This is a genomic window from Proteus mirabilis ATCC 29906, assembly GCF_000160755.1.
Classification (GTDB): Bacteria; Pseudomonadota; Gammaproteobacteria; order Enterobacterales; family Enterobacteriaceae; genus Proteus; species Proteus mirabilis.
The window spans coordinates 598,457-655,425 of the sequence record NZ_GG668578.1 but is presented as its reverse complement, the minus strand read 5'-3'; the positions used below and the strand labels follow the sequence as shown (position 1 = coordinate 655,425).

Below are 56,969 nucleotides of genomic sequence, written 5' to 3'. Positions count from 1 at the left end.
GAAAACTAATCCTGTGAATTTAAGCATGCTCTAGATGAGGGCAATTTTACTATCTATTTTTCGTTGATATTAACAGATGTTGTGGCGAGAAAAAGCGGCTAATACGGTTCGCTCGGATATTTCTAAATAACTTTCCATTTCGATTGCCGCTTCTTGCGCTTTCCCATTCATCAATAGCGTTAAAATATGCTCATTCTTCTCAATATAAGGAGCATGTAATAACTGGGGATCATTGAGTAAACCAAAGGCTAATCGTAATTCTGCTAAAATAAGTTGATATTGTTTAAATAACCTAGGGCTATCAGAAAGCTCGACGATAGCGGTATGGAAATGCATATTACAGGTTCCAACGCTATTCCAATCTTTTTGTTGTTGAAACATTTTTGCTTGATTAACGTTATCTTGCATGCGGGAAATGGCTGGGTGCATTGGATAGGCATGTCGTAAAGCATCACATTCAATCAGCCTTCTTACGCGATAAATATCCATAATTGATGCCATATCTGGTACAGAAACAAACACACCACGATTAGGTTTATAGGTTAATAGGCCTTCTTGGGTTAATATACGAAATACTTCTCTTAATGTATTACGAGATATTTCAAGCTGCTCGCTTAAAGTAGCTTCTGAAAGCCTCTCTCCTGGAGGTAATTCGCCGATAGTAATTTTTTGGCGAATAATATCAGCGATTTTTTGGCAAAGGATCTGTGGTGATGTTTTTTTCTGCATTATCTTCTGCTATAAACGTAATAGAAGCCTCTATTCTAACAGTCAGCTATATAATATATAACCTCTAATATACAACTGTGCTAGTTTCCTCACTCTCTTTATCCTTGTTTTTATTAAAAATAGTTAACAAAATCATTAATAAATTTTTATATTATCAACTGTATTTGATGCCAAAATGTATGCACCAATTTTGCGCATAACTCTTTTTTATGCGCTATTTTGGGGCATATCTATTTTTTATTCCCTCACTCAAATGTCAATAAAATGTTAAAAATGAGATCTTGTTGGCACTTTTATCATCGTATATTTAAATCTATTTGCTTATTTATTCATCTATTATTATTAATTGTTCAACAATCTAATATCTATTGATTAACAATTATTACTCCGTGCTCAACAATGGCATGCTAATTGCCTTACTACTTACCTAAGCAATAATAATTAAAATAATTATGATAAAAGGGGGCCAGTTATGGCTACACAAGATCCTGTGAATACAACATCACCATCATTTATAAAAAATAGGCGTTCATCATTAATTGCAGCTATTTTTTTAATGGCTACATCTGCAATTGGTCCAGGTTTTATTACGCAAACAGCTACCTTTACAGCGACGATGGGAGCAGCCTTTGCATTTGGGATATTAGCTTCTATCGTCATTGACTTTGTTGTGCAACAAAGTATTTGGCGAGTCATTACCGTGACTAACATGCGCGCTTCTGATATTGCGAATAAGGCAATTCCCGGTAGTGGATACTTATTAGCTGTATTGGTTATTTTTGGTGGTTTGGTATTCAATGTCGGTAATATTGCTGGGGCTGGTTTAGGGCTTAATGCCATGGTAGGACTGGATCCTAAATGGGGTGGGGTTTTAAGTGCTTTACTGGCGATTTATATCTTCTCTTCACGCAAAGCAAGTCATTTTATTGATCGCATGATCATTGTTCTTGGCATCGTGATGATTTTATTAACACTTTTTGTAATGTTTGCGTCCAATCCTCCTATAGGTGAAGCATTAAAACAAACAGTACTGCCTAATACGATTAATTTTGCCACTATAACAACCATCGTCGGAGGTACGGTTGGTGGTTATATTTGTTATGCAGGAGCACATCGTCTGCTCGATAAAGGTACAACAGGTATTGAAAATATCGATGCGGTATCTAGTGCGGCAACTAAAGGGATATTAGTGGTTGGATTAATGCGTTATATCCTATTTTTAGCAATTTTAGGTGTTGTCGCAAGTGGAGTGACACTAGATATTTCCAGCCATGCGGCTAATCCTGCTTCTCAAGCATTCCAACATGCAGCGGGCTTAACTGGACTACGAATTTTTGGTCTTATTTTATGGGCAGCTGCGTTGACTAGTGTGATTGGTGCTGCTTATACGTCTATGTCGTTTATAACCGTGTTTAAAAAGGGTATTACAGAGCGTCAACGCAATATTGCTACCATTATTTTTATCGCTATTTCATTGGCAATTTATATGGTTATGGGAACAGCTCCTGCTGCCTTATTAGTCTTTGCTGGTGGCTTCAACGGATTGATTTTACCTATTGGTATGACGTTATTTATTTTTGTTGCATGGCGTCGTCAAGATCTTATGAATGGCTATAAATATCCAATGTGGTTGCAATGGTCGGCAATTTTAGTCTGCGCTTTGACTTGGTATATGGGGATCATGTCTGTTGGCGCTATTTTCAATTACCTCAATATTGCTTAAGAGAATAATAACGATGATAAAAGCGGTAGATTTAAATAGTGATTTAGGTGAAAGCTTTGGTCAATGGCGTATGGGCAATGATGCTGCAGTGCTTGAAATTGTCAGCAGTGCCAATATTGCTTGTGGTTTTCATGCCGGTTCACCAGAAGGCATTTTAAAAACATTAAAAGCAGCGAAACAGCATCAAGTCGCGATAGGTGCTCATGTTGCTTATCCTGACTTAGTGGGTTTTGGGCGACGCAATATGGATATTGCCAGTGATGAATTAACCGCTGATGTCATTTATCAAATTGGCGCTTTGCAAGGTTTAGCAAAAGCTGTCGGTATGAAGGTGACTTATGTTAAACCTCATGGTGCGCTTTATAACACCATTGCTCATGATAAACGCCAAGCATTAGCGGTTATTGAAGCTATTTTAGCTATTGATCCACAACTTATATTAGTGGCTTTAGCGGGATCGCCACTGATCACACTTGCGAAAGAGAAAGGGTTACGTGTTGTTGCCGAAGCTTTTGCTGATAGAGCTTATCATGCTGATGGCACACTTGTTTCGCGCAAACAAGAGGGGGCAGTATTACACGATCCTCAATTGGTGGCTCAGCGTATGTTAAAGCTAGTACAAAAAGGGGGCGTTGAATCGATAGAGGGTACTTTTACTGCTATACAGGCGGATTCTATTTGTGTTCATGGTGATAGTCCTGATGCGGTTAATCTCGCAAAAAGTGTCAAAGAGATCTTAATAACACACGGTATTGCGATAAAACCTTTCACATCTGCAATAGGAATAAAGGAGGCGTAATGACTTATTTTATGCAAGCAACGCCTGATGCTATTACAGCAGCCGCCCGATCCGTTATTGGCAATAAAAGGGAGGCGTATTTTGCGCTTTTTACCTGTTAATTTATCTCACATATTAGTTGAGTTGACTTCATTAAAAGAGACATTGGCGTTTTATGAAGCAATTAAGCAAGCCAATATTGCTGAGATAGAAGATATTGTTCCTGCGGCAAAAACACTATTGATCCAATATGTACCTTGGTTAATTACGGCGAAAGAGTTAGTGGCAATATTGCGCAATATCGAGATAAAAGCGATCGCGATGCGTCAAAGTCACTTATTAACAATCCCCGTTCATTATCAAGGAGAAGATCTGCATGAGGTGGCTGAATTATTGGGGATCACTGCGACAGAGGTGATCCGCAGACACACAGAACAAACTTATCAAGTTGCTTTTACGGGGTTTGCACCGGGATTTGCTTATTTAATTGCTGATAAAACTGAGCTTTATGTTCCTCGACGTAAAACACCACGTACACGTATCCCCGCAGGCTCTGTAGGATTAGCGGGAGAATTTAGCGGTGTTTACCCACAGCAAAGCCCTGGTGGCTGGCAATTAATTGGTACTACAGAGATAAAAATGTGGGATCTCTCACGTGAACAGCCGGCATTTTTATTACCTGGTGATACTGTACAGTTTGTTGATGTACAAAAAGCGCCAGTGACGGTTTCATTACCTGAGAAAAAACAATCTATTAATGCTTTATCCTTTAACAAGGATAAAGGGCTATATGTTATTTCCGCAGGTCTACAAACCTTATTTCAAGATGAAGGGCGTTTAGGTGCTGCATCAATGGGGGTTAGTGCATCAGGAGCACTTGATAAATGTGCGTTACATGCAGCGAATCGCTTAGTGGGAAACCCGCCTTCATTAGCAGCATTAGAAATAACACAAGGTGGATTAATACTAAAAGCGCAACAAGACTGTGTCATAGCGCTGTCAGGTGCAGATTGTACGATCAGCTTAAAACAAACGACCGGAGATATAGCCTTTTTTTCTACCTATCAAACTATTGATATACGTAGTGGAGATGAAATCACAGTAGGAATACCTACAGCGGGGGTTCGTAGTTATCTGGCAGTGAGAGGGGGTTTTGAATTAAGCCCAGTGTTAGGTAGTTATGCGTTTGATACTTTAGCTCAGATTGGCCCTCGAGCCTTACAAAATGGCGATATTCTTCATCTAAACGATGATAACGCATCAACGGGCATTATTAGCCAAGAGCAACCGAGTTTCAGTTTACCAAAGCAAGAGGATATCGTTACCCTTGATATTGTGTTAGGGCCTCGTACGGATTGGTTTACAGAAGATGCGATAAAAACATTAACCTCACAATTATGGCAAGTGACACCACAATCTAACCGTATCGGATTACGTCTATTGGGGGATAAATCGCTTGAACGTCAGCAACAACAAGAGTTATCGAGTGAAGGAACTTGCATTGGCGCCATACAAGTACCGATTAATGGTCAACCGGTATTATTTCTTCATGATCACCCTCTCACTGGAGGATACCCCGTAATTGGGGCAGTTGCCGAATACCATCTGTCATTGGCGGGGCAAATCCCTATTAACGCTAAAATTCGTTTTAACCCAATTACTTTATTTCAAGAATATTGATAGGAGTATGCCACTCATGATAACAACTAACCAAAAGCAACGAGTGAAGCATCGAGTGTTGATTGCTAACAGAGGTGAAATCGCAGTTCGTATTATTCGTGCTTGTCAGGATTATGGTGCAACGTCCATTGCTATTTATGCAGATGATGATATAGATGCATTACATGTGCGTCTTGCAGATGAAGCCTATGGTTTAAAGGGTAACTCACCGAAAGAAAGTTATTTAGCGATAGATAAAATCATTGAAATTGCCCATAAAAGCAAAGCCACCATGATCCACCCTGGTTATGGCTTCCTTTCTGAGCGAGCTGATTTCGCTAAAGCGGTACAGCAAGCGGGACTCCTTTGGATTGGCCCAGATCCACAGACTATCGAAGTATTAGGGGATAAAGTTCAAGCGCGTAAAATTGCACAATCCGTAGGTGCACCATTGGTGAATGGTACTGCTGATCCGGTTAGTGATGCTAAAGAGGTTCTGGATTTTGCGAAACAGTATGGCTTGCCTATCGCCATTAAAGCGGCATTTGGTGGTGGTGGACGAGGCCTAAAAATTGCCCATCATATGGCAGAAATTGAAGAGCTTTACCATTCAGCGGTAAGAGAAGCAGTAACCGCATTTGGTCGTGGTGAATGCTATGTTGAGCAATTTCTTGATAAGCCTCGCCATATTGAGGCACAAATTATTGCTGATAAATTAGGCAATGTCGTGGTAGTTGGTACACGAGATTGTTCATTACAGCGCCGTAATCAAAAACTTATTGAAGAGGCCCCTGCCCCTTATTTAACTGATGAACAACGGCAACGTATTCATCAATCAGCAAAAGACATTTGTGCTAAAGCAGGTTATATCGGTGCGGGGACGGTAGAATTTTTATTGAGTGCGAACGGGACAATCTCTTTTCTTGAAGTGAATACACGTCTACAAGTAGAGCATCCGGTGACTGAAGAAACAGCCGGTATTGATTTAGTGATTGAACAATTGCGTATTGCTGAGGGATTACCGTTAAGTATTAATGAAACCCCTGAGCCTCGTGGTCATAGTTTTGAGTTTAGGATCAATGCAGAAGATCCGGCAAAAGGTTTTTTACCCACCCCCGGTTTAATTAGCCAATTTAGTCAACCGGCTGGGCCGGGCGTTCGTGTTGATAGTGGTGTGGCGGAAAATGACCAAGTATCACGTCAATTTGATTCAATGATGGCAAAACTTATTGTAACAGGGGCTAGTCGTGAACAAGCCATTGCGAGAGCGCGCCGAGCTTTAGCTGAATTTAACATCGCAGGCGTAGCCAGTGTATTGCCTTTTCATCGCGAAATGATGGAACATCCTGATTTTATTGATAACTTCAGTGTTCACACTCGTTGGATTGAAAGCGATTTTCAAGCAAAAAACAGTCATTTTCCTCGTAGTATACCAGCAGAAAATGAACCACTAGTACGTACCTTTATTGAAATAGATGGTCGTCGTCATCAATTAGCGCTACCCGCACAATTACTTTCTCTCTCGGCCGTTATACCCACGGCTATTAGCGAGCACAAAGAGTGTCAGGTGCGGGAAAATGCGGTCACTGCACCGATTTCAGGGATATTACATAGTTGGTTATTATCCGATGGTGATAAAGTCAATCAAGGGGATGTTATTGCCATTATGGAGGCGATGAAAATGGAAGTACAGGTGGTTGCTACCTGTCATGGTGTATTGCAGCAAAAGGCGAAAGCCGGTGACTATTTTTCAGCAGACAGTCTATTAGCTGAGATTAACTAGCTGAGTTATCAAACTATTATCGAGTAAACCTCTTAGCAATAAGAGGCTTTTTTATAATAACCGTCTTTATATTCTTATTTGTTATATCTAATTCCTTTTGGTTATAAGTTATTTTGCTTATAATCGAAACTGAATATGTTTTCTACAAAAGGAAATTAGATGCTGCTGGTCACTCAACTCCTTATTGGTTCTGCTATAGGTTTAGTTATCACCACAACGGGAGTGGGGGGTGGTGTTATCTTATTACCTGTGCTTATCTATTTATTTGGAATGAATGCATTAGCAGCAGTGGCGACCGCTAATTTATTATCGATGTTAATGAAAATTTCCTCTTCTTATATTCATTTTCGTTTAGGAAATATTCCATTAAAACCAGCATTATTGATTTTAGGGATCATGTTTCCGGCCACATTTTTAGCCAGCTATGGGGTAACCTGGTTGGGATCACAACCTCAATATTATGAGCAGGTTGAATTAGGCATTAATATCCTGATGATTGTGGCGATTATCTTTTCAATGTTCCTTTTTTTACAACGAATATTCAAAAAATCCACATCATCACATCCGTTATCATCATTGGCACCTAGCTCATCAATTCCTCTGAATTCTCTTTTTGTTCCCGGTATGAGTGCCGGATTTGTCTTAGGGGCAACGGGGGTTGGTGGAGGATTGGTTGTCTTACCCGTGCTTATGCGTTTTGCACAAATGAATATTAAGGAAGCGATCGGTAGTTCTATATTTATTACTACAATTTTGTCAGGTGGCTCTGCTATTGCTTATAGTGCTGGTGGCTATACCGATGTGCATACGGCCATCATTCTTTGTTTAGGATCACTTATTTCGATTCCTTTAGCGCGCTATTTACTGGTGTATTTATCTGAGCGCTTTTTTCAATATTTAACTCTGTTATTTATTCTGATCAGCATCATTATGATGAGTTGGAAACTAATAAATTAATTTAATGTAATATCGAATAAGTCAATTTTTAATAGATAATGATTAGTTAGACTAATTTTCATCATTGAATTTAGCAGGATAATGAAAAATAAGGGTATATATGAACATTAAAGTCGGCGATGAGTTTTTGGTTTATATGGCATTGGGTGAAGAGAGCTATATGAAGGAATATTATCGTGTGTTGGAGTTAGATAGCGCATTATCACAAGTGACCGGTAAATTGCTAAGAAGGACGACGGCAGATGATAAAAATATTGGGTTAGGGCGCTGTGAATTAGAAGGTGGGATTGAACAATTTGCGTTAGAAGATATTTATCCAATAGAGAAGTGATCGAAATAACGATCACTTCTACATCACTTTATTAAGCAACAGGCACATCTTCGGGTAATGCTGATTTTGGTAAGCCAAAAATTTTGTCAAATACCCAGTTATAGACAAATGTATAGCAAGGGATGATGATAATAAGTGCAAAATCCATCACCAGTGCTTGCCATAATGAAACCCCTAGCCACCAAGCTATCAGCGGAATAAGGTAAACCACCAACGTAAGCTGAAAACCTACCGCATGAGCAAGACGGCGTCTAAAGGTGCGAATTCTCGACTTTTGTCGACTCTCCCAAAATTCAAATAAACAGTTATAAATAAAATTCCAACTTACCGCGATAGTGGTAATAATGAGTGCGAGTGGCCCCGTAACAGCGGTTGAACTATCGGCTAAAAGCGCCAGTCCTACCGATGAGATAACCCAACCAAATACTTCATAAGCGGTAACATAGACAATTTTTCGCTTAATACCTTGCATGATACTCTCTTTTTTTGTGGATCAGTGTGGTTAAGCATCGTAAGATAAATCAGTAATAGTGACAGAAAAAGTTAGCTAATATCAATTTAACTGAAACATCAGGAGTTAACATGCAGTTCTCAAGTGAACATATCGCGATATTTTTAGCCGTTATGGATAAAGGCTCTTTTTCTGCGGCTGCGCGTTCATTAAAACGTGTTCCTTCTGCGGTCAGTATGGCGATTGCTAATATGGAGGCTGAATTAGGTTATGCACTGTTTGAGCGTTCATCAAGAGAGCCACGGCCAACAGAAAAAGCTAAAGCACTTGAACCTCACGCCAGAATGATTGCTGAGCAATTAAAGCTATTACAGGTTCATGCACAAGAGCTTTCAATGGATCTGGAAAGTATATTAAATATTGGCGTCGCGGCAGATATTAATCCCGATTATTTATTACCGGCATTATCTGAGTTAACACAGCGTTACCCCTTACTAAAAGTGAATGTAGTAACCGCGGCGCAAGATGACATTATTGAGATGCTGCACGCACGTAAAATCCAATTATGTCTCGTGTATGGTGGGTTATATGTCAATGGCGATGAACAATTTCAATATTTGGGCTCTGAGTCATTAGTTGCCACAATTTCGGCAAGTCATATTGCACTTGCTCACCCTGCAGGGGTATTTATTGAAGATTTAGTGAATGTAAGACAGATAATGATAGCCAGCCATACTCAAGAGATAAGAGATGTACGCTCTTTAGTGGCGACTAATTACTGGCAAACAGATAACTTTCAAATGGCATTAGGTATGGTTGAAGCGGGGATGGGCTGGGGGAATTTACCTTATTCGCTGATTTATACGCAGTTACAAAAGGGAAAATTAAAACAACTGCAATTTAAAAATACTAAAAATGAATTGCGCTTACCGGTACATGCAATGTGGTTAAAAGGCGAGTCACTACAAAAAGGGGCAAAGGAATTGGTGGAGTTAATGAATATTCACCAACCCATTGTGCCCAATTTTGATTAATCCACACGTTGTTGATGAACCCAAACCGCGACTTCAACACGAGATTTTAATTTCATCTTTTTGAGTAGATGTTTGACATGTACTTTAACCGTACTTTCAGTAATATCGAGTTTACGTGCGATCATCTTATTGGATAGCCCTTGTGCTATCAGCTTTAAAATATCACGCTCTCGTGGGGTGAGTTGGTCTATATCCCGCTCACCTTCAGAACGATCTTCTCGCAGTGACTGCGCTAAAATGGGGGTTAATGTTGGGCTAACCACCATTTTCCCTGCGGCTGCTTGTTTTAAAGCGGCTAATAGCTCTTCTGGCTCCATGTCTTTTAAGAGATAGCCATCCGCTCCTCGTTTTAAGGCGGTGATCAGATCATCACTGTAGTTTGATACACTAAACACAACGATCCGCCCAGAGAGCGATCGTAATCGCAATTGATCGAGTGTTTCAAAACCATTCATACCCGGCATATTGAGATCGAGTAGGATTAAATCAGGATCTAACTCTTCAGCTAATTTTACCCCTTGAATACCATCGCCAGCTTCACCAACGACGGTTAATGTTGTATCAAGACTTAAAAGTTGTTTCACACCATTGCGTAACATCGGGTGATCATCAATTAATAAAATAGTCGCTTTGTCTGCGACTGCTCCCATATTATTCATTATGATTTGCTCCCTTTTCGATAGGATCTTTATGGGTAGTGATTAACGGAAATGTGACAAATACTTGCGTTCCACCTTCTTTGCGAACCCTTATACTATAAGAGCCATTCAGACTATTCGCGCGTTCACGCATAATAATCAGTCCGTAGTGATTTATCTTTTCGGGATTAGGCGTAATACCTTCACCATTATCATTAATTTGCAGTTCAACGATGCCATTATTAAGTGTTAATGCGACTTCAGCCCAGTTTGCATTCGCATGTTGCAGAATATTATTTAATGCTTCACGGACAATTTGCACCACATGAATACTTTGATGTGAATTAACACATTTTGCAGGTAACTGATAATCAAAATGGATAGCAAACCCTAAACGTTGATTAAATTCATTTAGTGTATTTTCTAATGCGGCTAATAAGCCAGGCTCTGTCAATTTCAAGCGAAATGTGGTCAGTAATTCTCTTAACTGACGATAAGCCACATTTAGCTCTTCTCGCATCTCTTTTAGTAGTTTTTGACAGTTATCTGGCAAGGTTTCAGATTGCATTTGTAGATAACTGACCTGCATTTTTAAACATGATAGCGATTGAGCAATCGAATCATGTAATTCACGTGCAATCGCTGAACGCTCATCCATTAATAATAGCTGTTGTTGCTGTTCATTTTGTTGCTCCATGGCAAGCATTGCGGAAATTTGCTTAGTCAATAAGAGCATTAAATTATTCTGTTCGTCAGTAAGTACACTATTTTCCGGTAACTGCATTACGAATAAACCGTAGCGATGGATCTGATCGGTCAATTCCCAATGTAATAAGCGATTATTTAACGGTGTAGTGATGCTGGCATCTTCATTGCAGCGCTCACAGTCTGGCGTTGGACAATATTCAGGGCGTGAGGAAGGGGCTAAGCTTATCTCATTAAATAATGTATGTTGATTATCTTCATATAGACGGATCTGCAAATAGCTATCAGGAATAATATGCTGTAGCTCTGCAAGGATCTGCCTTAAGCGAGCGCAAAGTGGCGCTTGGGAATGCAGTTGTTGACTTGAGTGATAAAGATAAGAGAGAACCTTATTTTTCTGTTGTAAATCATGGGTCTTTTCAATGACTCGTTGTTCTAATTCACTGTAGAGCGTCGATAGCTCTTCTGACATGGTGTTAAGTGCAATTCCTAGTGTGGCAATTTCATCATGGTGAGGACGAGGCCGAAAACGAGTTGAAAAATCACCATGTCCAATAGAATTAGCCATGGACATCAATTGTTGCCAAGGCAGTAATAAGCGACGACGAAAATGCCAAACAGAACCAAACAGCAGTAATAAGGTAAGAGCGGTAAAGATAAGTTGAGTATAAGCGACTAGGCGGATTTTTTGTTCAGTAAGTTGGTCAATACTTGATACTAATGTATCGAGTTGAGAAACAAAAAAGATAACTTCTTGTTTCGCATCATTAGGCTGTTTGGCTGCTGACAAAGTCGGTTTTAATGTCTCTTTCCAGTAATGAGTCAGTTGTACATATTGTGATTGCAGTGATGAGGTGCTTAATACTTGACGTAACTCTTTACTATCTAAATCATTTTCTAATTCTTGTAGATAATCACGGTGCTTATCATCAAGGGGTAAGGCTGAGAGTAAACGATAGCTTTGCATGCGCAGTGAGCCGGATTTATTAATGGCGTGGGCATTGCCTTGTACGCTTAAAATAATGTGGTTAGAAATAGCCATACCTACCACACCAAATAGTGTGAAAAGCAACATTAAAATAGCGATTTGATTAATAATTGAAAAGCGATAATGCCATTGAATGTTGTGCATTTTCATGATGTATTCCCAGTTTGATCTGGTCTATCTTGCCTTAAAAAACCGCTAAATAACATATACTCCAAAGGGAGTACCTCTAAATATCTAAGTATTGTAATGTGTTTAATAAAGAGTAAGTGATTTTACCTAATTTATTGATTTACATTTAAAATAGTCACGTAACCCTATTAATACTTAGGTATAAAACATAGATTTAGATGAAAAATCAAACAAAATCTTGCTTGATGCAGATCATGACTCGTAAACCCATCTCACCGTAAAAAGAAGCCAATTTAACCGTTAACCGAGGTTGTTATGGCACTTTCTCAACACCCAGAAAAAATGAAAAAAGGGGTGATCGAAAATTGGCATCCTGAAGATAAAGCTTTTTGGGAAAAAACTGGTCAAAAAATCGCATCGCGTAATTTATGGATTTCTGTTCCTTGTCTACTGCTATCCTTCTGCGTCTGGATGCTATTTAGTGCAGTCGCTGTCAATTTAAATAAGGTTGGCTTTAATTTTACCACTGATCAGCTCTTTATGCTGACTGCTCTACCTTCTGTTTCAGGTGCGCTACTACGTGTCCCTTACTCTTTTGTTATTCCTATTTTTGGTGGTCGTCGTTGGACGGCTATTAGTACGGTATTTCTGATTATTCCTTGTCTCTGGCTAGGGTTTGCCGTGCAAGATCTAACGACATCTTATTCCACTTTTATCGTTATCTCTCTGCTGTGTGGTTTTGCTGGCGCAAACTTCGCATCGAGTATGGCAAATATCAGCTTCTTTTTTCCTAAAGCACACCAAGGCGGTGCATTAGGATTAAATGGCGGATTGGGTAACTTAGGTGTCAGCGTGATGCAATTAATCGCGCCTTTGGTTGTCAGTGTGGGCGTTTTTGCTATGTTTAGTGGCCCCGGTGTCGTTCAACCTGATGGCTCACGTTTATGGCTAGAGAATGCGGCGTGGATTTGGGTACCTTTCTTGCTTATCTTTACCTTTGCGGCTTGGTTTGGCATGAATGATCTGGCTGCTAATAAAGCTTCTTTAAGTCAACAGCTACCTGTTTTAAAACGTGGTCATCTTTGGTTACTCAGTATCCTCTATCTGTGCTCTTTTGGTTCTTTTATCGGCTTTTCTGCCGGGTTTGCAATGTTATCGAAAACCCAGTTCCCCGATATTGTCATTTTACATTATGCCTTCTTTGGTCCTTTACTTGGAGCATTAGCTCGCCCTGTGGGAGGTGCGCTATCTGATAAATTTGGTGGCATTAAAGTGACGCTTATCAACTTTATCATTATGGCTATTTTCTCAGTGCTCCTGTTCTTAACCCTACCGGAAAATGGTGCTGGTGGATCGTTTATTGCTTTCTATGGCGTGTTTATGGTGCTGTTTTTAACTGCAGGGCTAGGCAGTGGTTCAACATTCCAAATGATTGCCGTGGTATTTAGAAAAATCACTATTGATCGCATGAAGGCACAAGGGGCTTCAGATGAAGCTGCGCAAAAAGAAGCCGTAACAGAAAGTGCAGCTGCATTGGGTTTTATCTCTGCAATCGGTGCGATTGGTGGCTTCTTTATTCCTAAAGCCTTTGGTACATCCCTTGCGATGACGGGTTCACCTGCTGGGGCAATGAAAATCTTCGTTCTGTTCTATATCGCCTGCGTTCTGATCACTTGGTTGGTCTATGGACGTAAACACAATAAATAATAATGACGAATTATACGCAATGTGAGCGCGCTAACGCGCATTGGGAGAGTATCTGATGAGTAAATTTCTCGATAGATTCCGCTATTTTAAACAGCTTGGTGATACGTTTTCACAAGATCACGGGCAAGAGTTAAATGTTAATCGCGACTGGGAAAATAGTTATCGTAGCCGTTGGCAGCATGACAAAATCGTGCGTTCTACACATGGTGTTAACTGCACCGGATCATGTAGCTGGAAAATTTATGTTAAAAACGGCTTAGTAACATGGGAAACCCAGCAAACAGACTATCCACGAACTCGTCCTGATCTGCCTGATCATGAACCCCGTGGTTGTCCGCGTGGTGCGAGCTATTCATGGTATTTATATAGCGCTAACCGCGTTAAATACCCAATGGTGCGTAAACGTCTGATCAAATTATGGCGTGAAGCCAAAGCGCAACACGCTGATCCAGTTGATGCATGGGCATCGATTGTTAATGCTCCCGAAAAAACGAAAAGTTATAAACAAGCTCGTGGTCGTGGTGGTTTCGTTCGCTCTTCATGGTCTGAAGTGAATGAAATTATTGCTGCTTCTAACGTCTATACCGCTAAAACTTTTGGCCCAGATCGTATTATTGGTTTCTCACCTATTCCGGCAATGTCAATGGTGTCTTACGCCGCCGGTGCCCGCTATTTATCTCTTATTGGTGGTGCTTGCTTAAGTTTTTACGATTGGTATTGTGATTTACCACCTGCCTCACCAATGACTTGGGGGGAGCAAACAGATGTGCCAGAGTCAGCTGACTGGTATAACTCTTCTTATCTGATTGCATGGGGTTCAAACGTACCTCAAACCCGTACGCCAGATGCTCACTTTTTTACCGAAGTTCGTTATAAAGGCACCAAAACGGTAGCAGTAACACCTGATTATGCTGAAATTGCTAAACTGTGTGACCAGTGGTTAAACCCAAAACAAGGTACAGATAGCGCCATGGCAATGGCGATGGGGCACGTTATTCTTAACGAATTCCACGTTAAACGCCAAACTGAATACTTTAGTAACTATGTGCGCACTTACACTGACATGCCAATGTTAGTGATGTTAGATAAGCATGATTCTGGCAAATTAGTTGCGGGTCGCATGCTACGTGCCGCTGATTTAGTGAACAATCTCGATCAGGAGAAAAATCCAGAATGGAAAACCATTGCTATTGATGAGAAAACACAGCAATTGGTCGCTCCTCAAGGTTCAATGGGTTTTCGTTGGGAAGGCGCTGCCAAATGGAATCTAGAGCCTAAAGACGGTAAGAGTGGCGAAGAAGTCACTTTACAATTGGGTCTTTTAGAAAACCATGATGATGTGGTTGACGTTGCATTTCCTTACTTTGGTGGCATCAAGAGTGAATACTTTGAAGGTGTTGCCCTTGATGATGTTCTCGTTCATAGACTGCCAGCAAAACGCATTACTCTTGCCAATGGCGAAGAAAAATATGTCACTACCGTTTATGACTTATTACTGGCTAACTATGGTGTCGATCGTGGTTTAAATGATGAAAACTGTGCGACAAACTATGATGAGATCAAAGCCTATTCACCCGCATGGGCTGAACAAGTAACAGGGGTTAGCCGTCAAGATATTATCCGCATTGCACGTGAATTTGCTGATAATGCAGAAAAAACACATGGTCGTTCAATGGTGATTGTCGGTGCGGGCATTAACCATTGGTATCACATGGACATGACCTACCGTGGCATTATCAATATGCTGATCTTCTGTGGTTGTATTGGCCAAAGTGGTGGTGGATGGGCTCACTATGTGGGACAAGAAAAACTGCGTCCACAAACAGGTTGGTTGCCATTAGCTTTTGGTCTGGATTGGCAGCGTCCACCTCGTCATATGAATAGCACGTCATTTTTCTATAATCATTCAAGTCAATGGCGCTATGAAACGGTATCACCGACAGAATTACTATCACCTTTAGCAGATAAATCACGCTTTAGCGGTAGCTTAATTGATATGAATGTGCGTTCGGAGCGTATGGGGTGGTTACCGTCAGCACCGCAATTAAACGTTAACCCATTGTCTATTACCAAGAAAGCTCAACAAGCTGGCGTCAGTGCAACGGATTATACCATTAATGCTCTGAAATCAGGTGAGATCCGTTTTGCATCAGAGCAACCGGATAATCCGCAAAACTTCCCTCGTAACTTATTTATCTGGCGTTCTAATTTATTGGGATCTGCAGGTAAAGGGCATGAATATTTACTGAAATATCTATTAGGGACGGAAAATGGATTACAAGGTAAAGATTTAGGTGAACAAGGCCAAGTTAAGCCACAAGAAGTGGAATGGCAAGATAAAGGCGGTGAGGGTAAGGTCGATTTAGTGGTGACTTTAGACTTTCGTATGTCAAGTACCTGTCTGTTCTCCGATATCGTGTTACCAACCGCCACATGGTATGAAAAAGATGATATGAATACCTCGGATATGCATCCATTTATTCATCCATTAACCGCCGCGGTAGATCCCGCTTGGGAGTCTAAAACCGATTGGGAAATTTATAAAGGTATTGCTAAAACCTTCTCTAAATTGTGTGTCGGTCATTTAGGGGTTGAAACCGATTTAGTGACACAGCCAATACAACATGACTCCGCGGCTGAAATGGCACAACCATTTGATGTCAAAGATTGGAAAAAAGGTGAATGTGACCTTATCCCGGGGAAAACTGCACCGCATCTTATTCCTGTGGAGCGTGATTATCCAAATACCTATGCTCGTTTTACCTCACTTGGGCCGTTAATGGATAAATTAGGTAATGGCGGTAAAGGGATCGGTTGGAATACACAGACAGAAGTTGATTTCCTGAAAAAACTTAATCGCGTTCGTCATGACGGTGTGGCAAAAGGGCGCCCGGCGATTGAAACCGCAATTGATGCAGCCGAAGTTATCCTCTCTTTAGCACCTGAAACGAATGGTCAAGTGGCGGTAAAAGCGTGGGATGCACTAAGTAAAGTAACAGGACGCGATCACACTCATTTAGCTAAAGTAAAAGAAGATGAGAAAATTCGTTTCCGCGATATCGTTGCTCAACCTCGTAAAATCATTTCAAGTCCTACATGGTCTGGTCTGGAAGATGAGCATGTCTCTTATAACGCTTGTTATACCAATGTTCACGAGATGATCCCTTGGCGTACTTTAAGTGGCCGTCAGCAGTTATATCAAGATCATGAGTGGATGCGTGCTTATGGCGAAAGTTTAGTGGTTTATCGTCCACCTATTGATACTAAGGCAATCGAAGCCGTGAAAGGTAAAAAACCGAACGGCTTCCCAGAAAAAGCGCTGAACTTCCTGACGCCTCACCAAAAATGGGGTATTCACTCAACGTATAGCGATAACTTACTGATGTTAACCCTCGGTCGTGGTGGCCCTGTGGTTTGGCTGAGTGAAGATGATGCTAAAGAGATGGGTATTAGTGATAACGATTGGGTTGAAGCATACAACAGTAATGGTGCGTTAACCGCAAGAGCGATTGTGAGCCAACGTATTCCTGATGGCATGATTTATATGTATCACGCACAAGAGCGCCAAATAAACCTACCAGGCTCTGAAATAACTGGAATGCGTGGCGGTATTCATAATTCCGTGACGCGTGTTTGCCCTAAACCGACCCATATGATTGGTGGATACGCTCAGTTGGCTTATAGCTTTAACTACTATGGAACTGTGGGCTCTAACCGCGATGAATTTGTTGTGGTACGTAAGATGAAACAGATTGATTGGCTTGATGGTGAAGGCGATGCTTATCAACAAACCCTGAATGGACAGGAGAAGGCATAATGAAAATTCGTTCACAAGTCGGTATGGTACTGAACCTCGACAAATGTATCGGTTGCCATACCTGTTCAGTAACCTGTAAAAATGTTTGGACCAGTCGTGAAGGTGTGGAATACGCTTGGTTTAATAATGTTGAAACTAAACCGGGTACAGGGTATCCGCAAAATTGGGAAGATCAAGAGAAGTGGAAAGGCGGCTGGATCAAAAATATTAAAGGTAAGTTAGTACCAAGAATGGGTAACCGTGTTGGGCTATTATCAAAGATTTTTGCCAACCCAGATGTGCCAGCATTAGATGATTATTATGAGCCATTTGATTATGACTATGAGCATTTAAAAAATGCACCAGAAGGCTCATTACCCACCGCACGTCCTCGTTCGTTGATAACAGGTCAGCGTATGACCAAGATCGAAAAAGGCCCAAACTGGGAAGATGATTTAGGGGGCGAATTTAGCAAACGTGCTGCGGATAAAAACTTCGCCAATATGCAAAAAGAGATGTATGGGCAGTTTGAAAATACATTTATGATGTATTTACCTCGTTTATGTGAACACTGCTTAAATCCTGCTTGTGTCGCGACCTGTCCAAGTGGTGCGATTTATAAACGTGCTGAGGATGGTATTGTGCTTATCGATCAAGATAAGTGTCGTGGTTGGCGCATGTGTTTAACAGGGTGTCCATACAAAAAAATCTACTTTAACTGGAAAAGCGGTAAGTCAGAAAAATGTATTTTCTGTTATCCGCGCATCGAATCAGGTCAACCAACCCTATGCTCAGAAACCTGTGTTGGACGTATTCGTTATCTTGGTGTGATGCTGTATGACGCAGATAAAATTTCACAAGCCGCCAGTGCTGATAATGAAAAAGACTTATACCAAAGTCAATTAGATATCTTTTTAGATCCCTTCGATCCTGAAGTTATTAAAGCTGCAGAAGAGCAAGGTATTCCATTAAGTGTGATTGATGCAGCCCAACGTTCGCCGGTTTATAAAATGGCGGTGGATTGGAAGCTGGCATTACCATTACACCCTGAATATCGTACTTTACCTATGGTGTGGTATGTGCCACCTCTGTCACCTATTCAATCTGCGGCTGATGCAGGAGTGTTGCCACATACGGGGGTATTACCGGATGTAGAAAGTTTACGTATTCCTGTCCAATATTTGGCTAACTTGCTGACCGCAGGCGATACAGCGCCAGTGTTATTAGCATTAAAAAGAATGTTGGCAATGCGCCATTATAAACGCGCAGAAACGGTAGAAGGTAAAACCGATTTGACAGCATTAGAGCAAGTGGGATTAACCGAAGCACAGGCACAAGAGATGTATCGCTATTTGGCGATTGCCAATTATGAAGATCGCTTTGTTATTCCTTCTAGCCATCGAGAGTTAGCAAGAGAAGCTTTTCCTGAGCGTAACGGCTGTGGTTTTAGTTTTGGTGATGGTTGTCATGGCAGCGAGAGTAAATTTAATCTGTTTAATAGCCATCGTATTGATGCCATCGATATCACTTCCAAAACCCCTCAAGATGAGCGCCGTTCTGAGGAGAAAATATGATGATCTCTTTGAAAGTTATTTCTCTGTTATTGGATTATCCCAGCGAAGATCTCTGGGAACATCGTAATGAGATCATTGATGCATTGCAGGAAGCTGACGAGCTTCCTGTCACGCAAGTCGCAAAATTAATGGCGTTTATTCGTGAACTCACGCAACAAGATCTGCTGGATGCACAAGCGAATTACAGTGAGATTTTTGATCGAGGTAGAGCGAGATCGCTATTGTTATTTGAACATGTACATGGTGAATCGCGTGATCGTGGTCAGGCAATGGTTGATCTGCTTAATCAGTATCAACAAGCAGGGATCACCTTAAGTAGTCGTGAATTGCCTGATTACTTACCTACTTACCTTGAGTATTTAACGCTATTGCCTACCGATGAAAGTATTGAAGGGCTTAATAATATTGCCCCTATTTTGGCATTGCTGAGTGAGCGTTTAAAACAGCGAGGCAGTGATTATCACGCTCTTTTTGATGTATTGCTTTGTCTCTCACAAAGTGAGTTAGACGCTTCACAACTGGCGGCTCAAGTAGAAAAAGAGCCTGTAGATGATACGCCAGCTGCATTAGATGCCGTATGGGAAGAAGAGCAAGTGACGTTTCTAGGTGAAAGTGCGCAATGTGGTAGTAACAATATTAGCCAGCATCAGCGACGTTTTGCGCAAGAAACGCCTGTTCAATATCTCAACGTCGGTAATTCGCTGGATATGGGAGCACAAAAATGAATTACGTTAATATGTTGTTTTTTGATATCTACCCCTATATTGCTGGTGCTGTTTTTCTTATCGGTAGTTGGTTACGTTATGATTATGGTCAATATACATGGCGTGCAGGCTCCAGTCAGATGTTAGACAAGAAAAACATGCGACTTGCTTCGAACTTATTCCATATTGGTATTATCGGCATTTTTGCAGGTCATTTTCTGGGGATGTTAACGCCACACTGGATGTATCAATCTTTTCTACCAATTGAATATAAACAAATTATGGCGATGGTTGGTGGTGGTACTTGTGGTGTATTAATGCTGATTGGCGGCATTATGCTGTTAAAACGTCGTTTGACGAATGCACGAGTAAGAGCAACATCGTCATTTGGTGACATCATGATCTTAACCTTGCTGGTTGTCCAAGTTGCACTCGGCTTATTGACTATCCCATTCTCTGCACAGCATATGGATGGTAGTGAGATGATGAAGCTGGTGGCATGGGCGCAAGCTATTGTGACATTCCATGGCGGTGCTTCGGCAAATCTTGAAGGTGTTGCACTTATTTTTAAATTGCACATATTCCTAGGTATGACGATTTTTTTATTGTTCCCATTCTGCCGTTTAGTTCATATTTGGAGCGTGCCAATTGAGTATCTAACGCGCCGTTACCAAATTGTTCGTAATCGACACTAAAGGTATTTTTCTCCTGAGTTGATTTGAGACTTTTAATTGCGCTTATCTCACCCCCGCCCGCGGGGGTTTTTTTAACTTAAACAAATTTTTTGAATGCTTAAAGCAATAATCTTTAGATACATTATTTCCATAGTCAGCTTATACTCGCTTTTAACGACATCAAGATTATTTTTTAAAATGTCATTATGTTATTTAAATATCATGATATTTAAATAATTATATATATTTTCCTTAATGACCTAATTTTTATTAAGTTACATTTGATTTATTTAATTATTATATATTAAAAAATCAGAACGATTATTTTAAGTTTCTATAAAAATAGAGTTTATATTTATTCTTATAATCTGAGCGTTGTTTCTTAAACTATAAATATAATCCATTAATTCCTACATAGGGGGAGATAATGAAACATACATTGTTAAAAACGACTGCAATTGCTATGGCATTAAGTGTGGGAGTTGTGCAAGCGACTGAATATAAAGCGAGTACCGCAGAACATCCAATCAAAATAGTTAATTTAGATGCTCTTGAAAATCAAGTAAAAGAAAATATGGATAAAGGCGCTTTCGGTTATATTCGTGGTGGTGCTGAAGACGAAAATAACTTGCGTTCTAATACAAATGCATTTAATAAAAAATATATTATGCCTCGTGCATTACAAGGGATTGAATTTTCCGATCTGAATTTAAAAACAGAATTTTTAGGGATTAAATTAGATACGCCTATTATTCAGGCACCGATGGCAGCCCAAGGGCTTGCTCATCAACAAGGCGAAGTTGCCACAGCAAAAGGTATGGCGAAAGCGGGCTCTATTTTCTCATTAAGTACTTATGGTAATAAAACCATTAAAGAAGTCGCGCAAGCACAACCGGGTTATCCGTTCTTTTTTCAGCTATATATGAGTAAAAACGACGCGTTTAATCAGTATATTTTATCGCAAGCAAAACAGTATGGCGCGAAAGGTATTATTTTAACGGTTGATTCTCCTGTGGGGGGATATCGTGAAGATGATATTAAAAATAGTTTTCAATTCCCATTAGGTTTTGCCAATTTGGAAGCATTCGCCAAAATCAGTGATGATAAATCAAAAACAGGTAAAGGTTCGGGTATTAGTGAGATCTATGCTCAAGCTAAACAAGCATTTACTCCTGCGGATATTCAATATGTGAAAAAGATGTCAGGTTTACCAGTCATTGTGAAAGGTATTGAATCACCTGAAGATGCCGATACTGCAATTAAAGCGGGTGCTGATGCGATTTGGGTGTCTAATCATGGTGGTCGTCAGTTAGATAGTGCACCTGCAACCATTGATGTATTGCCAGCCATTGCCAAAGTCGTGAACAAACGTGTTCCTATCGTTTTCGATAGTGGTGTTCGTCGTGGCTCACATGTCTTTAAAGCGCTAGCGAGTGGTGCAGATGTTGTTGCTGTAGGGCGTCCAATTCTTTATGGATTAAATTTAGGCGGTGCTGAAGGTGTAAATTCAGTTATCGAGCAATTAAATAAAGAGTTAAGAATTAATATGATGTTAGGTGGTGCAAGAAACGTCAAAGAAATTCAAGCAACACACCTGTATACAGATGCTGACTTTAAATAAGCCATTATTTTAATCTCAGCGAGTAAAAACCCCATGCTTAATCTTAAGCATGGGGTTTTTATTGATTAGACACGACTTAATGTGCTTCGCTAGCTATGTCACCAAAACAGAGATTATTTTGATTATTAATCCCCCCATCAGGTGATGAGTAACCTAGACAGCCTAATATCGAGTCAAAAATATTATGATGATAGAAAGTCCGGTTATTATCTTGATTTCGTTTGAGATTATCAAATAACTGTTTATTTTCAGGCTCAGCTAAATAGCTATCTGACATCCACACTAAGAAAGGCACTTTAAATTGTTCTGGTGGTGCAATTTCTTTTGGTGTGCCGTGTAAGCCACCTTTTTCTGAAATTGACTCGCCGTGATCTGAGGTATAAAACACAATGGCTTTTTTATCACGCAGGGTATTAAGTACACCATCAATAAAGTAATCAGTATAAAGAATAGAGTTATCATAAGCATTGATTAGCTGCTCTTTGGTGCACTCATCGTCAACGTTTAAGCATTCAGGTTGGTATTTTTTAAATGCGTTCGGGTAACGTTGTGAGTACATAAAGTGTGAACCTTTAGTGTGTAAAATCACTAAGTGGTTACCTTTAGAATAGTGAGCAACGGAATCTGCGACTTCGTTAATAAGCAACGTATCATCTAATTCTTTGCCAAAATTACTATTTTTGGCGGTCATCATCTCTTTCATGGCATAGTTATCTAAATCAAGCTTATTGTAAAACCAAAGCTCACTTTGCATTGAAAAGAGTTCTGATGTCATTCCTAGCTGATGTAATACTGAGAAAATATTGTTCTCTTTTAACGTTCGCTGATCGTTATTTTCTGTACCATTTTCACGCACAAACATACATTTTAGCGAAAGTTTTGTTGCTGTATCGCAAGAGATACCTTTCAGAGCAATCAGATTTTTTTCTTGGCTTAATAAGGGATTGGTTTGTCTTTCATAACCGAATAGCCCCATATGATCCCACCTTGCTGTCTCGCCAATAATAAAGACCACATAGACATCTTCATTGGCTTTTGACGGTATATAGGTAAAGTTATCCGCGGGATCAAAGATATTCTGGCTATTAAAGTGGTCGTCGTACTGTGTTATCGCATATTGAAATAAAGGAATAATCCAGTTGGTCGGTAAATAGGCGTAACTTAAACCACCACTGTAGCTTGGCAAATCTAAGTTATTCTTGATTTCATAGGCTTTTTGTTTCGAATCTAAGGTTTTTAGATAGGCAAATACCGCAAGAGCAATTACGAGCATTTTGACCGTATTTTTGATCCAGATTTTTTTCTTTTGCTGTTTAGTTATATTTTTTTCTGGTTTCTTACATAACCAAGTTAGCGCTAGGGGTAAAATAGATAACCCTATAATCCAAATAATCACATTAGGGCTAATCAGCTCTTTTGATAAATCGATATCTGTGGTGAGCGTAGAAATAATAATGCCATAGCCAATAACTACATCAAAGAAAGAGATATAGTAACTAGCACAAACACTAATGAGCAGAATAAAAGAAGCGACTATTTTAAAAAATAGTGTGCCACAAAAAGAAATAAGTCGTAATAAGAAGAAAGTAAAGGCAATGTTTACTGCAACTTCACCCAGTATATATAAACTTTCAATGAGGGAGTTGTGAGAATTCTGTGTGCCATAACGGCCAATGTAAACGGAAAGATTAAGAAATAAACCAATATAGACAGCTAAAAAAAGAGAAACTTTTTCTTTTGAAAATCGTAAAAACTTTAATTTTTGCATGTTGAGCTATTATCAAATTTTTGGGGTGTAGAGGTCTTTAAGACCGCATTGTTGTTTTCAGGTTCAGTATTATGGGCTTTTTTTTTATTGTTTTTCACCTTTTTTCTTACGAATAAATTGTTATTCAAAATATTAATTCTTAAAAATTTACCTAAATAAGAATATAGCAAGTCAAATTATCATATTGTCATCAAATAATGATGTGTTTAGTTGTTAAATAAAAATAACTAATTGTATTTATTGAAAAATAATAATTTTATTGATGAGAAGAATACATAGAGAAAATCGTGTTAATTAGACCGATTAATCTTTGCTATTACTGCTTGCTCATCGTCGACAGAAAAATCGTCATTAGTGTCGATAATTGTTTCCTTTTTGTCTCTTACTCATCTTATTACTGATAATTGTCTGTTATTTTTCTTTGTTTTTCATCTAATTATAAAATATTTAAAATAATGGCTTATTTGGCACAGTCTCTGCATAGATAAAGGAGAGAATCGGGTATTAACCTGAAAGTTGATGAACACAGGAGCAATGTTGATGAAAAAAGTCATCACGGTCTGTCCGTATTGCGCCTCAGGATGCAAAATCTACCTGAAGGTGGAAAACGGTAAAATCATTGGCGCTGAAGGAGCCAATGGTTTAACAAACCAAGGTGAGCTGTGTCTGAAAGGGTATTATGGATGGGATTTTATCCATGATACTAAGATACTGACTCCACGCCTTAAAACACCTATGATCCGCCGTGAAAGAGGTGGAAAATTAGAAGCGGTTTCTTGGGATGAAGCTATTGAGTTTGCGAGTAGCAAACTACTTGCTATCAAAGAGAAATATGGCGCTAAAGCTATTATGACAACCGGTTCATCACGAGGACCTGGTAATGAAGCTAACTTCGTTATGCAGAAATTTGCTCGTGCGGTTATCGGAAATAATAATATAGACTGCTGTGCTCGTGTCTGACACGGCCCTTCGGTTGCAGGTCTGCAGCGTTCGGTCGGTAATGGTGCTATGAGCAACTCAATCGTTGAGATTGAGGATACCAAATGTCTATTTGTCTTCGGTTATAATGCCGCAGACTCGCATCCTATTGTCGCTCGCCGTATTGTGAAGGCGAAAGAAAAGGGTGCCAAAATTATTGTATGTGATCCACGCTATATCGAAACAGCTCGCTTGGCTGATTTACACTTAGCATTGAAAAATGGTTCTAATATTGCACTGCTAAATGCTATTGCCAATGTGATCATAGAGGAAAAATTATACGATAAATCCTTTATTGAAAATCATACCGAGCAATTTGATGAGTATTGCCAATTAGTCGCAAGTTACACCCCTGAGTCGGTAGAAAAAACAACGGGGTTAAGTGCACAAATTATCCGTGAAGCCGCGCGTATGTATGCCAAAGCGGAAACGGCGACAATCTTGTGGGGAATGGGGGTAACACAGTTCTATCAAGGGGTTGAAACCGTTCGTTCACTCACTAGCTTAGCATTATTAACCGGTAATCTTGGTAAGAAATATGTTGGGGTAGGTCCTGTTCGTGGTCAAAATAACGTACAGGGTGCTTGCGATATGGGAGCACTACCTAATACGCTACCAGGCTATCAGTATGTTACTGATGCGAAAGCGCGTGAAAAATTTGCCAAAGCTTGGGGCATTGAATCGATGCCTGAAGAAGTGGGCTATGCGCTTAGTGAAGTACCTCATAATATCGACCATGGTTTAATTAAAGCACACTATGTGATGGGGGAAGATCCACTACAAACTGAGCCAGATTTAGCCACTATTCGTAGAACCTTTGAAAAACTCGATTTACTGATAGTACAAGATATCTTTATGACCAAAACAGCATCGATTGCTGATGTTGTTTTCCCTGCCACATCATGGGGTGAACATGAAGGGGTGTACACATCAGCAGACCGTGGATTCCAGCGTTTCTATAAAGCGGTAGAGCCTGTTGGTGATGTTAAAACAGACTGGCAAATAATCAGCTTAATGGCAACAGCAATGGGTTATCCAATGCATTACAACAACACCAAAGAAATTTGGGATGAGTTGCGTGAGTTATGCCCGATTTATTATGGTGCAACTTACGAAAAAATGGCTGATTTGGCGTATATTCAATGGCCTTGCCCAACAGAAGATAGCCCAGGTACACAATATCTTTATGAAGGCGGTAAGTTCGATACTCCTAATGGTAAAGGTCAATTCTATACTTGTGAGTGGGCGCCACCTATTGATCAACTCTCTGATGAGTTCCCAATGGTATTGGCAACGGTTCGTGAAGTTGGACATTACTCTTGTCGTTCAATGACAGGTAACTGTAAAGCATTAGCTGCATTGGCTGATGAACCCGGTTATGTTCAATTAAACACTGAAGATGCCAAACAATTAGGAATTAAAGATCAAGAGTTGGTTTGGATACGCTCTCGACAAGGTAAGGTTATTACTCGTGCTGCGGTCAGTGATAGACCAAATAAAGGTGCGGTATATATGACTTACCAATGGTGGATTGGGGCTTGTAACGAACTAGTTGCAGAAAACTTAAGTCCAATAACCAAAACACCTGAGTATAAATATTGTGCGGTTTGTGTTGAGTCAATTAAAGATCAAGCTCAAGCTGAGCACTATGTAAAAACAGAATATAACAATATTAAACGTCGTTTAAGAGAAGCCGCTGAAGGCTAACTTTGCTGATTAATATTTATTTTCTGTCCGAAAACCGAGCATGACTGATCTAGATATCAGTAAGCTCGGTTTTTTATCGCTTTATGATTAGGCTACTTGCTTATTTAAATGTAACGTTAGTGGTAAATCGGGATGTAATTGGGTTGAATCAAACTGATGTGATGGATGAGTATCTACGGTTGGATAACGGGATAATAAAACAATAAAATCCTGATAAGCAAAGTGGTTATTGTCATGCGTAAAAATAGGTGTACCACTATGATTTAACTCATTATCCGCAATTAACAATATATCCAGATATTGGGCATTATTATGCTCATAGAGAACATTATTAGGATTAATATCTTGCCAAGGTGTACCTATTGCTTCTTGATGAGAATGAACACGTAATGCGCCGGAATTATTTTTTACATTATTTTTATTCATCATGACAATCATGGTGTGATCAACACCATCTTTATGCACCCCTTCAATAGAAAGCTCACTTAACGAATTAGGTTCAGCAATGAGTCTTAAATGAAATACCGTTGAAATTGATTTAGGGGATTGTTGATCGGTTAAGCGGCGTGGTGTAAATCGATTTCCTTCAATCAGGAGCATTTTCAATTTTAATAATGCTTGGTAAGCGGTATTGCTTTGCCAGCGATCGTCAATTGCTCGAAAGTGTCTTTGTGCACCGCTATCTTCACGAATAAAGCCATCTTCTTCAGTGAGGACAAAAGGTTGATACTCTAGTCGTGAAATGGTTTTAGCCTCATTATCGAAAAGGTAGCGTCCGGTGCGAGAGTGACGAAACGACAATGTAGGATCTTGCGCGAGATAATCACCATATTCTATGAGTGTATCTATATCTTTCTCTGTTGCACCTAATTGTTTTATTAAATCAATAACTATTTTTTGTGGAATAAAAACATATTTATTATTTTTATATTCTTCTTTTATTTTATTAATTTTATTTGTAAGCAGGTCATTCATAGATAATATGCTCCATGGATTATTTATATTATTAATAATAAGTTAGCGTTAATTAACTAGTGATAATAATTAAAAAAATATAACCACTAAAATTATAGATAGGGATAAAAAAGTTGCCAATGGACAGAAAAAAACGAGTGTAACAAATTAATTACACTCGTTTTACAATATCGGCTGTAGTGGTCGTAAAACTAAAGAATTTCAGGGATGGAAATACCTAAGCGTTGCATACGTGATAATAAGGTGGTTCTTTTTAATCCTAATTTTAATGCCGCACCTCTGGCACCAGCCACTACACCGTTAGTTTCTCTAAGGGCTTGTATTATCCGCTCACGCTCTTCATCATCACTTTCAGGTGCGCTAGTTTGCATCTTTTTTTCTATGGCTGATGGTTGCGAAAGCACTTGTTTTAAACGAGATGGTTTATTGATATTTAACTCTTTTAGTTGCAAATTTAGCGTAGAGCCTCGAGTTAAAATAACCGCGCGCTCAATAATATTTTCAAGCTCTCGTACATTTCCCGGCCAAGGATAATGGGTTAATTGCTCCAAAGCATGTGTTGGAATACAGTCTATTTTTCTATCCATGCGGCGGGCAATTTTTTGCGTAAAATATTTTGCCAATAAGGGGATATCTTCAGGTCGCTCCCGTAATGGCGGGATAATAATAGGAAAAACATTCAGACGATAATAGAGATCTTCTCGAAATTCCCCTTCATCCGTCAGTTCACATAAATCTTTATTGGTCGCTGCAATTAAGCGTACATCCACAGGAATAACTTTATTACCACCTAATCTTTCAATTTCACGCTCTTGGAGAACCCGTAATAGTTTTGGCTGTAATTCAATGGGCATATCGCCAATTTCATCGAGAAAAAGCGTACTTTTATCTGCCATTTCAAATCGACCCACATGGGCATGTGTTGCACCCGTAAAAGCGCCTTTATCATGTCCAAAAAGATCACTTTCTAACAGACCGGAAGGTACTGCTGCACAATTCATTTTTATCATCGTCTTATTTTTACGATGACTTAAACGATGGATCGCTCGTGCAATTAACTCTTTACCAGTACCTGTTTCGCCTAAGATAAGTACAGTACTGTCACTTTGAGCGACTAACTCAATTTGTTCTAGTACATTATGCATGGCATCGCTTTGATAAATAATCTCGCTAAAACTACCATTTCTATTTATTTGTTCATTAAGCCAAATATTTTCGTTCTTAAGGCTATCTTTAAGGTGAGTTATCTCTTCATAAGCGGCGGCATTTTCAATTGCAATCCCGATGCGCGCGGCAATTTGTTGCAATAATTGACAAGTTTCTTCAGTAAAAACACTACTTATTTCATGCGCTAGGATTAATAAACCTAGCGGTTTACGGTTAAAAGCCAGTGGCAATAACAAAGCCGTCTGCATATTTTGTTTTACGAGACGTTTAATCAAAACATCGTCTTGATCTTCTTTATTGATATCGATTAAAACGGGTTTGTTTTGATGAATAATTTCTTCGGCTTTGTTATTGGCGCTACTGAACTTACGTTGTTGACGAATGACAGATTTTCCTGTCTGATAACGACTAGAATAAAGAATACCTTCATGACTATTTTGTGATGAAGTACGACATAACATCAGACTAATATGATTAAGTCCGAAAAAACGATGTATTTCTTTAGATACTTCAGAAATGAGGCCATCCATGTCTAGATGCGCTAATACAGAATTTGTAATATCGACAAGTATACGATATTGATTCCGCTCACTGCGAAGGCTCTCCATAGTTTCAGCATTGTTACTGCTTAATTTCATGACACCACCGATTGCCCTAAAAAATTAACTATATTGTAATCGCTTTATTATAAATTTATATCAATGACTGAGTCATTTTTGATCCAAACCGCTATTTTCTTATTTAACGGGAAAGTAAAAAATATAAATTTAACAAATCGATATATATTTATTTATATATTGATTGATTAGATCGTCAAAAATGTCGAATAAATTGACGAAATATAATTTTCCTAATTAATAATCATTTTTATTTGCAAATTATTTAATTGAAAAATAAGGATTAGTTAATTTAAAAATAGATTGGCATGAACCATGCTATATCTAATATATAGATACCTAATTGTTATTCTAAATTAGATAATTAATTGCGTTTATCGCCAATATAACGGCTATATATAACAAACAGCAGGAGAATATGATGAACCGTTTCATCATTGCAGACCCTAAAAAGTGTATTGGTTGCCATACCTGTGAAGTAGCATGTGTTGTTTCACATCAGCAAGCTTCCCAAGATAATTTAGCAATCGACCAAATTAGTGAGCAAAATTTCCAACCACGCATTCATGTGGTGAAAGGCTTTTCAATTAGTACCGCAGTTGTCTGCCATCAATGTGAAGATGCTCCTTGTGCCAATGTCTGTCCTAATGGTGCCATTATTCATAATAAAGATTATTACTATGTCGATCAGGATAAATGCATTGGTTGTAAAACCTGTGTCTTGGCTTGTCCTTATGGCACTATGGAAGTGGTTTCTCGTCCAGTTATGCGTAAATTAACCGCTCTCAATACGATTGAAGCATTTAAAGCTGAAGCCAATAAATGTGATTTATGTCATCATCGTGCTGAAGGTCCTGCTTGTGTTGAGGTCTGCCCAACGCAGGCATTAGTCTGTATTGATAGAGATGCACTTGAAGATATGGTTAAAGAGCGTCGTCGTAAAGCGGCTTTTGAAGCAGGCGCTGATTTATTGTTCTAAGATCAAGAATAAAGCAACTATGTCCTGATACTATAGTTGCTATTATTTATCCTGCTTCAAGTAAGGTATAGACATGCATGAAATCACGCTTTGCCAGAGCGCATTTGAGATAATTGACTCACAAGCTAAATTAAATAATGCGCAAAAAGTAAAAAGCGTTTGGATGGAGATCAGCGCACTATCTTGTGTTGAAGTCTCTGCACTTGAGTTTTGCTTTGATATTGTTTGTCGAGATACTATCGCACAAGGTTGCCAGCTACATATTGAAGTTATCCCAGCTAAAGCATGGTGTTGGGATTGCCATCAAGTGGTGACTGTTTCGACTTTTAATGCAGGTTGTCCTGCTTGTGGTAGTCAAAATTTGCGGGTTGAGAATGACGATGCAATGCGCATAAAACAAATAGAGATCGAATAGGGGTTGTTATGTGCCTTGGTATTCCAGGTCAAGTTGTTGAAGTGGGAAAAACCATCACTGAAAATGCATTGGTCGATGTTTGTGGTGTTAAGCGTGAAGTGAATATCGCATTAGTTTGTGAAGGCGAGCCTGATACGATGATTGGTAAGTGGGTATTAGTGCATGTGGGTTTTGCCATGAGTATCGTTAACGAACAAGAAGCACAAGAAACCCTTAACGCATTGATGGCGATGGGGGAAGTCGAAGACGATGTGAGTGCTTTTCTCTATGGTGAGGAAAGTACAGCTAAACGTGCTTGAGCAAATTTAATACTATTTGCATGGTTGCTGACTTTTTCTTATACTCTATTTTCACTTTTCAAAGGCTGGGACGACCCAGCTTTTTAATCTGTATATTCAGGGGACGACCCCAATTATCAATAGGGGTAGTTTATGTCTTGGATAATTCTCTTTGTCGCTGGCCTATTAGAAATTGTGTGGGCGGTTGGTCTTAAATACACTCATGGTTTTACCCGTTTAACACCAAGTATTATTACGATCAGTGCGATGATCGTGAGTATGGGGATGTTATCGTATGCGATGAAAGGCTTACCTGCGGGTACGGCTTACGCCATTTGGACCGGTATTGGTGCCGTTGGTACGGCTATCTTTGGTATTATCGTTTTTGGTGAATCCGCCAATATTTATCGTTTATTGAGTTTAGCGATGATTGTTTTCGGTATTATTGGTTTGAAATTGGCGAGCTAATTGTCAGTAATATTCACACAGTTTAGCGATAAAAAAAGCCACTCAATGAGTGGCTTTAATTTTATTTATCAAGCGATTATAGTGTAAAAACACCAATAATTGCAATAACACTAATAATTGCTGCAGCACCATAAAATACCCAATTACTAGCAGGTACATGCACTTTAAAATCGTGCAATGTATGGTGAATACGGTGTAATGCACACCAAACAGGCAGAATAATCATTAGCAGTAAGAAAATACGACCAATAAAACCTTGGCTAAATGCCATGATACGATCGTAAGTAAATGCTTCTGGCGCAATACCCATCGGGATTAGAATACCGAGCAGGATAATAATTGCTGGAGAGACAATCGCACTCCACATACCACCTGCACCAAATAATCCCCAGAAAATAGGTTCATCAGAGCGCTTAGGAAGTTGATTCTGATTCATTATTTCCTCCTGGGTTAAACAATTAGCGCCACTGCCAGAATAACGACAGTCACGACGATGGTTAGACCCCATAAACCACGAACGATAGGCTCTTGTGGTAATTTTTCATCTTTAACGACGATATTAACGGCTTTCGGTGCAAGCTTAAACCAAGTGGCCGTATGGAATACCGTTGCGATAAGGGTCACAATATTAATCAGCATCACTATTGGGTTACTTAGGAATCCAACGAATCCCGCCCAACTTTCTGGTCCATTTTTCAGTGCAAATACACCGAACAGTACAACCAGACTGAACCAAAGTTGTGGTAGACAAGTTCCTTCACGGGTGATGTAGAAACGATAGAAACCGAGTTTCGTCCACCAGTTTGGCTGCATACCACGAACATAAGGCTTACGTTTTGTTGTCATGTCTTGTTTCCTCCTTAACGTGGTTTCAGCATGGCAATGACAAAGTCTTGCGCACTGGCTGCTTTACCCTGCTGAATAGCCGCAGCAGGATCCACATGTTTTGGACAGACTTCAGAGCAGTAGCCCACGAAAGTACAAGACCAGACGCCATTCTCACTATTTAATTGAGGCATACGCTCTTTAGCCCCATGGTCACGGCTATCGGTATTGTAACGTTGTGCTAACGTAATCGCTGCAGGACCAATAAACTCAGGATTTAAACCAAACTGAGGACATGCTGCATAGCATAAACCACAGTTGATACAACCAGAGAATTGGTGGTATTTCGCCATTTGAGCAGGAGTCTGTTTATTTGGACCTTCTGAAGGCTTACGATCATTTCCTAAAATGTAAGGTTTAATCGCTTCTAAGCTTTCAATAAAGTGAGTCATATCGACGACAAGGTCGCGCTCGACAGGGAAGTTACCTAACGCTTCGATTCTCACCCCATTTGGGTAGTCACGCATAAAGGTTTTACAAGCCAGTTTTGGGACTCGGTTAACCATCATGCCACAAGAGCCACAAATCGCCATACGGCAAGACCAACGGTAAGACAGATCTGGCGCTAAGTTATCTTTAATATAACCCAATGCATCCAATAATGAGGTTTGCTCATCGTAAGGCACATCATAAGTGACGAAATGAGGCGCATCATCCGTTTCGGGGTTATAGCGCATGACTTCCATCTTAACGTGCTTCATGTCATCAGCCATTCGCTTTCTCCTTATTCTGCTTGTCTTGTGCAGTCGCTTCACCACCATAGACACGTTTAGCAGGAGCAGATTTGGTGATCTTCACATCGCTATATTCTAAATGCGGTGCACCTTCTGGGTTATAGAATGCCAGAGTGTGTTTAAGGAAGTTCACGTCATCACGCTCAGTACAACCTTCGTCAAGACGTTGGTGTGCACCACGAGACTCTTTACGATTGAATGCAGAATGCGCCATACATTCAGCGACATCTAAACCAAAGCCAAGCTCAATTTTATACAGTAAATCAGTATTAAAGACGCTACTGGTATCTTTAATTTCTACGTGTTTAAAACGTTCTTTTAGTTCAGTCAGTTTATCAATGGTTTTTTGCATTAATTCAGGTGTACGATAGATACCGCAACCTTCTTCCATGGCTTCACCCATTTCATCGCGGATCTGAGCCCAATTTTCAGAACCTTTTTGGTTCATCAGTTTTTTCAGATTGTCTTCGATGTCACGAGTTTGTGCATCTAATGCTGATGCGTTAGCAGGGGTTGCTTCTTGGGCACGACGAACAGCTTCTTCCCCAGCAAGACGACCAAATACTACAAGTTCAGCCAGTGAGTTAGAACCTAAACGGTTAGCGCCATGTAAGCCGACAGATGAACACTCACCCACCGCAAACAGACCTTTAATACGTGTTTCTGTGCGCTGATTAGTCTCGATACCACCCATGGTGTAGTGTGCAGTTGGACGAACTGGAATAGGTTCATTAACTGGATCGACACCCACATACGCTTTTGCTAGTTCACAAATGAATGGTAAACGTTCATGAAGTTTTTTCGCACCCAGATGACGTAAGTCAAGATGCACAACATCACCACGGTGAGTTTTAATGGTACGACCCGCGCGCCACTCATGCCAGAATGCTTGAGAAACTTTATCGCGAGGACCTAATTCCATATATTTATTTTCGGGTTTACCTAATGGTGTTTCTGGTCCTAGGCCATAATCTTGTAGATAACGGTAACCATCTTTATTGACCAGAATACCCCCTTCACCACGGCAACCTTCGGTCATCAGAATACCTGAGCCCGGTAAACCAGTTGGGTGATATTGCACAAATTCCATATCACGCAGTGGCACGCCATGACGTAAGGCTATTCCCATACCATCACCTGTAACGATACCGCCATTAGTATTAAAGCGATAAACGCGACCTGCGCCACCTGTTGCCATAATGACAGCATTAGCACGAATTTGAACTTTCGTCCCTTCCATCATATTAATAGCAACAACACCACGAGCGTGGCCTTCATCAACAAGGATATCGAGAACGAAATGTTCATCGAAACGTTGAATTTGTGGGTATTTTAAAGAGGTTTGGAACAGGGTGTGTAACATGTGGAAGCCGGTTTTATCGGCGGCGAACCAAGTCCGTTCGATTTTCATCCCACCAAAACGTCGGACGTTGACTGACCCGTCTTCTTTACGGCTCCAAGGACAGCCCCAGAGTTCTAGTTGAGTCATCTCTGTTGGACAATGCTCAACGAAGTAATCAACGACATCCTGCTCACACAACCAGTCACCGCCAGAAACGGTATCATTGAAGTGAAAGTCGTAGGAGTCGTGAGCCTGAGTCACTGCTGCTGATCCGCCTTCTGCTGCCACAGTGTGGCTACGCATAGGGTAAACTTTTGAGATCAGAGCAATTTTCAGTTGAGGATTTGCTTCCGCTGCAGCAATTGCTGCTCGTAAGCCTGCGCCCCCGGCTCCGATTATCGCTATATCGGCATTAAAGGTTTGCACTGCGCTTCTCCATTGTTCAAGTGAAAATTGGAATAATTGTCTAGAATTCAATTCACTGACATTATTAATTTAGTAATGCTATTTTTTTAAGCTATCCGTAACGAAAATGTTTCACTGCCTTGTGACTACGCTTGATAACATCGTTATTATCATTGACTGTAATTTTAGTATAACGAAATGTAAGGTACGGAAATTTGATATGAATGATGGTTTTCCCGTATTTCACAAAAAAAGTGTGATCTACACCAAGAATTCTCGGTTTTACTAATAATTAACCAGATAAACTTGAGCATAAAATAAAATATTTAATTCTAAAATAAAAATAAAGTTAGCAATGAATAATTCGTTTTTAAAGTATAGATAATTTGAATTACAAAGAACAATGGTTTTTTGTTATTGACTGATTTTTAAGGTAAAATAAATTATCTTTAAGCTGTTTTAATATAATTTAATAAAAATATAAACAAATAGTTAAAATAAACTTTTACTATTTATCTAAAACAAATCGATTTGTCTTATTAATTGTTAATAAAATATTAATAAAATCTCTTAAAGATTATAATAGCCATCAAACTTAACGGCGCTAAATATTAAATAGTGCTTAAAATTGATAAAAAATAGACTTATTTTATATAAGAAAAATATGAGTTTATTGTTGAACTCAATTGAGAAAGAGAATTATTCTAATTTTTATTTTTGATACACCGTTGCGCTATTAGTGACATAAAAAGTTGTTATCGTTATTGGCTTGGGATAGACGTGCTATTGCTAGTGACGAAAAAACGCAAAAAAGTAGATGATTTGTAGAATTGTATTGATTGCATTTATATGTTTGTCGATATTTAATCAATATAATTGGTGGGAATGAAAATATGGTACATCTTTTCTGGAAGAAATTTGTCTGTTGAAGAGGATGCGAGTAAACTGCACGCTTTGTTTTCTGTTGGAGTTTTTCGTTCATGAGTGAAATCGCGGATTGGCAGCCAAGCGCCTCAATCGCCAACTTACTGAAAAAGGCGAAAATTGTCAGTAATATTAGGCGTTTTTTCGCTGATCGTGGTGTTTTAGAAGTTGAAACACCGATGATGAGTCAGGCTACCGTTACCGATATTCATCTATGCCCATTTGAAACCCAATTTGTGGGGCCTGGTGCTTCTCAAGGGCTAAAGTTATATTTAATGACCAGTCCTGAATACCATATGAAGCGTCTATTAGCGGCGAACAGTGGGCCAATTTATCAAATGGGGCGTTGCTTCCGTAACGAGGAAGCCGGTAGATATCATAATCCGGAATTTACGATGCTTGAATGGTATCGACCTTGTTTTGATATGTACCGGTTGATGAATGAAGTCGATGATTTATTACAAGAAGTGCTTGATTGTGAAGCGTCTGAATCGCTCTCATATCAACAAGCCTTTTTGCGCTATCTCGATATCGACCCTTTATCTGCAGATAAAGAAAAGTTACGTGAGGTTGCGGCAAAGCTTGATTTATCAAATATTGCTGACACAGAAGAAAATAGAGATACGCTACTGCAATTACTTTTTGTGTCAGGTGTAGAGCCTCATATTGGTCTTGAAAAACCAACCTTTATCTATCATTTTCCTGCTTCACAAGCTTCCCTTGCTGAAATTAGCTCAGAAGATCATCGTGTTGCAGAGCGATTTGAGGTCTATTTTAAAGGTGTTGAGTTAGCAAATGGTTTTCGTGAATTAACGGATGCTAAAGAGCAACGTCTTCGTTTTGAACGTGATAATCGTCAACGTGTTGCCATGGGATTACCTGAACAACCTATTGATGAGCGTTTTTTAGCTGCGCTTGAAGCTGGATTACCTGAATGTTCAGGGGTTGCTTTAGGCGTTGATCGCCTGATTATGCTCGCACTCGGTGTTGAGCGCATTAGTGATGTGATTGCTTTCCCTGTTTATAGAGCATAATTTATTTGCTAATCAGATTAAAAAGAGAGTTTAGGCTCTCTTTTTTAATATGAATAATATGGAAAAATACGAAAAATTGGTAAACGAGCATTTAAACGAGCATAAAATTAGCCTAAAACACAATATACTGTGATAACAAACGAGTAAAGCGTATGGATAATCGGAGCGATTTTCACTATGAGACACGGTGAGAGTAGCAGAGCAACTCAAGGGAAATTATCCTGCCCTTTATTGATAAGAGCAGGATAACAGAAATAAAGGTTATTTAGCTTGTTTTTGTAAGAACTTAACCCCTAAATCAGGGAAATCAGTAAATACCCCTTCGGCACCCGCTTGGTTATAAATAATGTCATAAAGCTGATCGCCATCTTTGGCATATTTAGGTAGTTTATCCACTCGTACCGTAAATGGATGAATGGTTAACTTGTTGGCATGAGCATCGGCGGCCATACCGGTTAAGGTGATTTTATCTGGTGTCGAGTCTTCTTCTACTAACATATGATAATCAGGGCCAATGCCATCAGCATAAGTCGCAATTTCTTTCATGGCGCCAGGTTTAAACATCCAGTCATAACTGTAGTTTGTCCATGTGCCATCTGGTTGTTTTTCATATGTCTCATTCCAATCGGTGTAAGCGATTAACTGAACCAGTTTTAAATCCATCCCCATTTGTGGCATCAATTCTGTTTTAATGCGTTTTAGATCGTTAGGATCAAAGGATTGTAGATAAACATTATCGCTCTTTTGGGTATAGCCATACTGTTTTAAGACTTCGAGAACTTTTTTAGTAATGTCTTTCCCTTCTTGTTCATGAAACCAAGGTGCTTTGATCTCAGGATAAATACCAATATCTTGTCCTGTTGATTTGTTTAAGCCTTGGATAAACTCAATTTCTTCTTGGAAAGTGTGGATTCGAAAATCGGATTTTCCCATTGGGAAACGATTTGGATAACTTTGGACTTTTTTACCGTTAACAATATCGAAACCTTCGGTAAATTTTAGTCCTTTGATCTCATCAAGAGTAAAATCGATAGCATAGTAACGGCCATCTTTTCTTGCTCTGTCTGGATAGCGTTCAGCAACATCGGTGACACGATCGAGATAGTGATCATGCAAGACAACCAGTTGGTTATCTTTTGTCATCACCAGATCTTGTTCTAGATAATCGGCACCTTGTGCATAGGCGAGTGCTTTGGCAGGTAAGGTGTGTTCAGGTAAATAACCGCTGGCACCACGATGGGCAATCACTACTTTATCGCTTGCTGCTTGTGCGATTGTACTTAAAGATAGAGTTAAAAGAACGCCCGCCACTAACGGTTTCAGTTTGAAAGGTGTACTCATAAAGTTGCTCCATTTTCATTTTCGTACAATAAAGCTATGTACAGTTGGCAATAAAAAAGCCACATCAGAAAGTTGATGTGGCTTGATTTTTAGAGATGAGATTTAATCAATTTCATAAATAATCAGTTAATGATTATTCATACTTCTGTGACATTTCACGTTTGTGTTTGGTTTCATTTATCATCACGATAAGTAATAACACAACAGATAATACACTACCGCCGATCATGACCATAAAGCCACCGTCCCAACCGAAGTAGTCAACGGTATAACCTACGATAGCACTTGCCGCAACAGAACCCCCTAAGTAACCGAATAGACCGGTGAAGCCTGCTGCGGTACCCGCAGCTTTTTTCGGCGCTAATTCAAGGGCGTGCAGACCAATTAGCATAACAGGACCATAGATTAAGAAACCAATGATTAACATACATGCCATATCAATATTCGGGTTACCTGCTGGGTTCATCCAGAATACGATAGTGGCAATGGTTACTAAGGTCATAAAGAATACCCCAGTTGCACCACGGTTACCTTTGAACACTTTATCTGACATCCAACCACACAGCAGTGTGCCTGGAATACCTGCGTATTCATATAAGAAGTATGCCCATGAGGATTTATCCATGGCGAAATCTTTGACTTCGCGAAGATAAGTCGGAGACCAGTCCAATACGCCGTAACGAAGTAAGTAAACAAATACGTTAGCAATTGCAATCATCCACAGAAGTTTGTTAGGGAAAACATACTTCATAAAGATTTCTTTTGCTGTCAGTTCTTGTTCGTCTGTTTCTTTATAATCAGGTGGATAATCGTTTTTATATTCTTCGATAGGAGGTAGACCACAAGATTGTGGTGTATCGCGCATTAATGCAAACGCAATCATCGCTACTAAAATAGCCGCGAATGCTGGCATATATAATGCTGCTTTCCAGTCGTTAAACCATGCCATACCTAACAGGAACAGCAATGGCGGTAAACCACCACCGACGTTATGAGCACAGTTCCAAATAGAGACGATACCGCCACGCTCTTTTTGTGACCACCAGTGAACCATGGTACGTCCACAAGGAGGCCAACCCATACCTTGGAACCAACCACACAGGAACAACAGCACGAACATGATCATAATGCTCGAAGTTGCCCATGGCACAAAGCCCATAATTAACATCACAATGGATGCAAGAATAAGACCTGCGGGTAAGAAGTAACGCGGGTTAGCACGGTCAGAGAATGACCCCATGATAAACTTAGAGAAACCGTAAGCAATCGAGATCCCTGATAAAGCAAAACCCAGATCCCCTTTAGAGAATCCCTCTTCTACGAGGTAAGGCATTGCTAAAGCGAAGTTTTTCCTTACTAAATAATAAGCAGCGTAACCAAAGAAAATCCCCATAAAGATTTGCCAACGTAAACGGCGATAGACAGGATCTATCTGTTCCTTTGGCAGACGCGCTTTATGTGGCGCAGGTCTAAACAGACTTAACATATTAGCCTCCGATGGCTTTTATTTTAATATGTTGATATTAAACAATGACAAAACGAACAACAAAGTAATCAAAAAATTTTCTTTAACGAACGTAATAGTAAACTTGTTGAAGCAAATTTACTGTGAAGTAATACTCAGTTGTCGAATAATTTTTCAAGATGTGTAATTTTGAGTGATATGTTAACTTTATGAAACACTTTCTGGTAAATAATTTGTGATTAGTATCACATATGTCGTTTTAATTTTTCACTCATGAGCGTTTCTCTTTCGTTTTTGCTCATTATCAAACATTAACCACATTTTTTGTGTATCTTATACACTATAATTAACGTTAAAGAATAATTAAGCGTTTGCTGAATGTAATGTGAGAGGGCATCTCTATGATGAGCGGTTCACCAGTGACAGAAACAGATGTCATTATTATCGGCGGTGGAGCTACGGGGGCAGGCATGGCAAGAGACTGTGCTCGTCGTGGATTACGCTGTATCCTACTGGAAAGACACGATATCGCAACCGGTGCAACCGGTCGAAACCATGGTTTATTACATAGTGGCGCACGCTATGCAGTGACCGATCCGGAATCAGCGCGTGAGTGTATAGAAGAAAACATGATCTTAAAACGGGTCGCTCGTCATTGTGTTGAAAAAACGGATGGCCTTTTTATTACTCTCCCTGAAGATTCGTTAGAATTCCAACAAACCTTTATTCAATCTTGCCAAGCGGCAGGTATTGATGCTCAAGCCATTTCACCTGAAGAAGCTATTCGATTAGAGCCTTCGGTGAATCCTAATCTTATTGGTGCGGTTAAAGTACCTGATGGTACGGTTGATCCTTTCCGCTTAACGGCGGCCAATATGTTAGATGCACGTGAACATGGCGCGCAAGTACTCACTTATCATGAAGTGATGGGCTTGATCCGTGAAGGCGACCGTGTGAAAGGTGTACGTGTTTATGATCATCAATCTAAAAATATGTATGAGATCCGCGCACAAATAGTGGCCAATGCCGGAGGAATATGGGGACAAAAAATTGCAGAATATGGTGATTTAAAAGTCCGCATGTTCCCAGCAAAAGGGGCATTACTGATTTTAGGACACCGTATTAATAATATGGTGATCAACCGCTGTCGTAAGCCTGCGGATGCCGATATTTTAGTGCCTGGCGATACCATCTCATTAATAGGAACCACCTCAACTCGCGTTCCTTATGATGAAATCGACAATATGTATGTCACCCCTGAAGAGGTTGATATCCTGATCCGTGAAGGTTCAATGCTGGCACCTAAACTGGCTCAAACTCGTATTTTACGTGCTTATGCCGGTGTACGTCCTTTAGTGGCTAGCGACGATGATCCTTCTGGTCGTAATGTGAGCCGCGGTATTGTATTACTTGACCATGCACAACGGGATGGACTCGAGGGCTTTATCACCATAACCGGTGGTAAATTAATGACTTACCGATTAATGGCTGAATGGGCCACAAACAAGATCTGTGAGAAATTAAATATTTCAGCAAAATGTACCACGGCTGAAGAGCCACTGCCTGGCTCTCGCCAATCGGCAGAGCAAGCATTGCGTAGTGTGGTGTCGTTACCGGCGCCAATTCGAGGCTCAGCGGTTTATCGCCATGGCGATTTAGCCAATAAACTATTGAGTAATGAGCGTATTGATAAAAGCTTAGTGTGTGAATGTGAAGCGGTCACGGCCGGTGAAGTTCGTTATGCAGTGAATTCTTTAACCGTGAATAATTTGCTTGATTTACGCCGTCGTACTCGTGTGGGAATGGGAACTTGCCAAGGTGAGTTATGTGCTTGTCGCGCAGCAGGATTATTAAATCGTTTACAAGTCACAACGCCTCATGGCTCCGAACAACAACTTGCCCATTTTCTAAATGAACGTTGGAAAGGTATTCGTCCTATCGCATGGGGTAATGCGTTACGTGAAAGTGAGTTTACCAGTTGGGTGTACCAAGGTTTATGTGGCTTAGATGCCGATATGATTGATAAAACAGCTTCAGTGGAGGCCGATGATGAAATTTGACGTTATCATTATAGGAAGCGGATTAGCGGGACTGACTGCGGGGATCCGCCTTGCTGAAGCGGGCAAATCTTGCGCCATTATCAGTAATGGACAAAGTGCGTTACATTTTTCATCTGGATCACTGGATTTATTAACGCATCTTCCTGATGGCACGCCAGTTTCTCATCCGAAACAAGCGTTATCAACACTGGCACAACAAGCACCAGAGCACCCATATAGTCGTATTGGTGAAGCAAATGTCACTCAATTGATAGAGCAAGCGCAAACGCTGTTATCAACAACGAGAAATTTAGACTATAAAGGTAACGGTGATGAAAACCATTACCGTATTACCCCGGTTGGACGTTCTCGCATGAGTTGGATGAGCCCACAGCGCGTGCCGACTTATAGCGTTAATCAACCATTCCCATGGAAAAAAATAGCGGTGGTGGGGATTGAGGGATTCTTGGATTTTCAACCTCAGTTTGCAAGTAGTACTTTAAATGAACAAGGTATTGAGGCCATTCCTTATCACATTCATTTACCTTTATTGGATAGACTACGTGATAATCCAAGTGAATTTAGAGCAATTAATATTGCGCGCTATTTAGATAAGCCTGAAAACACGCAAGCATTAGCAGAAGAATTAATTAAACACATAGATAATAGTGTTGAGGCGATTGTACTACCTGCATGTATCGGGCTAGATGAAGAAGCGCCAGTTAATTTATTACAAGAGTGTGTGGGTAAACCAATTTGTCTATTACCGACATTACCGCCTTCATTATTAGGTATTCGCCTACATCAGGCACTAAAACTGCGTTTTCAACAAGCAGGTGGTTTGATCATGCCGGGTGATCGCGCAGAAGAAGCCGATTTAGTCGGTAATAAGGTTGTCGGTATTCATACCCGTAATCATACTGATATCCCTATCCGTAGCGAGCATGTCGTATTAGCCACAGGCAGTTTTTTCAATAATGGCTTAATTGCGGAATTTGATCGTATTTACGAGCCATTAATGGAATTAGATTTGTTAGAAAGCTTACCGCGTAATGAGTGGACACAAGTCAATGTGTTTGCCAAACAGCCTTATATGCGATTTGGTGTTAATACAGATAGTCAATTAAGACCGTTAAAATATGGTGAAGCGTTAGACAATGTCTATGCGGTGGGGGCGCTTTTAGGTGGTTTTGATCCTCTAAATGAAGGCTGTGGTGCAGGTGTCTCCATGATAAGTGCACTCTATGCAGCTCAACAAATATTACAGAGTGATAAATCGCAGCACACCACATCTGCGGCTGTGGAGGCAATACTATGAGTTTACAAGATACCAGTTTTGAAAGTTGCATTAAATGTACAGTTTGTACGACCTATTGTCCTGTGGCAAAGGTCAATCCACTCTATCCTGGACCTAAACAAGCAGGCCCTGATGGTGAGCGTTTACGCTTAAAAGATCCCATGCTTTATGATGAAGCACTGAAATACTGTACTAACTGTAAACGTTGTGAAGTGGCATGTCCTTCAGATGTAAAAATAGGGGATATCATTTCCCGTGCTAAACTTAACTACAATCCTAAAACACCTAAAATTCGTGATGCTATTTTAAGTCATACTGATTTAATGGGAACGCTCTCTACGCCAATGGCGCCGATTGTTAACACTATTACCGGATTAAAACCAGTACGTAAAATCTTGGATAAAGCGCTTAAAATCGACCATCGTCGTGAATTACCCAAATACTCTTTTGGTACATTTAGAACATGGATGAAAAAACAGGTTGAAGAGCAAGCACGCTTTAAAGATCAGGTTGCGTTTTTCCACGGTTGCTATGCTAACTATAATCACCCTCAATTAGGGAAAGATTTAGTTAAAGTATTCAATAAAATGGATATTGGTGTTCAACTATTAAAACGTGAAAAATGTTGTGGTGTTGCATTAATTGCCAACGGCTTTGTGAAACAAGCGAAAAAACAAGCTACCGTAAACCTTGAATCTCTGACAGAAAAAATTGTGGAGAACAATATTCCGGTTGTTGCTACATCTTCTACTTGTACTTTCACTATTCGTGATGAATATGAACATATTCTAGATATTGATACTTCAAAAGTACGGGAAAATATAGAATTAGCAACACGTTATATTTATCGGTTATTGGAAGAAGGGCGTGAATTACCATTAAAACATACCCCATTAAAAGTGGTTTATCATACCCCTTGCCATATGGAAAAAATGGGGTGGGCGGCTTACTCCATTGATTTAATCAAACGTATTCCTGGGGTAGAAGTGATTGTATTAGATTCACAATGTTGTGGTATTGCCGGTACTTATGGTTTTAAATCGGAAAACTACGATGTTGCGCAAGGCATTGGGGCGGGATTATTCCGTCAAATTGAAGAGAGTGGTTGTGATTTAGTCATTACAGATTGCGAAACCTGTAAATGGCAAATAGAAATGTCAACAACCAAAAAATGTGAACACCCAATTAGCTTATTAGCTCGGGCATTGTAGAAAAAATTAATGAGATAACAATAATGTAGTCACTGATTACAATAACAAGCAATTTGGGAATAAAAGTTGACCTTTTATTCCCTTTTTTATTACTTTACATCACATCGTGAGTCAACAGGGTACAGAGCACCCTGTTGGCGCCATTAATATTAATCCTTAATATAACCACTCACGCCCTAATTGGTCTGCTGCCATAATCGCCGCAAACACTTTATCGGAATCAACATCAAATGGCATATTGTAAATTGTTTCACCTTCTGCACAGCTTAATTCTGCGACAGCCATGATTTTTTCATTTAATTCATCACCTGTAGCATGTACGCCTAATTCTTCTAAGGTAACAGGTAAGCCAACTTGAACACAGAAATCGAGTACTTCTTCGATCTCTTCTAACGGGCTATTTTCTAGCACTAGTTGAACTAGAGTACCAAAGGCGACTTTTTCACCGTGATACATTGCATGGCACTCTTCTAATGCAGTGAAACCATTATGTATTGCATGTGCGGCGGCTAATCCGGCACTTTCAAAACCAATACCACTTAAAAAGGTATTTGCTTCGATAATATTTTCAACCGCAGTAGTACACACACTACGACTGACGGCCAGTTTGGCTTTATAGCCATCTTCAAGTAGGGTGTGATAACAAAGCTCTGCTAATGCCAGTGCTGCAAGGGTGGTTTTACCTCCAGCCATTGTTTGCTTTTGTGCTCGACTACAGGCTCTTGCTTCAAAATAGGTCGCTAAGGCATCTCCCATCCCTGCCACTAATAAACGTGGTGGTGCTGAGGCAATCACATTGGTATCCATAACAACGATATCAGGATTTTTCGGGTAGAAAAGATAGCTATCAAATGCGCCTAATTCTGTATAAATAACAGAAAGTGCGCTAGTAGGGGCATCGGTTGATGCGATAGTCGGAGAGATCACCACAGGTAACTGGCATTTATAGGCGACGGCTTTGGCGGTATCAAGGGTTTTTCCTCCCCCAACACCAATGATAACAAGAGCGGCTTGTTGTTTGGCTATCTCAACTAAGCGGTCAATCTCTTTATGTGTACATTCACCGTGAAACTGTTCAAAGTGTCCATTGACTTCATACTGTGTCATGCTGTCTTTGACGATGCTGCCAGCCAGATCCATGACAAACTTATCAGCGATAATCAATGCTCTCTCACCCAAAGGTTTTGTATATTTCCCAATATGATATAACGCATCAGGCCCTTGGATATACTTCGCTGGGGATTGAATAACTTTTAACATAATAGACTCCTACTATCTTCAAAAGAGTAAAAAATCTTTATGGCGGGGAATATCATCTTAACCGAGATGGAAAAAAGCTGAGATGATCCAGAATACTATTAATAGTTTAATTGATAATAAAAATATTATATTGAAACGGGTTAATTTTTGTATTGCTAGGCAATAAAAGTCTTACTCTTTATCATTTATCAATAGTAGTGCGGTGTCTTCACTTATTATGCTAAATAATGGTATTTATTGCCGGTAGATCAAGGTATTGGTAAAAGTAAGCTAAGGCTTTATTGTGCAAAGAATAAAGCCTTATTGGGGGAATCAATCAGCTAAGGACGGATTTGAGCATAGCTTTGTTGTTGATTTTCTTGTGCAAAAAAATAGCGCAAAATAAAGTTCAATAATACGCCATAGGCCGGTAAGAAAAACAGCATACAAATCGTCAATTTAAAAGTGTAATCCACAAGCGCTATTTCGACCCAATTGGCCGCCATAAACGCATCTGTACTGCGATAAAAGGCAATAAAAAAGAAGGCAACAGTATCTAAGAAATTACCAAAAAACATCGCTGCACTTGGTGCAACCCACCATTTTTGTTGCTGTCTTAAACGATTAAAGACAGAAACATCCATAATTTGCCCTAACACATACGCCATAAAGCTTGCTGTCGCTATTCTTGCCACCATGATATTAAAATCATTGAGTGAGGCAAAACCTTGCCAACTTCCTTGGAAAAAGAGTGTTGATATTAGGTAGGAAATAGCTAATGCCGGTATCATAACGGCAGTAATAATGCGTCTTGCCAGAGGGGCTCCATAGATACGAACAGTTAAATCTGTCGCTAAGAAAATAAATGGAAAAGTAAATGCACCCCATGTGGTATGGAAGCCAAAAATAGAAATAGGCAATTGAACAAGATAGTTACTAGAAGTAATTATCAATATATGAAATAACGAAAGCCATAATAGCGCCGCCGCTTTTTGGCGGGAGGTAAACCTATACATAAATTGTACCTTTTTAGTGATTGGGGTGAGGGAACCCAATAAAACGTATGATTTTCTCTCATCAGGAGAGGATGCGCATCATACTCTTGTTGCGCAACAAAAGCAAAGATCGGCGATAACTCAACGTGAAGTTGATGAATGTGCCGTGATGTGCGAGGCAAAGCGAGATATAATAGTGCTATCTGTTAGTGCGAAAAAATGGTTAATACAATGAATGCCCAATTTGATGATGCGACAAAAACATTAGATACCTTAGGACTACGTTGTCCTGAGCCTGTTATGTTAGTGCGTAAAACCATAAGAAATATGGCTCAGGGGGAAACACTGTTGGTGATTGCTGATGATCCGGCTACAGTGCGTGATATTCCTGGTTTTTGTCGTTTTATGGAACATGACCTATTACAGCAAGAGACGCAAGCAACACCTTATCGTTATTTGATCCGCAAAAAAGAGGGGCAGCTGTAAATCAGCTTATCTTGTAAAAAACACGCTTATCAAGCGAGATAAAGTACGGCTTGTCTCGCTTGTGGCTCTTTCTTTCAAGGCAAAAGTAGCTCTCCTTGCCTTTTTATACCTCATATAAAATCTATTTACCTCATGAATAAATGCAATGGTTTTATGATGAATTAGTCATGTTTTTTCTAAGAGATTATTTTTCTATATTTATAGGTTTGTGTGAATTAATAGATTTATTGTATTAGTTTCGTATAAGAAACAATTAAAATAATTTTATTTATCTTTTTTGTATTATTGTGAAAATAGTATTTAAAAATGTTTGTTTATTCATCGTTTTAATGATGAAGGGATAATTATTAGTTAATTTTTTTGCTCTTTTTGTTTTTCCTAAAAATGCTATTTTAGTGTTTTTTATAATAGAGTTTATTTTATTTAATTTGTTTTATTTCAATAAGATATATTTTCATTTATTGAAAATGCCACATATTGATAAATTATAATCTTGTTAAAATATCTTGAAAAGTTCATTATTCACAGCGTATTAATAAATACAAAAACCTCTAATAAATAAGGATCTCAACTGTATGTGTTATTAATCTAATATTTAGACTATTTATTTTAATAGCCATAAATAGATGACGTTCTTAATTAATTCGTTGTACCGGAAACCATTCGCATAGGGAGTACGGTATTTTTTTTATCAGCACAATTCCACTAACTATGAAAAAAACAAAACATTTATTTAAAACAAAGGGTTGTAATATTCCTTTTACTTCTGTGATGATGGTAAGTTTTGTCTTAATGGGCTGTAACGATCAATCGACTCAGCCAACCAAGCCTGCTATCCCAGAAGTGGGAGTCTATACTGTCAAAGAGGAAATTCTTCCATTAACGGTCGATTTGCCAGCAAGAACGGCATCTTATCGTGTCTCACAGGTGCGCCCACAAGTCGATGGTATTTTAGAAAAACGTCTATTTACTGAAGGTAGTGATGTTAAAAAAGATCAACCACTGTATCAAATAGATAAAAAACCTTACGAAACTCAGGTAGCTAAAGCACAAGCGGCTTACGATAATGTGAAAAAATTAGCTGCCCGTTATAAATCTTTACGTGCCACTAATGCCATTAGTCAGCAAGAATATGACGATGTAGTTTCACGCCTTGATCAAGCTAAAGCCGATTTAAATCAAGCAAAGATTAACCTTGGCTATACCCAAGTTTTATCACCTATTAGCGGCAAAATCAGTCGCTCTTTTGTTAGTGAAGGGGCATTAGTGAGTAGTGGACAAAGCCAGCCATTAGCGACCATCACACAGCTTGATCCTATCTATGTGGATATTACTCAACCTATTACTAACCAACTGAAATTAAAGTCACTGATCCAACAAGGTGTCGTCACTGATAGTGAAGATAAAATGGATGTGACGCTGTTTTTAGAAGATGGCTCTCAGTACCCTTATACCGGTACATTAAGTTTTTCCGAAGTCCAAGTTGAGCCAAGTACAGGCTCAGTGACATTACGCGCCAAATTCCCTAATCCACAGCACCAATTATTACCAGGAATGTATACCAAAGCTCGTATTATGCAAGGAACTCAAGAGAAAGCGATTGTTGTGCCACAACAAGCGATTACCTTTGATGCCCGTGGTAAATCCATCACATATATCGTTGATCAACAACAAGTATTACAAGCAAGAGATGTTGAAATATTAAAACCACAAGGTAATGGATGGATCATAAAACAGGGATTACAAGCTGGCGATAGGATCATGACAGAAGGTCATCATCGTGCAAAACCGGGCGTAAAAGTCAATGCGGTTCCTGCTAACAACATTTCATTAAAGACCACCTTAGAGTAAGTCTTCATTTAGGTAATACATTATTATGTCTCGATTTTTTATTAATCGGCCAATACTTTCGTGGGTGATGGCTATTGTTATTATGATTGCAGGAGGATTGTCGTTAATAAAACTTCCTGTGAGTCAATATCCTGAAATTGCAGCTCCAGCGATAATGATCACCGCAGTTTATCCCGGTGCATCGGCTGAAACAGTGCAAGACACGGTTGTTCAAGTTATTGAGCAAGAGCTTAGCGGATTAGATGGCTTCCGTTATTTAAGTTCAAATAGTAATACGGATGGTAGCTTTGAAGTTATCGCCACTTTTGAACAAGGTACGGATAGTGATATTGCGTTGATGCAGGTACAAAATAAACTGCAATTAGCAACACCTAAGTTACCCCTTGAAGTACAACGACAAGGGATGAGGGTAGTGAAATTCCAGATTAACTTTATGCAAGTGGTTGCCCTTGTAGATGAATCTGGAAAATTAGATGCCTTTGATTTAGGTAATTACCTTGCCTCACATATGAAAGATCCTATTTCTCGTATTGATGGTATGGGGGATATTCTGTTATTGGGATCACCACGCGCTATGCGTATTTGGCTTGATCCGGATAAACTGACCAATTATCACCTGATGCCGAAAGATATTGCCGCGGCTATCCAAGATGAGAATGTACAGGTGTCCGCCGGGCAGTTAGCGGGCTTACCGGCATTAAAAGGTGTTGAGTTAAACGCAACCATTACCAGCTCATCACGTATGGTATCAGTAGATGAATTCAACCATATTCTATTAAAAGTGAATCTTGATGGCTCACAAGTTCTGTTACAAGATGTAGCGAAAGTCGAAGTAGGGGCAGATAATTTCTCTATTTCAAGCTTATACAATGGTAAACCGTCTGCGGGTATGGCTATGCGCTTAGCGCCCGGAGCTAATCTACTTGATGTGTCTAAAAAAGTAAAAGAGGTTGTGGAAGCTCAGTCGCAGTTTTTCCCTCAAGGTGTAAAAGCCCTTTTCCCTTATGACACAACGCCTTCTGTAAAATCGTCCATTAGCTCTGTGGTAAGAACGATTGTCGAAGCTTCCATCTTAGTGTTCTTGGTTATGTTCCTGTTCCTACAAAATATTCGGGCAACCTTGGTGCCAACATTGGCTATACCGGTTGTTTTATTAGGAACTTTTGGTGTATTAGCCGCATTAGGTTTAACTATCAACGTATTAACGATGTATGCCATGGTGCTCGCAATCGGCTTGCTGGTGGATGATGCCATCGTTGTGGTTGAAAACGTTGAACGGATCATGCATGAACAGGCGATTTCGGTAAAAGAAGCGACTATTCTCTCGATGACGCAAATTCAAGGGGCGTTAGTGGGGATTGGTCTTGTTTTATCAGCAGTCTTTGTGCCAATGGCATTTTTTGGTGGATCGGCTGGGATTATTTATCGCCAGTTTGCAGCGACTATTGTTGTCGCGATGGCATTATCAGTGCTTATCGCATTAACATTTACACCCGCATTATGCGCGTCCATATTGAAAAAGCCACAACCTAAGGTGAAGAAACGTCGTGGATTCTTCTGGCTGTTCAACCGTTTCTTTGATAGAGGAACTAACTATTACGAGAAGGGGGTACGCAATATCTTGTACCGTCGAGGCCGTTATATGTTTATTTTCCTCATTATTACCGTTGGAACAGGGTGGTTATTTACGCAATTACCTAAAGCCTTCTTACCAAATGAAGACCAAGGGGTTGTGATGATTGAAGTCCGTATGCCAGCAAATAGTACCGCTGAGCGTATGGAACAAACCATGGCAGAATTTAGGGATTATTTACTGACCGAAGAAAAACATCTGGTTAAAACAGTATTTACTGTTAATGGCTTTAACTTTGCAGGTCGTGGTCAAAATGCGGGTATGGCATTTGTTAACTTGGCTGATTGGTCAGAGCGTAAAGGAAAAGGAGAAGATGTTTTCTCATTAGTGGCACGAGCACAGCAACACTTTAACTCTATCCGTGATGGTATGGTTATTGCGTTCCCACCACCTGCTATTATGGAGATGGGGAATGCGATGGGATTTGATTTCTACTTACAAGATAATGCGGGTTTAGGCCATACTGAATTGGTTAAAGCTCGTGATAAATTCCTCGAATTAGCAGCACAAAGTCCAGTATTAACTAATGTTCGCCCGAACGGTAAAAACGATGAACCTCAATTACGTGTTGTGATTGATAAAGAGCGTGCAAGAGCATTACAACTGCGTTTATCTGATATTAACGATACATTATCTGCCGCATGGGGATCGATGTATGTAAATGATTTTATTGATGAAGGTCGTGTTAAACGTGTTTATCTACAAGGGGAAGCCTCAGCGCGTATGTTGCCAACCGATCTGGATAAATGGCATGTTCGTAATCAGCGCGGTGAAATGATCCCATTCAACGCCTTTGCAACAACACAATGGTATATGGGGCCACCGAAATTAGAGCGTTTTAATGGGCTATCAGCGATTGAGATCTTAGGTGAACCAGCGCCAGGTTACAGTACGGGTGACGCGATGCTGGCAATTGCAGATATTATGAAACAATTGCCATCTGAAATCAGCCTAAGCTATAGCGGTCTGTCTTATGAAGAAATTCAAACACAAGACCAAGCACCTGCATTATATGTGATGACAATTCTGTTTGTTTTCTTAAGCTTAGCGGCACTCTATGAAAGTTGGTCAGTACCTTTCTCTGTCGCTTTAGTGGTGCCATTTGGTATTTTAGGGGCTGTTATCGCGACACTGTTACGAGGTTTATCCTCAGATGTCTATTTCCAAATAGGTTTGATGACCACCATTGGCCTATCAGCGAAAAATGCCATCTTAATTGTTGAGTTTGCTAAACATCTTTATGAGAAGGATGGTAAACCATTAATCGATGCGGCAGCAGAAGCGGCAAGAATGAGACTACGCCCTATCATTATGACCTCACTCGCCTTTACTTTTGGGGTATTACCTATGGCACTTGCTGCAGGTGCAGGGCAAGGTAGTCAGCACTCTGTTGCAACAGGGGTAATTGGCGGTATGCTCGCATCCACTTTCTTGGCTATTTTCTTTGTACCACTGTTCTATGTCTTTGTGGTTAAACTATTTTCACGAAAAAAAGCACATGTGAGTATTGAGGAAATAGATAAGTAATAGAATTATCTCGCAGTGAGATTTAAGCGTAAAAATAACCCAAACCATAGCAATGACTGTGGTTTGGGTTTTATTTTTAGGTCAGTTTAATCTTGGTGAGGAGATTTTAGTTTAACTTTTAATAGTCTTACGGCATTGGCGGTCACTAAAGCTGTTGCTCCTGAGTCAGCCAATACGGCAACCCAAAGTCCAGTGATACCGAATAAACTGGTGACTAAGAATATCGCTTTTAAACCCAATGCTATGGTAATGTTTTCACGGATAATTTTACGTGTTGCACGAGATAGCTGAATAATTTCGGGTAAGCCAGTTAAACGGTTATGGGTTAATGCTGCGTCGGCAGTTTCTAAAGCGACATCTGTACCACTTCCCATCGCAACACCAATGGTAGCCGCTTTCATTGCTGGTGCATCATTAATACCATCACCCACCATCATTGTGTTATGTGTTTGACTGATTTCCATCACTGAGGTGACTTTATCTTCAGGGAGCAATCCTGCACGGAAATCCATACCCAGTTTTTGTGCAATCGCAGCCGCTGCTCTTGGGTTATCACCGGTTAACATCACGGCATTGATATTCATCGATTTCAACACTTTCATTGATTCGATAGCATCGTTGCGCAATGTATCTTGCATCGCAATCACACCAATGAACTGATCTTCTTTTAATACCACGACAACGGTTTTGCCTTCATTTTCAAGACGAGCGACTTGTTGTTGCCATTGTGCAGATAATGGTGTGGTTTCTGATAATTGTGTTGGGGCACTGACCAGAATATGCTGATTATTTAAATAACCTTCAATCCCTTTACCCGCTAAAGCCTTGCGATTATCGGCTTCCACAACATCAATTTGTTGCTCTTGTGCTTTATTAATAATGGCTTTTGCGAGAGGGTGATGAGAGCCAACTTCTACAGAAGAAGCCAACATCAGTAGCTCTTTCTCATTAAAGCCTGCATTTGCTATGACATCAGTGACTTGAGGTTTACCCTCTGTTAATGTGCCTGTTTTATCTAGAGCAACGGTATTGACTGTGCCCAGTTGTTCAAGTGCTGCACCACCTTTAATTAAGGCACCTCGTTTTGTTGCTGCTGCCAGTGCTGATGTAATGGCGGCTGGTGTTGAAATAACCAGAGCACAAGGACAACCAATTAATAACAGTGTTAAACCGCGGTAGAACCAAGTTTCCCAAGGTTGAGCGAATAACAAAGGTGGAATAATGATCACTAATGCGGAAAACAGCATAATCAGTGGTGTGTAATAGCGACTGAAACGGTCAACAAAACGTTCAATGGGCGCTTTACGCTCTTCCGCTTCTTCGATCAATTGTAAAATACGGTCGATGGCATTTTGCCCCTGTTCAGAGACCACTTTCATTTGCACCGAGCGATCAACAGATAAACAGCCAGCAGCGACTTTTTCACCCTGTAAACGTTCGACCGGCACCGATTCACCCGTTAATGCGCTTTCATCAAAACTTGCAAAAGCAGTAATTAATTCGGCATCTGTGGGTAAGCGCGCACCTGGTGCAATTTCAATAATATCGCCGGGGCGCAATTGAGCTACAGGGACTGTCTGTTTTTTACCCTCTTTGATTACCACTGCTTCTTCTGGTACAAGAGCCATTAATGCGCTGACTCCGCGGCGTGCACGACCCGCAGCGTAAGACTCAAGCATTTCGCCAATCATAAACAGCAAAATTACCATTGCCGCTTCTTCGGTGGCATTAATAAACAGTGCCCCAATAGCCGCAACACTCATCAAGGTTTCAATCGCGAATGGGGTACCACTACGAATGAGTCGTAGCGATTTTTTTACAATAGGGAATAACCCGATTAATGTCGTTGCAATAAAGGCAGCGCGACCTGCTTGTGGATCAATAAACTCGGCACCCCAACTTATCGCCATTAAAATCGCTAAGATAATGACGAATGAGCTCTCTTTTAAGAGGCTTTGTTTTGCAGGAGGCTGAGATCCCGCTGATGAGATATCAAATAGTTCAAAACCGGCACTTTTAACGGCACTAATCACATCAGTACGTAAATCGGTATCAGCATCGACAACCAGTTTTTCAGTGGCAAACAAGATCTTCGCTTGTTTAACGCCGACCACTTTCAGTACTGCTGTCTCTATCTTTTGCGCGCAGCTTGGGCAATCCATTCCTTGCACTTTCCAACTAAAACGTTGCTGTGCAATTTTTTCAGGCTCTACATTAGAGACAGGGGCGTTGCTGTCACAACAGCCATGGGCATGATCATGACCATCATGAGCGTGATGATTATGCTCATGTTGATGGCCATGATGATGTTCTTCTTCACATTCAGGATCACTCTTATCGATTTTGCTATGAGTGTGTCCACTTTCAGTATGAGTGTGTCCACTTTCAGTATGTGAGTGCATACTACTATTATCTCCCTGATTAGAGCAGCATTGAGAGCTTGAACAGCAAGCATCGGTATGTTTATGGTTATCGTGTTGATGAGCGTGTTTAGACATACGCCTCTCCTCGTTCAACAAAGTACAGTTTTATCAATTACCGATACTTTACAGCTTGGAGTAGAGTCCAGAGTCAAGATAAACAGAGCGTATTGATTGTCAAAAAGTGCGGATTTGTTAAATCAATTAATCCCTTGTTTCTATTGATAAAGAAACAAGGGATCAGGGTTTTAGAGAAAAAGGGCTCTAACAATAAAGAAGTGACCAATAAAGTAACAGGCACTTACCAGTCCTTTAGAGGCTGAAAAAGAGAAGCGGAAACGGTTGATAAGCCAAATAGAGTAAGCAATTACTAACAAGAGTGAGCCTATCATGATAGAAAAGTTGTAGTCGTTGCTCAGGTAGAAGAATTTATCTCCTGCAACCCAAAACATCGCAAAAGCCGCTAATAAAGTCAGTAATACAGGTATGGCAAATTTATCCAGTTTAGTCCAGATGATGGCTAACACGATAATTGCGGCAACGATAACAAAACCAAGCAAAGGAAGATAAAAAGAGATTTGTAATGGTAAGGCAAAACTAATTAGGTAGAGAATATAACTTAGGAATAACAAGGCTAAAGAAGGTAGTAAATACTTACCTTCAAACATTTTTAATACATCAGAAAGTAATGTTGCTAATAAAGCGCCGACAATAAGATAACTATTAATGCTATGCTCAGGGACTTGCCATGCCCAAAGGAGTAATAGTAGTAGTGTAATAGGACGGAATAGCCATCGTTGCCAATTAGGGCCACGATACGCGGCATCGATATAAAGCCACCCAGAAAATAAGACAGCGAGAAAAGGCCAACTCATAATATCTTCCTTATTCTTATATAGAGAACTCTTTTATTATTCATAACAGAAAGCATAATTTAAGAATAGCGATTAATGAAGAAACTAGCGTATTAATTAAAATTAACTACAGATAAGCACAATGTGAATTTATAACGATAATAGGAATGAGTGTAATGAATAAAGCAGGAATGTTAGGTATCGCGGTGCTGATTATCATTATCGCTAGCGCAACATATCGTTTTTTTGAGCAAAGAAAACAGCGTATCAGTGATGATAATTCACCCGTTAAATTATATATGGTAGAAGTTGTTGATAAGCAACAAATACCGAAAAACGATCGACGTTCAAGAGAAAATGATGTTAATGGGCCAGAAACAACCTATTACTATCAAGTGACTTTTCGTTTAACAACGGACTCTCAGCAAGATATTATCTTACGTGTGGATAAAACCACTTTCTCAAATGTAGCGCTGGAGATGAAAGGGCGATTATTTATGCAAGGTAGTCGTTTCGTGCAGTTTGAAACCGATGCACCAGATAATGAGAGTGGTAAAACATCAGCTCAATAAGCATCAGAGCATAAGAAACTGGGGAGTTAGCGTGTTATCCCCAGTGACTTGAATAGACGATGATTATTGGTTTTTTATTTTTTTGTTTTTCTAGATACTCTTTGCGCAACTCTTTTTGTATTCTCAATAGCTCAAAAATACCAAAAAAGAAGATCTTAAATTGGAGTAAGCCAGAAGGTTTTTTATCTTCGGGTTGGCCTGCTTTATACATGGCAATTTGTAAGCCGTGCATAATCACCATAAAGATTAATGCGATATCCATAAAGTACTTTAAAGGTTTAGGGAATGGGGAAATAAGATTTAAACAAAGAAATCCCCACACACCGATCATTAAAAATCGACCTAAAAAGATTAACATAGCAGCTCCATAACAAATTAAGCAGATAAATTGCGAATATAAAGACGATAGGCGACTTGGCCTGCGATTTTTTCTCTATGTAATCGCCAATTTTCTGGTAAAGAATAAACCTGTGCGTTTACTTCTTCTTCAATATAAATATAACAACCTTCGGCTAACCATTGGTTATTTTCTAATAATTGCAGGGTGTTTGCCAACATACCTTGATGAAAAGGAGGATCTAAAAACACCACATCATATGCAGTACCTTGTTTAGCTAGATAATTTAACGCACTATCTTGAATAACATGCCCATTATCAGCGCCAAGCAGCGCTAAATTAGCAGTAATTTGTTGCGCGACTTTACGGTCGAACTCAATGAATGTCGTTTCTTTTGCATAGCGAGAGAGTGCTTCAATACCTAGCCCACCACTGCCGGCAAAGCAATCTAAGCAACGAGCGTTCTGAATAACGGGCATAAGCCAATTAAACAGTGTTTCTTTGACTCTATCGGTGGTGGGACGTAATCCTTGGCTATCAAGCACAGGAAGTTTCCGACCACGCCATTTACCTCCGATTATTCTGATTTGTCCCATCGGCGTTTTTTGTGGTTTCTTAGCCATATTTTTCTGATATATATCGTTTAAGCGTGAATTTTGGCGTGTTTTAATGTTTCAAGGAACAAGTTTGTTGATAACTTGATAACTTACCTTGATTTAAGCGCGAATAATTTACCATAAAATTCGTATAAAAGATGCGTTTATCCTCGATCAAATGATAGACTTCATTATTATTTTTAATATCGTCAATGTTATCGCGCCATGATTTAGTGCGAGGAGTTTAGTAGCTAATGGCAAAAGAAAAAAAAGGTTTTTTCTCGTGGCTCGGATTTGGCCGTAATAAAGAAGAAAATACTGCACAAGAGAAAGAACAACAACGTTTAGAGGCCGAACGTGCAGAGCAGGCGCGTTTAGCCAAAGAAGAAGCTCAACGTCAAGCGCAACTAGAAGCTGAACAAGTGCGTTTAGCTGAAGAAGAAGCCCAG

At 39.8% G+C, this 56,969-nt stretch carries 45 protein-coding genes and 1 pseudogene; 27 read left to right on the top strand and 19 right to left on the bottom strand.

Annotation, left to right across the window (positions count from 1 at the left end; genetic code table 11):
• Window positions 1-69 precede the first annotated feature (69 nt).
• Complete coding sequence (locus tag HMPREF0693_RS11000) at window positions 70-729, bottom strand: GntR family transcriptional regulator (RefSeq protein WP_004245441.1); 660 nt, start codon at window positions 727-729, stop codon at window positions 70-72.
• Between the two features lie 472 nt (window positions 730-1,201).
• On the opposite strand from HMPREF0693_RS11000, the gene HMPREF0693_RS10995 reads away from it, so the two are divergent.
• The 6 genes from HMPREF0693_RS10995 (at window position 1,202) to HMPREF0693_RS10970 (ending at window position 7,960) form a co-directional block, all read left to right on the top strand.
• Window positions 1,202-2,452: an NRAMP family divalent metal transporter gene (locus tag HMPREF0693_RS10995; RefSeq protein ID WP_004245440.1), complete on the top strand. Its 1,251-nt coding sequence runs from the start codon at window positions 1,202-1,204 to the stop codon at window positions 2,450-2,452.
• A 13-nt stretch (window positions 2,453-2,465) separates the two neighbouring features.
• The gene (locus HMPREF0693_RS10990) at window positions 2,466-3,251 is read left to right on the top strand and encodes a LamB/YcsF family protein (RefSeq protein WP_004245439.1); all 786 of its coding nucleotides are present in this window, start codon (window positions 2,466-2,468) and stop codon (window positions 3,249-3,251) included.
• An 81-nt stretch (window positions 3,252-3,332) separates the two neighbouring features.
• Window positions 3,333-4,910 (top strand): 5-oxoprolinase subunit B/C family protein, encoded by a 1,578-nt coding sequence (locus HMPREF0693_RS10985; RefSeq protein ID WP_004252802.1) that lies wholly within the window; start codon window positions 3,333-3,335, stop codon window positions 4,908-4,910.
• Between the two features lie 16 nt (window positions 4,911-4,926).
• Window positions 4,927-6,672, top strand: coding sequence for an acetyl/propionyl/methylcrotonyl-CoA carboxylase subunit alpha (locus tag HMPREF0693_RS10980; RefSeq protein ID WP_036900660.1), 1,746 nt, complete (start codon window positions 4,927-4,929; stop codon window positions 6,670-6,672).
• Between the two features lie 159 nt (window positions 6,673-6,831).
• Entirely contained in the window at window positions 6,832-7,629 is a 798-nt protein-coding gene (locus HMPREF0693_RS10975) for a sulfite exporter TauE/SafE family protein (RefSeq protein WP_004245436.1), read from the top strand.
• 100 nt (window positions 7,630-7,729) lie between these two features.
• Complete coding sequence (locus HMPREF0693_RS10970) at window positions 7,730-7,960, top strand: hypothetical protein (RefSeq protein WP_004245434.1); 231 nt, start codon at window positions 7,730-7,732, stop codon at window positions 7,958-7,960.
• A gap of 31 nt (window positions 7,961-7,991) precedes the next feature.
• Here HMPREF0693_RS10970 and HMPREF0693_RS10965 read toward each other — a convergent pair whose 3' ends face one another.
• A complete protein-coding gene (locus HMPREF0693_RS10965) occupies window positions 7,992-8,432 on the bottom strand; it encodes a PACE efflux transporter (protein WP_004245432.1) in 441 nt (146 codons plus the stop codon).
• A gap of 110 nt (window positions 8,433-8,542) precedes the next feature.
• On the opposite strand from HMPREF0693_RS10965, the gene HMPREF0693_RS10960 reads away from it, so the two are divergent.
• Entirely contained in the window at window positions 8,543-9,445 is a 903-nt protein-coding gene (locus HMPREF0693_RS10960) for a LysR family transcriptional regulator (protein WP_004245431.1), read from the top strand.
• Here HMPREF0693_RS10960 and narL read toward each other — a convergent pair.
• Window positions 9,442-10,095 carry a two-component system response regulator NarL gene (narL, locus tag HMPREF0693_RS10955; RefSeq protein WP_369744359.1) on the bottom strand — a complete coding sequence of 218 codons (654 nt, stop codon included), beginning with the start codon at window positions 10,093-10,095 and terminating at the stop codon, window positions 9,442-9,444. The genes HMPREF0693_RS10960 and narL overlap by 4 nt on opposite strands.
• A gap of 1 nt (window position 10,096) precedes the next feature.
• Complete coding sequence (gene narX / locus HMPREF0693_RS10950; protein WP_004245429.1) at window positions 10,097-11,926, bottom strand: nitrate/nitrite two-component system sensor histidine kinase NarX; 1,830 nt, start codon at window positions 11,924-11,926, stop codon at window positions 10,097-10,099.
• 294 nt (window positions 11,927-12,220) lie between these two features.
• Here narX and HMPREF0693_RS10945 point away from each other — a divergent pair, with 294 nt between their 5' ends.
• From HMPREF0693_RS10945 to HMPREF0693_RS10920, 6 genes are all read left to right on the top strand, one after another.
• Window positions 12,221-13,612, top strand: a complete 1,392-nt coding sequence (locus HMPREF0693_RS10945) for a NarK family nitrate/nitrite MFS transporter (RefSeq protein ID WP_004245428.1) — start codon at window positions 12,221-12,223, stop codon at window positions 13,610-13,612.
• A 55-nt stretch (window positions 13,613-13,667) separates the two neighbouring features.
• Complete coding sequence (locus HMPREF0693_RS10940; protein WP_004245427.1) at window positions 13,668-17,429, top strand: nitrate reductase subunit alpha; 3,762 nt, start codon at window positions 13,668-13,670, stop codon at window positions 17,427-17,429.
• Window positions 17,429-18,982 carry a nitrate reductase subunit beta gene (gene narH, locus HMPREF0693_RS10935; RefSeq protein WP_004245426.1) on the top strand — a complete coding sequence of 518 codons (1,554 nt, stop codon included), beginning with the start codon at window positions 17,429-17,431 and terminating at the stop codon, window positions 18,980-18,982. Before HMPREF0693_RS10940 ends, narH begins: the two co-directional genes overlap by 1 nt.
• On the top strand, window positions 18,982-19,707 hold the full coding sequence (gene narJ, locus HMPREF0693_RS10930) for a nitrate reductase molybdenum cofactor assembly chaperone (protein WP_012368809.1): 726 nt from the start codon (window positions 18,982-18,984) through the stop codon (window positions 19,705-19,707). The genes narH and narJ overlap by 1 nt, the downstream gene beginning before the upstream one ends.
• A complete protein-coding gene (gene narI, locus HMPREF0693_RS10925) occupies window positions 19,704-20,381 on the top strand; it encodes a respiratory nitrate reductase subunit gamma (protein WP_004245424.1) in 678 nt (225 codons plus the stop codon). The genes narJ and narI overlap by 4 nt, the downstream gene beginning before the upstream one ends.
• Before the next feature lie 406 nt (window positions 20,382-20,787).
• Window positions 20,788-21,981 (top strand): lactate oxidase, encoded by a 1,194-nt coding sequence (locus HMPREF0693_RS10920; RefSeq protein ID WP_004245423.1) that lies wholly within the window; start codon window positions 20,788-20,790, stop codon window positions 21,979-21,981.
• A 76-nt stretch (window positions 21,982-22,057) separates the two neighbouring features.
• On the opposite strand, the gene eptB is transcribed toward HMPREF0693_RS10920, so the two are convergent.
• Window positions 22,058-23,749: a kdo(2)-lipid A phosphoethanolamine 7''-transferase gene (gene eptB / locus HMPREF0693_RS10915; protein ID WP_004245422.1), complete on the bottom strand. Its 1,692-nt coding sequence runs from the start codon at window positions 23,747-23,749 to the stop codon at window positions 22,058-22,060.
• A gap of 540 nt (window positions 23,750-24,289) precedes the next feature.
• Between eptB and fdhF the strand changes: the two genes are divergently transcribed.
• Window positions 24,290-26,434 carry a formate dehydrogenase subunit alpha gene (fdhF, locus tag HMPREF0693_RS10905; RefSeq protein ID WP_080544259.1) on the top strand — a complete coding sequence of 715 codons (2,145 nt, stop codon included), beginning with the start codon at window positions 24,290-24,292 and terminating at the stop codon, window positions 26,432-26,434.
• 87 nt (window positions 26,435-26,521) lie between these two features.
• On the opposite strand, the gene HMPREF0693_RS10900 is transcribed toward fdhF, so the two are convergent.
• Together HMPREF0693_RS10900 and HMPREF0693_RS10895 are read right to left on the bottom strand one after the other, a co-directional pair.
• The gene (locus HMPREF0693_RS10900; RefSeq protein ID WP_004245419.1) at window positions 26,522-27,409 is read right to left on the bottom strand and encodes a 2OG-Fe dioxygenase family protein; all 888 of its coding nucleotides are present in this window, start codon (window positions 27,407-27,409) and stop codon (window positions 26,522-26,524) included.
• A gap of 191 nt (window positions 27,410-27,600) precedes the next feature.
• Window positions 27,601-29,214 carry a sigma 54-interacting transcriptional regulator gene (locus HMPREF0693_RS10895; protein ID WP_004245418.1) on the bottom strand — a complete coding sequence of 538 codons (1,614 nt, stop codon included), beginning with the start codon at window positions 29,212-29,214 and terminating at the stop codon, window positions 27,601-27,603.
• A gap of 400 nt (window positions 29,215-29,614) precedes the next feature.
• Here HMPREF0693_RS10895 and hydN point away from each other — a divergent pair, with 400 nt between their 5' ends.
• The 4 genes from hydN to sugE all read left to right on the top strand — a co-directional run bounded on the left by hydN (window position 29,615) and on the right by sugE (window position 31,333).
• Window positions 29,615-30,172 (top strand): electron transport protein HydN, encoded by a 558-nt coding sequence (gene hydN, locus HMPREF0693_RS10890; RefSeq protein WP_036932401.1) that lies wholly within the window; start codon window positions 29,615-29,617, stop codon window positions 30,170-30,172.
• A 73-nt stretch (window positions 30,173-30,245) separates the two neighbouring features.
• Window positions 30,246-30,587: a hydrogenase maturation nickel metallochaperone HypA gene (gene hypA / locus HMPREF0693_RS10885; RefSeq protein WP_004245415.1), complete on the top strand. Its 342-nt coding sequence runs from the start codon at window positions 30,246-30,248 to the stop codon at window positions 30,585-30,587.
• 8 nt (window positions 30,588-30,595) lie between these two features.
• Window positions 30,596-30,886 carry a hydrogenase maturation factor HybG gene (hybG, locus tag HMPREF0693_RS10880; protein ID WP_004245414.1) on the top strand — a complete coding sequence of 97 codons (291 nt, stop codon included), beginning with the start codon at window positions 30,596-30,598 and terminating at the stop codon, window positions 30,884-30,886.
• A 132-nt stretch (window positions 30,887-31,018) separates the two neighbouring features.
• A complete protein-coding gene (gene sugE / locus HMPREF0693_RS10875) occupies window positions 31,019-31,333 on the top strand; it encodes a quaternary ammonium compound efflux SMR transporter SugE (RefSeq protein WP_004245413.1) in 315 nt (104 codons plus the stop codon).
• Window positions 31,334-31,409: 76 nt separating this feature from the next.
• On the opposite strand, the gene frdD is transcribed toward sugE, so the two are convergent.
• Genes frdD through frdA form a run of 4 tightly spaced genes read right to left on the bottom strand, consistent with a single transcriptional unit; the run spans window position 31,410 to window position 34,720 of the window.
• Window positions 31,410-31,769 carry a fumarate reductase subunit FrdD gene (frdD, locus tag HMPREF0693_RS10870; protein ID WP_004245412.1) on the bottom strand — a complete coding sequence of 120 codons (360 nt, stop codon included), beginning with the start codon at window positions 31,767-31,769 and terminating at the stop codon, window positions 31,410-31,412.
• 14 nt (window positions 31,770-31,783) lie between these two features.
• Window positions 31,784-32,179: a fumarate reductase subunit FrdC gene (gene frdC, locus HMPREF0693_RS10865; protein ID WP_004245411.1), complete on the bottom strand. Its 396-nt coding sequence runs from the start codon at window positions 32,177-32,179 to the stop codon at window positions 31,784-31,786.
• A 14-nt stretch (window positions 32,180-32,193) separates the two neighbouring features.
• A complete protein-coding gene (locus HMPREF0693_RS10860; protein ID WP_004245410.1) occupies window positions 32,194-32,931 on the bottom strand; it encodes a succinate dehydrogenase/fumarate reductase iron-sulfur subunit in 738 nt (245 codons plus the stop codon).
• Complete coding sequence (gene frdA, locus HMPREF0693_RS10855) at window positions 32,924-34,720, bottom strand: fumarate reductase (quinol) flavoprotein subunit (RefSeq protein ID WP_004245409.1); 1,797 nt, start codon at window positions 34,718-34,720, stop codon at window positions 32,924-32,926. Before frdA ends, HMPREF0693_RS10860 begins: the two co-directional genes overlap by 8 nt.
• 959 nt (window positions 34,721-35,679) lie before the next feature.
• Between frdA and epmA the strand changes: the two genes are divergently transcribed.
• Window positions 35,680-36,657 carry an elongation factor P--(R)-beta-lysine ligase gene (gene epmA, locus HMPREF0693_RS10850; protein ID WP_004245408.1) on the top strand — a complete coding sequence of 326 codons (978 nt, stop codon included), beginning with the start codon at window positions 35,680-35,682 and terminating at the stop codon, window positions 36,655-36,657.
• Between the two features lie 261 nt (window positions 36,658-36,918).
• Here epmA and glpQ read toward each other — a convergent pair whose 3' ends face one another.
• Together glpQ and glpT are read right to left on the bottom strand one after the other, a co-directional pair.
• A complete protein-coding gene (glpQ, locus tag HMPREF0693_RS10845) occupies window positions 36,919-37,998 on the bottom strand; it encodes a glycerophosphodiester phosphodiesterase (protein WP_004245407.1) in 1,080 nt (359 codons plus the stop codon).
• A 133-nt stretch (window positions 37,999-38,131) separates the two neighbouring features.
• Window positions 38,132-39,484, bottom strand: a complete 1,353-nt coding sequence (gene glpT, locus HMPREF0693_RS10840; RefSeq protein WP_004245406.1) for a glycerol-3-phosphate transporter — start codon at window positions 39,482-39,484, stop codon at window positions 38,132-38,134.
• 380 nt (window positions 39,485-39,864) lie between these two features.
• On the opposite strand from glpT, the gene glpA reads away from it, so the two are divergent.
• From glpA to glpC, 3 genes are read left to right on the top strand one after another with little or no spacing between them, the layout of a single operon-like run.
• Window positions 39,865-41,523, top strand: a complete 1,659-nt coding sequence (glpA, locus tag HMPREF0693_RS10835; RefSeq protein WP_004245405.1) for an anaerobic glycerol-3-phosphate dehydrogenase subunit A — start codon at window positions 39,865-39,867, stop codon at window positions 41,521-41,523.
• The gene (glpB, locus tag HMPREF0693_RS10830; protein WP_017827251.1) at window positions 41,513-42,820 is read left to right on the top strand and encodes a glycerol-3-phosphate dehydrogenase subunit GlpB; all 1,308 of its coding nucleotides are present in this window, start codon (window positions 41,513-41,515) and stop codon (window positions 42,818-42,820) included. Before glpA ends, glpB begins: the two co-directional genes overlap by 11 nt.
• Entirely contained in the window at window positions 42,817-44,010 is a 1,194-nt protein-coding gene (gene glpC, locus HMPREF0693_RS10825; RefSeq protein ID WP_004245402.1) for an anaerobic glycerol-3-phosphate dehydrogenase subunit GlpC, read from the top strand. Before glpB ends, glpC begins: the two co-directional genes overlap by 4 nt.
• A gap of 156 nt (window positions 44,011-44,166) precedes the next feature.
• On the opposite strand, the gene HMPREF0693_RS10820 is transcribed toward glpC, so the two are convergent.
• Both HMPREF0693_RS10820 and HMPREF0693_RS10815 read right to left on the bottom strand, forming a co-directional pair.
• Complete coding sequence (locus HMPREF0693_RS10820) at window positions 44,167-45,270, bottom strand: glycerol dehydrogenase (RefSeq protein WP_004245401.1); 1,104 nt, start codon at window positions 45,268-45,270, stop codon at window positions 44,167-44,169.
• A gap of 320 nt (window positions 45,271-45,590) precedes the next feature.
• Window positions 45,591-46,265, bottom strand: a complete 675-nt coding sequence (locus HMPREF0693_RS10815; protein WP_004245400.1) for a 7-cyano-7-deazaguanine/7-aminomethyl-7-deazaguanine transporter — start codon at window positions 46,263-46,265, stop codon at window positions 45,591-45,593.
• A 210-nt stretch (window positions 46,266-46,475) separates the two neighbouring features.
• Between HMPREF0693_RS10815 and tusA the strand changes: the two genes are divergently transcribed.
• From tusA to HMPREF0693_RS10795, 3 genes are all read left to right on the top strand, one after another.
• Window positions 46,476-46,730, top strand: coding sequence for a sulfurtransferase TusA (gene tusA / locus HMPREF0693_RS10805; protein ID WP_004245397.1), 255 nt, complete (start codon window positions 46,476-46,478; stop codon window positions 46,728-46,730).
• Window positions 46,731-47,441: 711 nt separating this feature from the next.
• A complete protein-coding gene (locus HMPREF0693_RS10800) occupies window positions 47,442-48,581 on the top strand; it encodes an efflux RND transporter periplasmic adaptor subunit (protein ID WP_004245395.1) in 1,140 nt (379 codons plus the stop codon).
• 25 nt (window positions 48,582-48,606) lie between these two features.
• A complete protein-coding gene (locus HMPREF0693_RS10795; RefSeq protein WP_004245394.1) occupies window positions 48,607-51,741 on the top strand; it encodes an efflux RND transporter permease subunit in 3,135 nt (1,044 codons plus the stop codon).
• An 86-nt stretch (window positions 51,742-51,827) separates the two neighbouring features.
• Here HMPREF0693_RS10795 and HMPREF0693_RS10790 read toward each other — a convergent pair whose 3' ends face one another.
• Both HMPREF0693_RS10790 and HMPREF0693_RS10785 read right to left on the bottom strand, forming a co-directional pair.
• Window positions 51,828-54,239, bottom strand: a complete 2,412-nt coding sequence (locus tag HMPREF0693_RS10790) for a zinc/cadmium/mercury/lead-transporting ATPase (RefSeq protein ID WP_036932396.1) — start codon at window positions 54,237-54,239, stop codon at window positions 51,828-51,830.
• Window positions 54,240-54,409: 170 nt separating this feature from the next.
• Complete coding sequence (locus tag HMPREF0693_RS10785; RefSeq protein ID WP_004245391.1) at window positions 54,410-55,036, bottom strand: lysoplasmalogenase; 627 nt, start codon at window positions 55,034-55,036, stop codon at window positions 54,410-54,412.
• A gap of 146 nt (window positions 55,037-55,182) precedes the next feature.
• On the opposite strand from HMPREF0693_RS10785, the gene HMPREF0693_RS10780 reads away from it, so the two are divergent.
• Window positions 55,183-55,587, top strand: coding sequence for a DUF2500 family protein (locus HMPREF0693_RS10780; protein WP_004245390.1), 405 nt, complete (start codon window positions 55,183-55,185; stop codon window positions 55,585-55,587).
• Between the two features lie 34 nt (window positions 55,588-55,621).
• Here HMPREF0693_RS10780 and HMPREF0693_RS10775 read toward each other — a convergent pair whose 3' ends face one another.
• Together HMPREF0693_RS10775 and rsmD are read right to left on the bottom strand one after the other, a co-directional pair.
• Complete coding sequence (locus HMPREF0693_RS10775) at window positions 55,622-55,945, bottom strand: DUF1145 family protein (RefSeq protein WP_050765211.1); 324 nt, start codon at window positions 55,943-55,945, stop codon at window positions 55,622-55,624.
• Between the two features lie 17 nt (window positions 55,946-55,962).
• Complete coding sequence (gene rsmD, locus HMPREF0693_RS10770) at window positions 55,963-56,547, bottom strand: 16S rRNA (guanine(966)-N(2))-methyltransferase (protein WP_004245388.1); 585 nt, start codon at window positions 56,545-56,547, stop codon at window positions 55,963-55,965.
• 227 nt (window positions 56,548-56,774) lie between these two features.
• Here rsmD and HMPREF0693_RS19160 point away from each other — a divergent pair.
• Window positions 56,775-56,969 (top strand): annotated as a pseudogene (locus HMPREF0693_RS19160) (signal recognition particle-docking protein FtsY); the annotation flags it as partial.

Bases quoted from the DNA above. Each gene is read 5' to 3' on its own strand.
- HMPREF0693_RS11000 (WP_004245441.1), bottom strand. From the start codon at position 729: ATGCAGAAAAAAACATCACCACAGATCCTTTGCCAAAAAATCGCTGAT.
- HMPREF0693_RS10995 (WP_004245440.1), top strand. From the start codon at position 1,202: ATGGCTACACAAGATCCTGTGAATACAACATCACCATCATTTATAAAA.
- HMPREF0693_RS10990 (WP_004245439.1), top strand. From the start codon at position 2,466: ATGATAAAAGCGGTAGATTTAAATAGTGATTTAGGTGAAAGCTTTGGT.
- HMPREF0693_RS10980 (WP_036900660.1), top strand. From the start codon at position 4,927: ATGATAACAACTAACCAAAAGCAACGAGTGAAGCATCGAGTGTTGATT.
- HMPREF0693_RS10975 (WP_004245436.1), top strand. From the start codon at position 6,832: ATGCTGCTGGTCACTCAACTCCTTATTGGTTCTGCTATAGGTTTAGTT.
- HMPREF0693_RS10970 (WP_004245434.1), top strand. From the start codon at position 7,730: ATGAACATTAAAGTCGGCGATGAGTTTTTGGTTTATATGGCATTGGGT.
- HMPREF0693_RS10965 (WP_004245432.1), bottom strand. From the start codon at position 8,432: ATGCAAGGTATTAAGCGAAAAATTGTCTATGTTACCGCTTATGAAGTA.
- HMPREF0693_RS10960 (WP_004245431.1), top strand. From the start codon at position 8,543: ATGCAGTTCTCAAGTGAACATATCGCGATATTTTTAGCCGTTATGGAT.
- narL (WP_369744359.1), bottom strand. From the start codon at position 10,095: ATGGGAGCAGTCGCAGACAAAGCGACTATTTTATTAATTGATGATCAC.
- narX (WP_004245429.1), bottom strand. From the start codon at position 11,926: ATGAAAATGCACAACATTCAATGGCATTATCGCTTTTCAATTATTAAT.
- HMPREF0693_RS10945 (WP_004245428.1), top strand. From the start codon at position 12,221: ATGGCACTTTCTCAACACCCAGAAAAAATGAAAAAAGGGGTGATCGAA.
- HMPREF0693_RS10940 (WP_004245427.1), top strand. From the start codon at position 13,668: ATGAGTAAATTTCTCGATAGATTCCGCTATTTTAAACAGCTTGGTGAT.
- narH (WP_004245426.1), top strand. From the start codon at position 17,429: ATGAAAATTCGTTCACAAGTCGGTATGGTACTGAACCTCGACAAATGT.
- narJ (WP_012368809.1), top strand. From the start codon at position 18,982: ATGATCTCTTTGAAAGTTATTTCTCTGTTATTGGATTATCCCAGCGAA.
- narI (WP_004245424.1), top strand. From the start codon at position 19,704: ATGAATTACGTTAATATGTTGTTTTTTGATATCTACCCCTATATTGCT.
- HMPREF0693_RS10920 (WP_004245423.1), top strand. From the start codon at position 20,788: ATGAAACATACATTGTTAAAAACGACTGCAATTGCTATGGCATTAAGT.
- eptB (WP_004245422.1), bottom strand. From the start codon at position 23,749: ATGCAAAAATTAAAGTTTTTACGATTTTCAAAAGAAAAAGTTTCTCTT.
- HMPREF0693_RS10900 (WP_004245419.1), bottom strand. From the start codon at position 27,409: ATGAATGACCTGCTTACAAATAAAATTAATAAAATAAAAGAAGAATAT.
- HMPREF0693_RS10895 (WP_004245418.1), bottom strand. From the start codon at position 29,214: ATGAAATTAAGCAGTAACAATGCTGAAACTATGGAGAGCCTTCGCAGT.
- hydN (WP_036932401.1), top strand. From the start codon at position 29,615: ATGAACCGTTTCATCATTGCAGACCCTAAAAAGTGTATTGGTTGCCAT.
- hypA (WP_004245415.1), top strand. From the start codon at position 30,246: ATGCATGAAATCACGCTTTGCCAGAGCGCATTTGAGATAATTGACTCA.
- hybG (WP_004245414.1), top strand. From the start codon at position 30,596: ATGTGCCTTGGTATTCCAGGTCAAGTTGTTGAAGTGGGAAAAACCATC.
- sugE (WP_004245413.1), top strand. From the start codon at position 31,019: ATGTCTTGGATAATTCTCTTTGTCGCTGGCCTATTAGAAATTGTGTGG.
- frdD (WP_004245412.1), bottom strand. From the start codon at position 31,769: ATGAATCAGAATCAACTTCCTAAGCGCTCTGATGAACCTATTTTCTGG.
- frdC (WP_004245411.1), bottom strand. From the start codon at position 32,179: ATGACAACAAAACGTAAGCCTTATGTTCGTGGTATGCAGCCAAACTGG.
- HMPREF0693_RS10860 (WP_004245410.1), bottom strand. From the start codon at position 32,931: ATGGCTGATGACATGAAGCACGTTAAGATGGAAGTCATGCGCTATAAC.
- epmA (WP_004245408.1), top strand. From the start codon at position 35,680: ATGAGTGAAATCGCGGATTGGCAGCCAAGCGCCTCAATCGCCAACTTA.
- glpQ (WP_004245407.1), bottom strand. From the start codon at position 37,998: ATGAGTACACCTTTCAAACTGAAACCGTTAGTGGCGGGCGTTCTTTTA.
- glpT (WP_004245406.1), bottom strand. From the start codon at position 39,484: ATGTTAAGTCTGTTTAGACCTGCGCCACATAAAGCGCGTCTGCCAAAG.
- glpA (WP_004245405.1), top strand. From the start codon at position 39,865: ATGATGAGCGGTTCACCAGTGACAGAAACAGATGTCATTATTATCGGC.
- glpB (WP_017827251.1), top strand. From the start codon at position 41,513: ATGAAATTTGACGTTATCATTATAGGAAGCGGATTAGCGGGACTGACT.
- glpC (WP_004245402.1), top strand. From the start codon at position 42,817: ATGAGTTTACAAGATACCAGTTTTGAAAGTTGCATTAAATGTACAGTT.
- HMPREF0693_RS10820 (WP_004245401.1), bottom strand. From the start codon at position 45,270: ATGTTAAAAGTTATTCAATCCCCAGCGAAGTATATCCAAGGGCCTGAT.
- HMPREF0693_RS10815 (WP_004245400.1), bottom strand. From the start codon at position 46,265: ATGTATAGGTTTACCTCCCGCCAAAAAGCGGCGGCGCTATTATGGCTT.
- tusA (WP_004245397.1), top strand. From the start codon at position 46,476: ATGAATGCCCAATTTGATGATGCGACAAAAACATTAGATACCTTAGGA.
- HMPREF0693_RS10800 (WP_004245395.1), top strand. From the start codon at position 47,442: ATGAAAAAAACAAAACATTTATTTAAAACAAAGGGTTGTAATATTCCT.
- HMPREF0693_RS10795 (WP_004245394.1), top strand. From the start codon at position 48,607: ATGTCTCGATTTTTTATTAATCGGCCAATACTTTCGTGGGTGATGGCT.
- HMPREF0693_RS10790 (WP_036932396.1), bottom strand. From the start codon at position 54,239: ATGTCTAAACACGCTCATCAACACGATAACCATAAACATACCGATGCT.
- HMPREF0693_RS10785 (WP_004245391.1), bottom strand. From the start codon at position 55,036: ATGAGTTGGCCTTTTCTCGCTGTCTTATTTTCTGGGTGGCTTTATATC.
- HMPREF0693_RS10780 (WP_004245390.1), top strand. From the start codon at position 55,183: ATGAGTGTAATGAATAAAGCAGGAATGTTAGGTATCGCGGTGCTGATT.
- HMPREF0693_RS10775 (WP_050765211.1), bottom strand. From the start codon at position 55,945: ATGTTAATCTTTTTAGGTCGATTTTTAATGATCGGTGTGTGGGGATTT.
- rsmD (WP_004245388.1), bottom strand. From the start codon at position 56,547: ATGGCTAAGAAACCACAAAAAACGCCGATGGGACAAATCAGAATAATC.